This is a genomic window from Pseudomonas sp. PF05 (genome assembly GCF_056521845.1).
The window spans coordinates 55,830-113,500 of record NZ_JBWLPW010000004.1 but is presented as its reverse complement, the minus strand read 5'-3'; the positions used below and the strand labels follow the sequence as shown (position 1 = coordinate 113,500).

The 57,671-nt window shown below is 60.2% G+C and carries 45 protein-coding genes and 1 pseudogene (2 of these 46 cut by a window edge); 29 read left to right on the top strand and 17 right to left on the bottom strand.

Annotation, left to right across the window (positions count from 1 at the left end; genetic code table 11):
• From AC09SL_RS09520 to AC09SL_RS09475, 10 genes and pseudogenes are all read left to right on the top strand, one after another.
• Positions 1–6,954, top strand: the 3' portion of a protein-coding gene (locus AC09SL_RS09520) for a two-partner secretion domain-containing protein (RefSeq protein WP_479571943.1). The gene continues 2,151 nt to the left of window position 1, outside the view; the window shows 6,954 of its 9,105 coding nt (coding positions 2,152–9,105); its start codon lies off the left edge, out of view; its stop codon occupies positions 6,952–6,954.
• An 11-nt stretch (positions 6,955–6,965) separates the two neighbouring features.
• Positions 6,966–7,694 (top strand): hypothetical protein, encoded by a 729-nt coding sequence (locus tag AC09SL_RS09515; RefSeq protein ID WP_058544898.1) that lies wholly within the window; start codon positions 6,966–6,968, stop codon positions 7,692–7,694.
• A 343-nt stretch (positions 7,695–8,037) separates the two neighbouring features.
• A pseudogene (locus AC09SL_RS09510) lies at positions 8,038–10,005 on the top strand (hypothetical protein); the annotation flags it as partial.
• Between the two features lie 2 nt (positions 10,006–10,007).
• On the top strand, positions 10,008–10,628 hold the full coding sequence (locus AC09SL_RS09505) for a hypothetical protein (protein ID WP_058544883.1): 621 nt from the start codon (positions 10,008–10,010) through the stop codon (positions 10,626–10,628).
• 57 nt (positions 10,629–10,685) lie between these two features.
• The gene (locus AC09SL_RS09500; protein WP_217501195.1) at positions 10,686–11,306 is read left to right on the top strand and encodes a GAD-like domain-containing protein; all 621 of its coding nucleotides are present in this window, start codon (positions 10,686–10,688) and stop codon (positions 11,304–11,306) included.
• A gap of 52 nt (positions 11,307–11,358) precedes the next feature.
• The gene (locus AC09SL_RS09495; RefSeq protein ID WP_226920974.1) at positions 11,359–12,123 is read left to right on the top strand and encodes a hypothetical protein; all 765 of its coding nucleotides are present in this window, start codon (positions 11,359–11,361) and stop codon (positions 12,121–12,123) included.
• A 112-nt stretch (positions 12,124–12,235) separates the two neighbouring features.
• Entirely contained in the window at positions 12,236–13,843 is a 1,608-nt protein-coding gene (locus tag AC09SL_RS09490; protein WP_058544884.1) for a tetratricopeptide repeat-containing response regulator, read from the top strand.
• Positions 13,836–14,528, top strand: coding sequence for a sensor histidine kinase (locus tag AC09SL_RS09485; RefSeq protein ID WP_058544885.1), 693 nt, complete (start codon positions 13,836–13,838; stop codon positions 14,526–14,528). The genes AC09SL_RS09490 and AC09SL_RS09485 overlap by 8 nt, the downstream gene beginning before the upstream one ends.
• 331 nt (positions 14,529–14,859) lie before the next feature.
• Complete coding sequence (locus AC09SL_RS09480; RefSeq protein ID WP_175360040.1) at positions 14,860–16,101, top strand: glutamine synthetase family protein; 1,242 nt, start codon at positions 14,860–14,862, stop codon at positions 16,099–16,101.
• Between the two features lie 70 nt (positions 16,102–16,171).
• Positions 16,172–17,545, top strand: coding sequence for an MFS transporter (locus AC09SL_RS09475; RefSeq protein WP_058544887.1), 1,374 nt, complete (start codon positions 16,172–16,174; stop codon positions 17,543–17,545).
• 62 nt (positions 17,546–17,607) lie between these two features.
• On the opposite strand, the gene AC09SL_RS09470 is transcribed toward AC09SL_RS09475, so the two are convergent.
• The 4 genes from AC09SL_RS09470 to flgA all read right to left on the bottom strand — a co-directional run bounded on the left by AC09SL_RS09470 (position 17,608) and on the right by flgA (position 20,217).
• Positions 17,608–18,354, bottom strand: coding sequence for a flagellar brake protein (locus tag AC09SL_RS09470; protein WP_058544888.1), 747 nt, complete (start codon positions 18,352–18,354; stop codon positions 17,608–17,610).
• A 92-nt stretch (positions 18,355–18,446) separates the two neighbouring features.
• On the bottom strand, positions 18,447–18,914 hold the full coding sequence (locus tag AC09SL_RS09465) for a flagella synthesis protein FlgN (RefSeq protein WP_058544889.1): 468 nt from the start codon (positions 18,912–18,914) through the stop codon (positions 18,447–18,449).
• Positions 18,915–18,962: 48 nt separating this feature from the next.
• A complete protein-coding gene (flgM, locus tag AC09SL_RS09460) occupies positions 18,963–19,280 on the bottom strand; it encodes a flagellar biosynthesis anti-sigma factor FlgM (protein WP_053124375.1) in 318 nt (105 codons plus the stop codon).
• A 172-nt stretch (positions 19,281–19,452) separates the two neighbouring features.
• Positions 19,453–20,217: a flagellar basal body P-ring formation chaperone FlgA gene (gene flgA, locus AC09SL_RS09455; protein WP_058544890.1), complete on the bottom strand. Its 765-nt coding sequence runs from the start codon at positions 20,215–20,217 to the stop codon at positions 19,453–19,455.
• Positions 20,218–20,295: 78 nt separating this feature from the next.
• Here flgA and AC09SL_RS09450 point away from each other — a divergent pair, with 78 nt between their 5' ends.
• From AC09SL_RS09450 to AC09SL_RS09410, 9 genes are all read left to right on the top strand, one after another.
• On the top strand, positions 20,296–21,222 hold the full coding sequence (locus AC09SL_RS09450) for a chemotaxis protein CheV (RefSeq protein WP_058544891.1): 927 nt from the start codon (positions 20,296–20,298) through the stop codon (positions 21,220–21,222).
• A 54-nt stretch (positions 21,223–21,276) separates the two neighbouring features.
• Complete coding sequence (gene cheR / locus AC09SL_RS09445) at positions 21,277–22,104, top strand: protein-glutamate O-methyltransferase CheR (RefSeq protein ID WP_003204735.1); 828 nt, start codon at positions 21,277–21,279, stop codon at positions 22,102–22,104.
• Between the two features lie 272 nt (positions 22,105–22,376).
• Positions 22,377–22,784 (top strand): flagellar basal body rod protein FlgB, encoded by a 408-nt coding sequence (gene flgB, locus AC09SL_RS09440; protein ID WP_058544892.1) that lies wholly within the window; start codon positions 22,377–22,379, stop codon positions 22,782–22,784.
• 3 nt (positions 22,785–22,787) lie between these two features.
• Complete coding sequence (gene flgC / locus AC09SL_RS09435; RefSeq protein ID WP_058544893.1) at positions 22,788–23,231, top strand: flagellar basal body rod protein FlgC; 444 nt, start codon at positions 22,788–22,790, stop codon at positions 23,229–23,231.
• 15 nt (positions 23,232–23,246) lie between these two features.
• Positions 23,247–23,969 carry a flagellar hook assembly protein FlgD gene (gene flgD / locus AC09SL_RS09430; RefSeq protein ID WP_058544894.1) on the top strand — a complete coding sequence of 241 codons (723 nt, stop codon included), beginning with the start codon at positions 23,247–23,249 and terminating at the stop codon, positions 23,967–23,969.
• Positions 23,970–23,997: 28 nt separating this feature from the next.
• Positions 23,998–25,329, top strand: a complete 1,332-nt coding sequence (gene flgE, locus AC09SL_RS09425) for a flagellar hook protein FlgE (RefSeq protein WP_058544895.1) — start codon at positions 23,998–24,000, stop codon at positions 25,327–25,329.
• Between the two features lie 253 nt (positions 25,330–25,582).
• Positions 25,583–27,277, top strand: coding sequence for a type I secretion system permease/ATPase (locus AC09SL_RS09420; protein ID WP_231139274.1), 1,695 nt, complete (start codon positions 25,583–25,585; stop codon positions 27,275–27,277).
• Positions 27,277–28,587: an HlyD family type I secretion periplasmic adaptor subunit gene (locus tag AC09SL_RS09415; protein ID WP_058544897.1), complete on the top strand. Its 1,311-nt coding sequence runs from the start codon at positions 27,277–27,279 to the stop codon at positions 28,585–28,587. Before AC09SL_RS09420 ends, AC09SL_RS09415 begins: the two co-directional genes overlap by 1 nt.
• A gap of 63 nt (positions 28,588–28,650) precedes the next feature.
• Positions 28,651–33,144 (top strand): beta strand repeat-containing protein, encoded by a 4,494-nt coding sequence (locus AC09SL_RS09410; protein WP_479571942.1) that lies wholly within the window; start codon positions 28,651–28,653, stop codon positions 33,142–33,144.
• A gap of 191 nt (positions 33,145–33,335) precedes the next feature.
• Here the strand turns inward: AC09SL_RS09410 and AC09SL_RS09405 are convergent, their stop codons facing one another.
• Positions 33,336–36,227 (bottom strand): ribonucleoside-diphosphate reductase subunit alpha, encoded by a 2,892-nt coding sequence (locus tag AC09SL_RS09405; RefSeq protein ID WP_058542322.1) that lies wholly within the window; start codon positions 36,225–36,227, stop codon positions 33,336–33,338.
• An 899-nt stretch (positions 36,228–37,126) separates the two neighbouring features.
• Between AC09SL_RS09405 and AC09SL_RS09400 the strand changes: the two genes are divergently transcribed.
• Both AC09SL_RS09400 and AC09SL_RS09395 read left to right on the top strand, forming a co-directional pair.
• Entirely contained in the window at positions 37,127–37,849 is a 723-nt protein-coding gene (locus AC09SL_RS09400) for a response regulator (RefSeq protein ID WP_058542323.1), read from the top strand.
• Positions 37,846–39,456, top strand: coding sequence for an ATP-binding protein (locus tag AC09SL_RS09395; protein WP_064107104.1), 1,611 nt, complete (start codon positions 37,846–37,848; stop codon positions 39,454–39,456). Before AC09SL_RS09400 ends, AC09SL_RS09395 begins: the two co-directional genes overlap by 4 nt.
• Positions 39,457–39,580: 124 nt before the next feature.
• Here AC09SL_RS09395 and AC09SL_RS09390 read toward each other — a convergent pair whose 3' ends face one another.
• Together AC09SL_RS09390 and AC09SL_RS09385 are read right to left on the bottom strand one after the other, a co-directional pair.
• Positions 39,581–40,306 (bottom strand): 4'-phosphopantetheinyl transferase family protein, encoded by a 726-nt coding sequence (locus AC09SL_RS09390; protein WP_196764493.1) that lies wholly within the window; start codon positions 40,304–40,306, stop codon positions 39,581–39,583.
• Between the two features lie 316 nt (positions 40,307–40,622).
• On the bottom strand, positions 40,623–41,414 hold the full coding sequence (locus AC09SL_RS09385) for a dienelactone hydrolase family protein (protein WP_058542555.1): 792 nt from the start codon (positions 41,412–41,414) through the stop codon (positions 40,623–40,625).
• A gap of 144 nt (positions 41,415–41,558) precedes the next feature.
• Between AC09SL_RS09385 and AC09SL_RS09380 the strand changes: the two genes are divergently transcribed.
• From AC09SL_RS09380 to AC09SL_RS09370, 3 genes are all read left to right on the top strand, one after another.
• On the top strand, positions 41,559–42,158 hold the full coding sequence (locus AC09SL_RS09380) for a hypothetical protein (protein WP_058542556.1): 600 nt from the start codon (positions 41,559–41,561) through the stop codon (positions 42,156–42,158).
• Between the two features lie 105 nt (positions 42,159–42,263).
• Positions 42,264–42,941 (top strand): response regulator, encoded by a 678-nt coding sequence (locus AC09SL_RS09375; protein ID WP_058542557.1) that lies wholly within the window; start codon positions 42,264–42,266, stop codon positions 42,939–42,941.
• Entirely contained in the window at positions 42,938–44,284 is a 1,347-nt protein-coding gene (locus AC09SL_RS09370) for an ATP-binding protein (RefSeq protein ID WP_058542558.1), read from the top strand. Before AC09SL_RS09375 ends, AC09SL_RS09370 begins: the two co-directional genes overlap by 4 nt.
• Positions 44,285–44,561: 277 nt before the next feature.
• Here AC09SL_RS09370 and AC09SL_RS09365 read toward each other — a convergent pair whose 3' ends face one another.
• The gene (locus tag AC09SL_RS09365; protein WP_058542559.1) at positions 44,562–45,560 is read right to left on the bottom strand and encodes an AraC family transcriptional regulator; all 999 of its coding nucleotides are present in this window, start codon (positions 45,558–45,560) and stop codon (positions 44,562–44,564) included.
• Between the two features lie 334 nt (positions 45,561–45,894).
• Here AC09SL_RS09365 and AC09SL_RS09360 point away from each other — a divergent pair, with 334 nt between their 5' ends.
• Both AC09SL_RS09360 and AC09SL_RS09355 read left to right on the top strand, forming a co-directional pair.
• Positions 45,895–47,223, top strand: a complete 1,329-nt coding sequence (locus AC09SL_RS09360; protein ID WP_058542560.1) for a dicarboxylate/amino acid:cation symporter — start codon at positions 45,895–45,897, stop codon at positions 47,221–47,223.
• A gap of 327 nt (positions 47,224–47,550) precedes the next feature.
• On the top strand, positions 47,551–48,732 hold the full coding sequence (locus AC09SL_RS09355) for a CaiB/BaiF CoA transferase family protein (protein WP_058542561.1): 1,182 nt from the start codon (positions 47,551–47,553) through the stop codon (positions 48,730–48,732).
• A gap of 114 nt (positions 48,733–48,846) precedes the next feature.
• On the opposite strand, the gene AC09SL_RS09350 is transcribed toward AC09SL_RS09355, so the two are convergent.
• Together AC09SL_RS09350 and AC09SL_RS09345 are read right to left on the bottom strand one after the other, a co-directional pair.
• A complete protein-coding gene (locus tag AC09SL_RS09350; RefSeq protein WP_003204703.1) occupies positions 48,847–49,341 on the bottom strand; it encodes a SprT family zinc-dependent metalloprotease in 495 nt (164 codons plus the stop codon).
• 174 nt (positions 49,342–49,515) lie between these two features.
• Complete coding sequence (locus AC09SL_RS09345; protein WP_058542562.1) at positions 49,516–50,118, bottom strand: Yip1 family protein; 603 nt, start codon at positions 50,116–50,118, stop codon at positions 49,516–49,518.
• Positions 50,119–50,520: 402 nt separating this feature from the next.
• Between AC09SL_RS09345 and ttcA the strand changes: the two genes are divergently transcribed.
• Both ttcA and AC09SL_RS09335 read left to right on the top strand, forming a co-directional pair.
• On the top strand, positions 50,521–51,345 hold the full coding sequence (gene ttcA, locus AC09SL_RS09340) for a tRNA 2-thiocytidine(32) synthetase TtcA (protein ID WP_058542563.1): 825 nt from the start codon (positions 50,521–50,523) through the stop codon (positions 51,343–51,345).
• 84 nt (positions 51,346–51,429) lie between these two features.
• Positions 51,430–52,104 carry a DNA-3-methyladenine glycosylase I gene (locus AC09SL_RS09335; protein ID WP_058542564.1) on the top strand — a complete coding sequence of 225 codons (675 nt, stop codon included), beginning with the start codon at positions 51,430–51,432 and terminating at the stop codon, positions 52,102–52,104.
• A 95-nt stretch (positions 52,105–52,199) separates the two neighbouring features.
• Here AC09SL_RS09335 and AC09SL_RS09330 read toward each other — a convergent pair whose 3' ends face one another.
• Genes AC09SL_RS09330 through arsC form a run of 3 tightly spaced genes read right to left on the bottom strand, consistent with a single transcriptional unit; the run spans position 52,200 to position 53,573 of the window.
• The gene (locus AC09SL_RS09330; protein WP_058542565.1) at positions 52,200–52,625 is read right to left on the bottom strand and encodes a DUF2069 domain-containing protein; all 426 of its coding nucleotides are present in this window, start codon (positions 52,623–52,625) and stop codon (positions 52,200–52,202) included.
• Positions 52,618–53,223, bottom strand: a complete 606-nt coding sequence (gene wrbA / locus AC09SL_RS09325) for an NAD(P)H:quinone oxidoreductase (RefSeq protein ID WP_058542566.1) — start codon at positions 53,221–53,223, stop codon at positions 52,618–52,620. The genes AC09SL_RS09330 and wrbA overlap by 8 nt, the downstream gene beginning before the upstream one ends.
• Positions 53,220–53,573 (bottom strand): arsenate reductase (glutaredoxin), encoded by a 354-nt coding sequence (arsC, locus tag AC09SL_RS09320; RefSeq protein ID WP_058542567.1) that lies wholly within the window; start codon positions 53,571–53,573, stop codon positions 53,220–53,222. The genes wrbA and arsC overlap by 4 nt, the downstream gene beginning before the upstream one ends.
• A 114-nt stretch (positions 53,574–53,687) precedes the next feature.
• Here arsC and AC09SL_RS09315 point away from each other — a divergent pair, with 114 nt between their 5' ends.
• Complete coding sequence (locus AC09SL_RS09315) at positions 53,688–54,152, top strand: TlpA family protein disulfide reductase (RefSeq protein ID WP_058542568.1); 465 nt, start codon at positions 53,688–53,690, stop codon at positions 54,150–54,152.
• Between the two features lie 148 nt (positions 54,153–54,300).
• On the opposite strand, the gene AC09SL_RS09310 is transcribed toward AC09SL_RS09315, so the two are convergent.
• The 4 genes from AC09SL_RS09310 to AC09SL_RS09295 form a co-directional block, all read right to left on the bottom strand.
• A complete protein-coding gene (locus AC09SL_RS09310; RefSeq protein ID WP_058542569.1) occupies positions 54,301–54,705 on the bottom strand; it encodes an META domain-containing protein in 405 nt (134 codons plus the stop codon).
• Positions 54,705–55,139, bottom strand: coding sequence for a hypothetical protein (locus tag AC09SL_RS09305; RefSeq protein WP_058542570.1), 435 nt, complete (start codon positions 55,137–55,139; stop codon positions 54,705–54,707). The genes AC09SL_RS09310 and AC09SL_RS09305 overlap by 1 nt, the downstream gene beginning before the upstream one ends.
• A gap of 106 nt (positions 55,140–55,245) precedes the next feature.
• Complete coding sequence (locus AC09SL_RS09300; RefSeq protein ID WP_058542571.1) at positions 55,246–56,235, bottom strand: 2-hydroxyacid dehydrogenase; 990 nt, start codon at positions 56,233–56,235, stop codon at positions 55,246–55,248.
• A 191-nt stretch (positions 56,236–56,426) separates the two neighbouring features.
• A protein-coding gene (locus tag AC09SL_RS09295; protein WP_058542572.1) for a response regulator crosses the window boundary here: on the bottom strand, positions 56,427–57,671 show its 3' end. Its footprint extends 1,506 nt past the window's final position; the window shows 1,245 of its 2,751 coding nt (coding positions 1,507–2,751); the start codon falls outside the window, past its right edge — the gene reads right to left on this strand; it ends in the stop codon at positions 56,427–56,429.

The following is a 57,671-nucleotide window of genomic DNA, read 5'->3' as shown; positions in this document are numbered from 1 at the left end:
GGCACGCTCGCCGCCACCCAGCGCATGGAGATCATCGCCGGGCAGTTGAACAACACCGATGGCGTGCTGGGTTCGGTGAAGTCCGGCTTGCTGGTCAGTGTCTCGGCCGATGCATTGAACAACAGCGGCGGGCGCCTTGAAGCGCTGGGCGATATCGATCTGTCGGCCCAGGGCTTGAATAACCAGGGCGGGGTGATCAGTGGCCAGGCCCTGGACCTGAACAGCCACGGCCTGCTGATGGACAACAGCCAAGGCACGTTGAATGCCGGTGCGACCCTCGACCTGCGCAGCGGTGAACTGCGCAATGCGGCAGGCCTGATCCAGGCCAAGGGCAAGCTGTTCATCGACACCGGCAGCCAGGCGCTGAACAACCTTCAGTCTGGCACCACCCAAGGCATCAGCGGCCAGGGTGCGGTGGAAATCCACAGCGCCCATTTCAACAACAATGCCGGCTTCCTCGGCGCCAAAGGCGCGCTGGTGCTCAAGGCCACCGACCTTACCAACGGCAGCGGCGGCCAGATCATTGGCGAGAAAACCGTACAGGTCGAAGGCGCCCGGGTGGATAACCGCGGTGGTCAGTTGCAGGGCCTCGGCGATGTTCAGTTGGTGCTGGGTGAGACGCTCAACAACCAGGGCGGACTGGTGCGCAGCGCGGGAACGCTGGGCGTGATTGCCGGCGTGCTCGACAACAGCGCCACCCAAGGTGCCAACCAAGGCCTTGAAGGCCGTGCCATGAGCCTGGCGCTCGACACCTTCGGCAACCAGGCCGGTGCCGTGCGCGCCGACGAAGGGTTGTCCATCGGTGTCAGCCAGTTGCTGGATAACCAGGGCGGCCTGATTTCCGCGGGGACCGGTCTGACCATCACTGATCGCGATCCGGCGCAGCGTCGCCAGGCAGTGCACAACCTCGACGGGACCTTGCTCGCTGGCAGCCTGTTGTCCCTCAATGCAGCCTATTACGCGGGCACCGGTCGAGCCCTGAGCCTGGGCGACCTGACGTTCAGCCTGCAAAGTGGCTTGGACTTGAGTGGACAGATTCAGGCCAATAACAAAGTTGACCTGAGCACCGACGGCGCTTTCAACAACAGCGGAAAACTGTTGGCAGGCAATCTCCTGCTGGTGCGCTCGCAGACGCTGGACAACGCCGCCAGCGGCGAGATCAGCGCCGGTCAGGTTCGCCTGAGCATAAACGACAGCCTGACCAACCGTGGCCTGATCGACGGCCAGCAAGTGCGTGTGCAAGCGCTGTCACTCAACAACCTGGGCACCGGACGTCTGTATGGTGATCGACTGGCGATCGCTACTTCGGCGTTGAGCAACCGTGATGAGAACGGCAGCGCCGCGACCATCGCCGCCCGTGAGTCGCTGGACATTGGTACCGGCACCCTGGACAACCGCGAACAGGCGCTGATCTTCAGTGCCGGGGACCTCGCCATCGGTGGTGCGCTGAGCGCGACTGACAAGGCCCAGGACCGGGCCCAAGTGCTGACCAACGCCAGTGCGACCATCGAAGCCCTCGGCAACCTGTCGCTCGATGTGCAAAGCGTGCGTAACACCAACGAACATTTCAGTACCCAGCAAGTGGAAGTCAGCCGCACCGCCTTGCAGGAATTCCAGCTCAGCGGTTCGCCGAACCGCTACCAGGGCGACCAGATTTCCTTGCGTAACGATGAAGTTCTGTACCTCTACACGCCGGAGGGTCGCAAAGACAACTGGAACCGCTACGACTACACCCGCGTGGTCCAGGAAACCCAGATCGCCACTTCGGCACCGGCGCAGATCCTGTCTGGCGGGACGATGCAGATCAATGCAGGGGATGTGCTCAACGACAAGAGCCGCATCATTGCCGGTGGGTTGTTGCAGGCCAACATTACCAGCCTGACCAACACCGAACTGACCGGCCAGCGCACCACTACCGACAGCGGCACCGTCAGCAATTTCTATCGCATCCAGCGCAAGGGCCGGGACCATCAGGGAACGGCCGTCACGGCCTACACGCCAGCCCCCTTGATCCAGGACATCACCCTGCAGCCGACCGTGTTCGCCCAGAACGCCGCCGGCAACGGTACCGGCACCCAGATCAGCGCCCGCGCCACACAGGGCGTCGGCGAGCAGATAGCCGCCACGGGCACGGTCAGCGCCCCGGTCGGCAGAACCTATCAAGTGGCGCCTATCGTTCAGGTCGCGGCCCAGACCACCCTCAACAACAAGGGCGTGGCCGAGCAGATTCGCAGTGGCGGGCCATCCCTGGCCTTGCCGAACAACAGCCTGTTCACCACCAATCCGCAGAACACCAGCAGCTACCTGATCGAAACCGACCCGCGTTTTGCCAGCTATCGCACCTGGCTGTCGTCGGACTACATGTTGCAGCGCTTGCAAGTCGACCCAGCCCTGACGCAACAACGTCTGGGCGACGGCTTCTACGAACAGAAATTGATTCGTGAACAGATCGCGCAACTCACCGGCCGACGTTTCCTCGACGGCTACGCCAATGACGAAGCGCAATATCGTGCCCTGATCGACAACGCCGTGACCGTCGCCAGCCAATGGCAACTGGTGCCCGGCGTGGCCCTGACCTCCGAGCAGATGGCTCAGTTGACCAGTGACATCGTCTGGCTGGTGCACAAGCAAGTCACCCTCGCCAATGGTGACACCCGCAACGTGCTGGTGCCGCAGGTGTACGTACGGGTCCAGGAAGGCGACCTCAACGGCTCCGGTGCCCTGATTGCCGGGCAGCAGTTGAACCTGAACATCGCCGGCGACCTGGTCAACAGTGGCAGCCTGGCCGGGCGCAGTGTCATGGCGATCACCGCGCAGAACATCGAGAACCTCGGTGGGCGCATCCAGGCCGACAAGGTATCGCTCGCCGCGCGGGAAAACCTCAACAACCTCGGTGGCCTGATCGGTGCCGTGGACAGCCTGTCGGTCAAGGCCGGGCAGGACATCAACGTCATCTCCAGCAGCCGGGACAGCAGCAGCGCCCAAGGCACCCGCACCAACCTGTCGCGGGTGGCCGGGCTGTTCGTCAGCGGTGCCCAGGGCACGATGGGGGTGAGCGCCGGCAACGACCTCAACCTCACCGGGGCCCAGGTGGTCAATGCCGGCAAAGACGGCAGTACGTTGCTGGAGGCGGGCAAGAACATCAACCTGGCCACGGTCGGCGAAGCGCACGAACAAGCGCTGACCTGGAACAGCAGCAACTGGCGCAAGGACGCCAGCCAGACCGAAGTCGGCTCACAGGTCCAAGGGCAGGGCGACGTGCGCTTGAGCGCCGGCCAAGACCTCAACGCCCGCGCCGCCCATGTCACCAGCGAGCAAGGCGCGGTATTTGCCGAGGCCAAGCGCGACGTCAACCTGACCGCCGGCCAGAACTACCAGTTCGCCGATGAAGCCCACAAGGTCAAGGGCAGCAACGGGATGTTCTCCAGCAAGACCACCACCACCCGCGACACCATCAGCCAGACCTCGGTCGAGGGCTCCACCCTGAGCGGCGAGCAGACCTATGTGCAGGCCGGTCGCGACATCAACCTCAAGGGCAGCAACGTGGTGTCCACGACCCAGACGGTGCTGGTGGCGGACAACAACGTCAACATCGAAGCCGACACCGCCAGCAGCAGCGAACGCCATGACAAGTCCGTGAAGAAAAGCGGCCTGTTCAGCGGCGGTGGCATCGCCGTCACCCTGGGCAGCCAGCAACAAAGCGTCAAGGACCTCACCACCGAGCACACGGCCGTGGCCAGCACCGTCGGCTCGACCGCTGGCGATGTGTTGATCGAAGCGGGCAAGGGCTACCGTCAGGTGGGCAGCCAGGTGTCGGCGCCACAAGGCAACATCGACGTCACGGCGCAGACCATCGACGTCGTCGAGGCGCGCAACACCCGCGAGCGCGAGCGTGAAACCCTGTTCAAGCAGACCGGGTTCACCCTCACCGTGACCAACCCGGTAATCAGTGCGATCCAGACGTCCCAGCAAATGAAACGGGCGTCGGAGAAAACCGACGACGGGCGCATGAAGGCCCTGGCCGCCGCCACCGCCGTCATGGCCGCCAACAATGCCGCCACTGCCGTGGCGATGGACCCGGGCGCGGCGGGCGGGATCAACATCAGCCTGTCGCTGGGCACCAAGAAGAACGAAAGCACCACCACCTACACCAGCGACAGCGCGGCCGGCTCGACCATGACCGCCGGCAACGACATTCGCCTGCGTGCCACGGGGGCGGGTGCCGCCAGCAACATCACCGTGCAAGGCAGTGATATCAAGGCTGGCCGCAACGCCAGCCTGCTGGCGGACGGTGACATCAACCTGCTCGCCGCCCGCAATATCGACAAGCAGAACACCGACAGCAAAGGCAGCAGCGCGAGCATCGGCATCGGCTTCTCCCTCGGTGCTCGCAACGGCTTCACCCTGGATCTGGGTGCATCCGGCAGCCGCGGCCAGGCGGATGGCGATGGGCTCACCCACACCAATACCCATGTCCAGGCGGGCAATCAATTGCTGCTGTCCTCCGGCGGTGACACCAACATCAAGGGCGCGGTGGCCAGCGGCAAGCAGGTATTGGCCGATATCGGCGGCGACCTGAACATCGAAAGCCTGCAAGATACCAACACCTATGTGGTTGATGAGAAGAGCCTGGGCGTTGGCATCAGTCTGTGCATTCCGCCGTTCTGCTACGGCATGAGTTCGGTCAACGGCGTCAGCGGCAGCTTCGGCGCCACGGATATCGACTCCAATTACGCCAGCGTGACCGAGCAATCGGGCATCAAGGCTGGGGATGATGGGTTCGACATTCGCGTGGGTGGCAATACCGACCTGGTCGGCGCCGTCATCGCCAGCAGCGACAAGGCCGTGCAGGACGGCAAGAATCGCCTGGTCACCGCCAGCCTCACCAGCCGCGACATCAAGAACAAGGCCGAGTACGACGCCAGCACCGTCAGCGTCGGTGGCGGCTATCGCGAAGTCGGCAAGGACCAGCAGGGCAACGCCACCAGCGGCGGCACGCAAACCCCTGGCACCGACCTGCCGAAGAACGACAACGACCTCAGCGCCACGATGCCGATCGCCATCAGTGCCAGCGACGACGCCAGCAGCGTCACCCGCAGCGGCATCAGTGGCGGCACCATCGTCATCAGCAACGACGCCGAGCAACAGAAGCGCACCGGCAAGAACGGCGAGCAAACTATCGCCAGCCTCAACCGCGATGTCTCCAGCGACCGCGACACCACCAACACGCTCAAGCCGATCTTCGACGAAGACGAAATCCGTGCCGGTTTCGAGATCGTCGGGGCGTTCGCCAACGAAGCCAGCACCTTGCTCGCCAACAAGGCCAAGGAAGTCGACCTCAAGCGCAAACAGGCCGAGGCGGCTCAGACAGCGGCCCTGGACCCCAACGCCCAACTCACCGACACCGAACGCCTGGCGCTGCTCGGCAACGCTCAGCGCCTGAACGCCGAAGCCAGCGGCATCGCCGACAAGTGGGGCGCGGGCGGTACCTACCGGCAGATCACCACCGCCCTGGTGGGCGCGGCCAGCGGCAACATCAGTGGCGGCAACAGTGCCTTCGTTCAAGGGTTGGTGGTCAATTACGTGCAGCAGCAGGGCGCCGGCTACATCGGCGACCTGGTGGCGGACGGCAAACTCACCGAAGGCTCGCCGCTGCACGCCGCCCTGCACGGCATCGTCGCCTGCGCTGGCGCCGCCGCCAGCAGCCAGAGCTGTGGCAGCGGTGCCGCAGGCGCGGCGGCGTCGAGCCTGCTCACCGGCCTGTTCTCCGAAGCCAGCCCCGATGAAAGCGAAGCCCAGCGTGAGGCCAAGCGCAACCTGATCGTCAGCCTCGTCACCGGGCTGGCCGCCACCAGCTCCTCGCTCGACCCGGCCACCGCCACCAGCGCGGCCGGGGCAGCGGTGGACAACAACTGGCTGGCGACTCAGCAGCTGGTTCAGGCGGAGAAGGAATACAGCGCGGCTGACCTGACGGGCAAAGCTCAGGTTGTAGCCAAGTGGGCGTTCATTTACCAAAAACAAGAAGTACTGACCCGATTCGGCATTGGCAAAGGCTTGGCGCAGGCGGGTTGGAGCGATGTCGAAGGCTTGACGCAGTTTCTCCTTAATCCGGTTGAAGGGATCAAAGGTATCAAAGCCTTGATCGACGATCCCGAGGCCCGCCAGAGATTAGGCGATGAAATGGTCGGTGACGCCAAAGCCAAAATCGCACGTATCGAAGACGCCCTGGAACACGGCGGCGACGAACGTGCCGTGCAACTGGGCGAGGATATTGGCGAACTGGTCTGGCAAGTCGGCACCATCGCCACGGGCGTGGGCACGGCGGCCAAGGGCGGCGTGGCGCTGGCGAAAGCCGGGATCAAGGTGGGTGCCAAAGAGCTTGAAAAAATGGCCGATATGGCCAACATTGCCAAAGCTGAAGCCGCTGCTGGTAAGCCGATGCAGTGGAGCAGCGTGGAGGGGGCGTATAGCAAGAAACTTGAGGGGGGGTATGGCCCTGGCACGACGACGGTTAATGGGAAGGTTGTCGAGAATGCGGGGGAGTACAGTGTTGGGGCAAAAGAACTCACAACAAGTCCTTCAAAGGTTTGGACTCTTAAACCGACTCAACGAGGGGTAGAGATTGAGTCATACCTTGCTAAAACTGAGTATTCACCGCAGAGCGGCTGGTATAACGTAGGGGCCGAAAAAAATGGATATTTCCCGCTTGTTGATTTTCAGAATGGTAATACGCTCGTTAGTCTGAAGTCAGTAGATACGGCAGGAAGTACGTGGTTAGGCCGGATGCAAGATCATATTATCGATTTAGGGACAAATGGCGCGAAAGTCAATGGTGTACCAGCAAATATGGTGCTTGATCTGCGAGTTCAGCCCGGTGGTTCGGCTGCTGCTAAGTCGCTTATCGAATTCGGCCGTGAATATAATGTCAAAGTGGTTGTTAAAGAATTTAAGTGAGATCTGAAAAGATGAAGCGATTCAAGTTTGTTTTTGATGTTGATTCGATCAGTGGTTTGCAGATGCTGGCCCTGGTTGAAGAGGTTTTGAATAAGTTTTCTTCCCCTTTGGTGTTTTTTCTACATGGGGACAAGGTTGATATCAAAACGCTTGAAAAGAAAATATTGAAAAAAAAATCATGGCCTAGTGGATTGATGTCTGGTGGGTATGAGCTCCGATTCGGGTTGCTTCCAGCACTGGGTTATAGCTTTTTAGTGCTAGAAGAATCAGAGAACTATAATAATACTGAGTTGGAAGAGGAAATAGGGCCTATTCTCGGTGCGGAAGGTTTTATTCAAGCGTGGGTTTCTGATGTCGAATATGATTTTTGGCAGAACGCTACAGACCCTCTAGAGTATGAATGCGCGGGTCGCTCTCTTTCAGGTCTTCCAATGAAGTCTAATGGCTTGCCTCCTCCCTTGGATCAGATGGAAATTGATACATCAGGGAATCCTGGGCGTAACGTGCTCAGACAAGGATATATTGAGGCGATTGGAAGCACTATGTGGCTGGGTAATCTTTTCTGGGAGAGAGTTAGTATGGATAGATTTTCCAGTATTTCGTTGTTGGAAAGCCAAGGATTCAAAGTTTATGATTGTGGTGGTTTTTTTAAAGTTGTAGCGTCTGATAAGGTTTTTTTTGATGGTTCAACCCTAGAAAAACAATGTGCTCTCAGGCAGATTTTATTTGGGTTAAATTGACGGTTTAGATGGTGCAAAAGGACCTGCGACTGGACAACTGTCTGGTGAAATCAAAGTGACGGGGAACGGTGCACCAACAGCAAATGATGCGACTTTTACAGCAACATTCACATCAGGATGGACAAGCATCTCGAATGATGCTCGCGCGGTGGTCCGGGACGTCGAGTACCATTCAGGTGTGCCAATGCTCTCTATCAGCGCACACAACTTGCCGATGAGTTGCGTCAGGTGGATCACACTTACGACTGAGAAAGGGGATTTATTTATTGGAAAGGGCGGATGATTTAATTTCTTAGATTTCCAAATAAATCCCCTTTTTTGAGTCGGCAAGGACCAGCAAGGCAACGCCAGCAGCGTCACCCGCAGCGGCATCAGTGGCGGCACCATCGTCATCAGCAACGACGCCGAGCAACAGAAGCGCACCGGCAAGAACGGCGAGCAAACTATCGCCAGCCTCAACCGCGATGTCTCCAGCGACCGCGACACCACCAACACGCTCAAGCCGATCTTCGACGAAGACGAAATCCGTGCCGGTTTCGAGATCGTCGGGGCGTTCGCCAACGAAGCCAGCACCTTGCTCGCCAACAAGGCCAAGGAAGTCGACCTCAAGCGCAAACAGGCCGAGGCGGCTCAGACAGCGGCCCTGGACCCCAACGCCCAACTCACCGACACCGAACGCCTGGCGCTGCTCGGCAACGCTCAGCGCCTGAACGCCGAAGCCAGCGGCATCGCCGACAAGTGGGGCGCGGGCGGTACCTACCGGCAGATCACCACCGCCCTGGTGGGCGCGGCCAGCGGCAACATCAGTGGCGGCAACAGTGCCTTCGTTCAAGGGTTGGTGGTCAATTACGTGCAGCAGCAGGGCGCCGGCTACATCGGCGACCTGGTGGCGGACGGCAAACTCACCGAAGGCTCGCCGCTGCACGCCGCCCTGCACGGCATCGTCGCCTGCGCTGGCGCCGCCGCCAGCAGCCAGAGCTGTGGCAGCGGTGCCGCAGGCGCGGCGGCGTCGAGCCTGCTCACCGGCCTGTTCTCCGAAGCCAGCCCCGATGAAAGCGAATCCCAGCGCGAAGCCAAGCGCAACCTGATCGTCAGCATTGTCACCGGATTGGCCGCCACCAGTTCCTCGCTCGACCCGGCTACCGCCAACAGCGCGGCCGGCGCAGCGGTGGACAACAACTGGCTGGCGACCCAGCAACTGGTTCAGGCGGAGAAGGAATACGACGCAGCTGACGGCTTAGGGGCCAAGGCGCAAGTGATCGCCAAGTGGGCGTACATCAATCAGAAACAAGACGTCCTGACCCGCTTCGGCGTGGGCAAAGGCTTGGTGCAGGCGGGTTGGAGCGACGTCGAAGGCTTGGCGCAGTTCCTCCTCCATCCGGTTGATGGAATCAACGGCCTCAAGGCCCTGATCAACGACCCCGAGGCCCGCAAGCAGTTCGGCGATGGCGTGGTCAACGAACTCAACGCCAAACTTGACCGTGTCAAAGACGCTTTGGAGAACGGGGGTGATGATCGCGCCGTGCAACTGGGGCAGGACATTGGCGAACTCGTCTGGCAGGTCGGCAGCATCGCGACGGGCGTCGGCACGGCGGCCAAGGGCGGCGTGGCGTTGGCGAAGACCGGGATCAAGGTGGGGGCGGAAGGGCTTGAAAAGATGGCCGATATGGCCAAAATTGCGAAAGCTGAAGTGTCGGCTGGTAAGCCGCTGCAGTGGAGCAGCGTGGAGGGGGCGTATAGCAAGAAACTTGAGGGGGGGTATGGCCCTGGCACGACGACGGTTAATGGGAAGGTTGTCGAGAACCCTGGGGAGTACAGTGTTGGAGCAAAAGCAACAGTAGATAAGCCCGTTCGTTCCTTGGAGCAGTTATTGCCTGATGGCAAGGTTCCGAGCGTCCGGGGAGGGGAGTTCAATCGTTGGTTCGATGGATTATCTTCGGCAGAATTGGACGTTTTGTGGCAAAACAAGGCAGCTCGTGACGCGATAGAAGCAAGGATAAGACAACCAGGTGGATTGCATGAGTGGTGTATGGTGTGTCGGGCTCCTGACTTCAAAAAATGGGGAGTGCCGATGGACGAGATCCAGAGGTTCAGAACCAAGACGACTGAATTGAAATGGATCAGTCCTATCGACGGTAAGCCTGGCGGTCATGGCGGTTACGCTTCTGGTACTTTTCATAATGAATTAAAAGCCGTTATCGATAACAGTAAATCTCTTGATGAGTTTAATTTGGGAATTCTTTCCCTTCAAAGTAGGTGGAAAATAGATCCTAATTTATTACCACCTCTACCAAAGGCTGGAGGGAAATAGGTATGAAGTCTTTATTGTCCGACTGGTGCGCCTTCTGTGAAGGCAGGGCAGTCTTCGATAAATCTCACTTCTTGGGATTGTTGAAAGCGCACAGTGGTTCCGAGGAGCTTCGACGTATATTCAGCTATTTTCCGTTTTCGGAAGAGCTGGTTGATAGAGCCGAGCGCGTTCTAGCCTCTGGAGATATGGAGAAGTCTCTGTATCTCTTGCCAAAACTTAAAGTTGGAGAGGGCGAATTAATTCAGCTAGGCCGGGAGTGGCTCAAGGAGCAAGAAAGAGTATGCGGGGTGCTCGGTGACTCTGAAGTTCTAAAGATTTGTGAGAATGCCCAGGTGCTTTTTGTTGATGGTCACGATATGGATCACTGGCTTCAGCAAGATATTCCTCATTACTGGTTGTTTGATGAGATTGGGGATGCAATCAGGGGGAGCAGAGTTTCTGATACTGAGCAGACTTATGCGCTGTTTGAGGCGTTCTATGGGTTGGCTGCGGATTATTATCTTGCTTGGTACGTTGGGCAGCCATTGTTTGAATTTGATATTGATTTGGAGTCTTACTTTAGATTCTGGCGAGCCGGAGGACGGTGTGCTCTCACCGGGAGTGGGTTCTTAGTGGCTCGGTAAAGCAAAGTGGATAAGTCATAAATAATATTTACCATTGAGCTACCGACGGGAGATCACATGGAGGTGAGAGACGAGGATTTTGAGTGTTTCATTCGTGTAATGGGTGAAGCAACATCACATCGGCAGGTGCCTGGCTCCCATATTGCGAAATATCGGGGGATACTACCGGACGCGTTGCTCACCTATTGGCAGAAAGAAGGTTGGTGTGGGTATGCCAATGGTCTTTTCTGGACGGTGGACCCAGACGATTACAAGTACCTGCTCGATATATGGTTATCCGGTACTGAATTTTTGCAGATAGATAATTACCACGTTATTGCTCGGAGTGCTTTTGGAACGCTGTATGCTTGGGGCGAGAAATACAATCAGAAAATTGTTGTTTCATGTCCGACGGGATCTATCGTCGCGTTGATGAATAAGCTGAAAGTTCTTAATAAAGATCCGGATCTAGCCATCCAGACATTTTTCGCTATGTCTGATAAGGAGCGTTATGATCTGGAGGATGGTCGAGGTGATTTTTTATTTGATCGAGCGCTAGAGAAGTTGGGGGCACTTGACGAGAGTGAGGTCTACGGCTTTGAGCCGGCATTGTTTGTTGGAGGGACGGCTTCGCTGGATCAGTTGGTTAAGTGCAATTTGGAGGTTCACTTAACGAACCTTCGACAGATTCGTTCCTGAGTGAGCACGGTAAGCGGAACGACGTTGTACTGGCGTAAAGGAGTATATCGAAATGGATGAAATCAACGTCCGGCTTCATCAGCACCGGCGCTGGCTGTTGCAGTCGGAAGGCCTGACGGCTCAAGAGCTCGACTATATCGATGAGGACCTTGCCAGCGACTCATTAAACGGATTGGACAATGTGGCTGATTCGCTGGGGATGCTGGCGACTTATCACGGCATTCGGGGCGAAGTCGCGATCAGTGACGGAGAGGCTTCTGGCTGGGAGCAGGTCTCGCGCTCGATGATGTACCGTTATTGGGCGCTGATGCTCAAGGCCAAGGCTTTCTCCAAAACGAGTTTTCTTCAAGGCATCCAAACCGTCCCCAACCTGACTAACCAGTTGAGCCTTGCTGGGTGCTTGCTGGCCGGGTTGATAACGGTTGATCGTCGTGATCTGGCTGCATCCGTGGCCGATGTGCTTGCCGGAATGTTGACCGTCAAAGGCGCCGTCGATTCGAGCTATCTTGAGCAGCGTCGATTCGAACCTTTCATGCTCTGGCTTTATTCAGTCTATTCGCAAGGTGCTGCGCTTCCGGAGATCAAGTCGCTCTCGCTCGGTTGCGCAGCAGCCGCCAAACAAACAGGTCCGCTGCGCGGCCCAGCGGGAGCAAGCTCCCTCGCCACGGGTGTTCAACCAATCCGCTGCACTCGGGTTATCCAACACCTTCCCCTTAACGGAACGCCATCCCCTGCCGATAACCCGATGAGCCCGGTTGTCTCCAGCGTTTCGGCTCGCAATGTGCGTCACGACTCAGCCAGGCCAAGCGGTTGCTGAAAACCCTTGAACGTTGCTGGCTGGTGGCTATCATCTGCGCGCCTCGGGGCTGTGACACGGCGTTTCGTTGTTATGCCATTGGGTTATTTTCTTACTTGCCTGGACATCCTCGATGCTGGCGTACCACCAAAAAAGTTTTCTGATCGTCGATGATTTCTCGGATTTCCGCAGTTCGATCCGCTCCATGCTGCGTGAGCTGGGCGTCAAGGACGTGGACACCGCCGACACCGGTGAAGTGGCGCTGCGCATGTGTTCGCAGAAACGCTATGACTTCATCTTGCAGGACTATCACCTGGGCGACGGGCGCAAGAATGGCCAGCAGGTGCTGGAAGACCTGATGGTCGAAAAGCTGATCAGCCATGAAAGTGTTTTCCTCATGGTGACCGCCGAGACCAGCCAGGCGATGGTGCTCAGTGCCCTGGAGCATGAGCCGGATGCGTACCTGACCAAACCGTTCAACCGCTCTGGCCTGGCCCAGCGGTTGGAGCGGCTCGAGCAGCGCAAGACCCTGCTCAAGCCGATCCTGCAAGCCCTCGATCGTGGCAAGCCGATGGAAGTGCTCAATGCCTGCATCGCCCTGTGCAAGCAGGACCCGCGCTACGGGCCGTTGTGCCTGCGTTATCGGGCCGATGCGTTGCGCGACCTGAATCAGAACGAGGCTCTTGAACGACTGTACAACTCCATCATCGCGGATCGCCCGTTGCCGTGGGCTTATGCGGGGCTGGGCAAGTTGATGTTCAAGCGCGGCCAGGTGGGGCAGGCCAAGGCTGTCTATGAAAAGGCCCTGAAAGTCTTTCCGATGATGCCGGCCTTGTACGACGGCATGGCCGACGTGCTGGTGGCCGAAGGTGACACCAAACAGGCGCAGCACGTGCTGGAAGAGGCGGTGCGCCTGTCGCCGCTGGCGGTGCGCCGCCAATCGTTGTTGGGCAAGCTGGCGATGACCAACGAAGACTACGACACGGCTTCCCGGGCCTATCGCCAGGCGGTCGGGCAGGGCGCGCAGTCGCGCTTCAAGGACCCGGAAAGCAATCTCGGCCTGGCCCATGCGCTGATCAGCAAGGGCAGCGAAAAAGGCCTCGACACCCGCACCCGGCTGGAGATCAACACGACGCTCAGCGCCGTGGCGAAGGAGAACCTCAACGACCCGGGGCTGCAGGTCCGGGCGCGGCTGATGAAGGCCACCAGCCTGTTGCTCAACGATGCCGAAACCGCCGAAAAGCTCACCGAACAGGCCTTGCAGCGCCTCGATGGCATGGAGCAATTCATGAGCGCCGAGGCCGCGTTGCTGGTGGCCAAGCAGTTGCAAATGCTTGGCCAGACCAGCGCCGGCGAGTCGATGCTCAAGAACTGCGCGGAAATCTACGGTGATGACCCGACGGTGATGCAAGGCATCGCCAAGCTGACCGACGACCCGAACATTCTCAACCAGGGCAATGCCGCCGCCGAGTTGAACCGCGAAGGCGTGCGGGTCTACAAGACTGGCGCGTTGCCGCAGGCGCGGGAGCTGTTCCGCCGCGCCCTGAAGATGCAACCGAAGAACATCAGTATTGCCCTGAACATGGCGCAATCGCTGCTGCATGGCACCGACACCAGCGTGGAGTCGCAACTGCTGCAGGAATGCCGCGCCTGCCTGAAACTGGTGGGCATGATGCCCGACACCGATGCGCGTTTTGCGCGTTATCAAAAACTGCGAAGCAAGGCATTTGGCGATGAATGACAGCGAACAGGCCCTCGATTTTTCCACGGTGATCGCGTCTACCGTGCACGACATGAAGAACTCCCTGACCTTGCTCATGCAGGCGCATACGCAATGGCTCGAGCGCTTGCCCGACGCCGAGCGCCAGACCTCGGAACAAGGCGTCATCGAGTTCGAGTTCGCCCATCTCAATGGCCTTATGGTGCAGTTGCTGGGGCTGTACAAACTCGGCGTCAACCAGTTGCCGCTGCACCCGGCCTATCATGAGTTGGATGACTTCATCGAGGCGCAACTGGCCGGCCATCAGGACGTGTTCCGCAGCCGCGGGATCATGGTCACCTACGACGTCGATCCGCTCAGCCCCCTGGGCTTTTTCGACCGCGAATTGGTCGCTTCGGTGCTCGATAACTGCATCAACAACGCCATTCGCCATGCGCGCCAGGCGCTGCTGATCAGTGTGAGCGATGAGGCCGGGCAACTGGTGCTGACGATCAATGACGACGGCGAAGGTTACCCGCCAGAGATGATCGAGCGTCAGGCCGAGTATGTGCAGGGCATCAACCACAGCAGCGGCAGCACCGGGCTGGGCCTGTACTTCGCCGCGCGGATCGCCGGGCTGCACCAGCGCGGTGGCGTGAGCGGGCGTACCGAGATTGCCAATGGCGGTGTGTTGGGTGGTGGGGTGTTCCGGCTTTACCTGCCCTGAGCGTGCGCTTTATAAAAAACAGCACAGATCCCCTGTGGGAGCGAGCTTGCTCGCGATAGCGGTGCATCAGTCAGCTCAATATTGACTGAGCCGACGCCATCGCGAGCAAGCTCGCTCCCACTCGTATTGCACAGGATTTAATTGTCTGTGGGTGCTTGATATTCCGAACAGCCGAAGCCTATTTTGTACGGGTTGCCGTTCGCGGCTCGCACATAACAAGGATTGCGTCATGACGACCGATGGCCAGCGTTCACTCGCGCAGCGACTGACGGGCATTGATGAGATTGAATGTGTCACGCCGGATTTGAATGGCGTGCCGCGGGGCAAGGTGATGACCGCCGAGGGGTTCCTCGAAGGCCGGCGGTTGCAGTTGGCGCGGGGCGTGCTGCTGCAATGCATCATGGGCGGTTATCCGCCATCGCGTTTTTACGGCAGTGACGACGGCGACCTGGCGCTGGTGGCCGATCCGAAACAGATTCATCGCCTGCCCTGGAGCCTACAGCCCCGGGCCCTGGCGATCTGCGACGCCGACGAGTTGACCGGTGAAAGCTCCCGGCTTTCGACACGCGGCCAGCTCAAGGCCGTTGTCGCACGTTATGCAGCCCTGGGCCTGGCGCCGGTGGTGGCGACCGAGCTGGAATTTTTCGTGTTCGCCCCCAACCCGGACCCGACCCAGCCGTTCCAGCCGCCGATGGGCCTGGATGGACGTCGCGAAGACGGCCATTCGGCGTTCAGCGTCAGCTCCAACAATGGCCTGCGTCCGTTCTTCAGTGAAGTCTATGAATGCATGGCGGCGCTGGGCCTGCCTCGCGACACCTTCATGCATGAAATGGGCGTGAGCCAGTTCGAGATCAATCTGCTGCACGGCGACCCTTTGTTGTTGGCCGACCAGACCTTCCTGTTCAAGCACCTGCTCAAGGAAGTGGCCCTCAAGCACGGGCTCACCGTGGTCTGCATGGCCAAGCCCCTGGCTCACACGCCGGGCAGTTCGATGCATATCCACCAGAGCGTTGTCGAGGCGCACAGCGGTCGCAATGTTTTCAGCGACGAAGCGGGCGAACCGACCGCGACTTTCCGACACTTCATCGGTGGGCAACAGGCGTGCCTGGCGGACTTCACTGCGTTGTTCGCACCGAACGTGAATTCCTACCAGCGCCTATGCCACCCGTTCGCCTCACCGAACAATGCCTGTTGGTCCCATGACAACCGCTCGGCCGGGTTGCGGATTCCCGCCAGTTCGCCGGTGGCCCGGCGGGTCGAGAACCGCTTGCCGGGAGCCGATGCCAACCCCTACCTGGCGATTGCCGCCAGCCTGGCCGCCGGGCTGTATGGGATTGAACATCGGCTGGAGCCGAGCGCGGCGATCCAGGGCGAATTCGAGGTGCCGGATAATCTCTCGTTGCCATGTACCTTGCATGCCGCCTTGGAGCGTCTGAAGCGTAGTCATCTGGCGAAGGAACTGTTCGGTACGGAGTTCATCGAAGGCTACATCGCCTCCAAGACCCTGGAACTGACCAGCTTCTTCGATGAAATCACGCCCTGGGAGCGGCGTGTCCTCGCGGCCCAGGCATAACGAACCGTCGCATTCGGGCTATCTTCAACAGGTAGCCCTTACTCACCTCAAGGAGCCGCTCGGAACGCCGATGCGCCAAATCTGGAAACCTTTTCGAGCGCTTTATTTCGCCTCGCTGATGATGTTGATCGGCTCGGGCCTCTTGAGTACTTACCTGGCGTTACGCCTGGCCGCCGACGATGTGGACAGCCTCTGGGTCGGTGCGCTTATGGCCGCCAACTATTTCGGCCTGGTGCTGGGTGGCAAGATCGGCCACCGGCTGATCGCCCGCGTCGGCCACATCCGCGCCTATTCGGCTTGCGCCGGGATCGTCGGGGCTGCGGTGCTGGGCCATGGCCTGGTGGATTGGCTGCCGGCCTGGATCGTGCTGCGGATGATTGTCGGCCTGGGGATGATGTGCCAGTACATGGTCATCGAGAGCTGGCTCAACGAGCAAGCCGATGCCAAGCAGCGTGGGGTGGTATTCAGCGGCTATATGATCGCCTCATACCTTGGGCTGGTGCTGGGTCAGTTGATTCTGGTCATGCACCCGGCCCTGGGCCCTGAGCTGTTGATGCTGGTAGCGCTGTGCTTCGCCTTGTGCCTGGTGCCCGTGACGCTGACCCGGCGAATTCACCCGGCGGCGCTGCATCCGGCGCCCATGGAGCCGCGCTTCTTCATCAAGCGTGTGCCGCAGTCCTTGAGTACGGTGCTGGGCTCGGGGTTGATCGTCGGTTCGTTCTATGGCCTGGCGCCCCTGTACGCCTCTCAGCAGGGCCTGTCGACCGAGCAGGTGGGTTTGTTCATGGGTAGCTGCATCTTCGCCGGGCTGCTGGTGCAGTGGCCCTTGGGCTGGCTGTCCGATCGATATGACCGGGCACTGCTGATCCGCTGCTTTGCGCTGGTCCTGACGATCTGTGCGCTGCCGTTGGCGATTCTTCCTGCGGTGCCGTTGGAGGTGCTGTTCGTCGCGGGGTTCTTCTGTTCGCTGGTGCAGTTCTGCCTGTATCCGTTGGCAGTGGCGTTTTCCAACGACCACGTCGAAGCTGATCGAAGGGTATCCCTGACCGCGATGCTGCTGGTGACCTATGGGGTTGGCGCCAGTATCGGACCGCTGGTAGCAGGGGTGCTGATGAAGATGTTCGGCAGCCAGATGCTCTATGCCTTTTTTGCCTTCTTCGCCCTGGTGCTGGTGTGGCGAATCCGGCCGAAGGCGGTGACCAACCTGCATCAGGTCGACGACGCACCGCTGCATCACGTGGCGATGCCGGACAGCATGTCCAGTTCGCCGCTGGTGGCGTGCCTCGATCCCCGGGTGGACGAACAAGTGGTGCAGGAGCAGATGCACGTCGATCCTGTGCCGATGGAAGAACCGGTCGAAGAAGAACCCGTCATGGAGGAAACGGCCGCCGAGGAGGCGAGCGACGAGCCGCCGACTCCCGATTTCACTCAGGCCAGGCCTTGAGCCAGTCATAAAAAAACGGGCAGTCACCGCAAGGGACTGCCCGTTTTTCTACGCATCGAAAATCAGAGGTCGTCTTTATCGAAGCGCCGGGCTTCTCGCTGGAGCTGGTAGACGAACCGCTCGACCTGCCGTTGCACCAGGCCACTGATGTTGTGGAAGCGTACGCCGGCGAACGTGGTGTTGATCCTTTCTTCGAAATGCAGGTAACGCAGCTCGACGGGCGCGGTCATGTTGCCAAAAGGCAGGGCTGCGATGAAGCGCTCGTACACCTGGCCCAATTGCAGTCGCTGCGTGATGTCGCCCTCGAAGCGCAACTTGCAACCGGTGGCGGAGATGTCCAGCAGCTTGCCATCCACCGGGGACTTGAGCTTGTCGCCGCCCAGTTCAACGTTCACCAGTTGTGCCAGTTTCAGGGCGGCGCGGAAGGCGTTGCGACGTTGGTGGTAGACCACTTCGTCGGGCAGGGCGCCGCGATAGCAGCGACCGTCGCTGGATTCATCGATAGTCAGTGGGCCCTTGCCATCCCATGCGATACGCACGCCGTCATGGAAACCCTCGACACGAAAAGGCTCACCGGCCAGCAGGAAACGCTCGCCGTCCCGGGGAATCATTTCATCCAGGGCAATGGAGTTGGTCTCGCGATCGACATTGACCAGATAGCTCTGGAAGCGCTGGCTACGTTCGTGGAAGGTAATGATCAGTGGGTCATGGCTCTCTTGCAGCATCCGCAGGTTGCCGGAGATTTCCAGCGGCGTGGTGAGGACCTTGGGTGGCTGCGGAGCATCATCCGCGTTTGAGGCATTGAACACGGTGAGTCAATCTCCAGGCAAAATACGACTACGAATGGCCGGCATTTTGCCAGCATGTATCGCGCGTTGATAGAGCGAAGGCATTGTTCGTTTCATGCCTGGCTGAGCGGGCGGTGCTTGACCATTTTGGCGGTCGAGCCGCGAGCGTCATACAGCGTCGGGATCTCGCCACCGTTGAGGATGCGCAACTGGTTGGCGGTGGCGGCCTGCTGCATCAGGATCGACTGGCCGTTGCGAGCGTTGGTTGCCTGGCATTGGGCGAGCAGGTCGTTAAGCGCTTTGCTCTGGGACAGCAACTGATCGCCGATCGTCGACTGACCAGCCAGTTGCTCGAGGCCGTCATGGCTGGCGGGCAGGTTGAGGCTGGCGAGGATCTCGCTGCGTTTGCGGCCATGCTGGTCAAGCAGGATGATCAATGCCTGTTTCTGCGCCAGGATATTCTCCAGCAGAGGCATGTCGCGACCGTGCAAGGCCACGGATTCGGCCTGCAGCAATTCCAGCAATTGTTGCGCTGGAACAAAGTCGTCGATGATCAATTGCAACAAATGAGTGTCGTGCATGGCGGGCCTTGGGTCTTAAGCGTCCAAAAGCCTGGCGCAGGCGGCGGCCTAGCGCTGGGCTTCGAAGTTGAGCAGTTTGCTGGCTACGCGGTTGCTGTCGACCTTGTAGCTGCCATCGGCGATGGCTGCTTTCAACTCGGCCACACGGGCGTTGTCGACGACAGGTTGATCGCGCAGCTTGTCAGTGACCTTCTGCAACTGCTGAGCCTCATTGCTGAGGTGTACCGACTCCCCGTTGCTGACCTGTTCGGCGGGTGTAGACAGCGGCGCGGATTTGTCGGTTTCGACGGTTTCCTTGGTGGCGCTGGTACGCGTAGTGCCTGTCAGCGGTGAAGAGCTGTTTAAACGATTGAAATCGATGACCATGGTAAAAAACCTCTGGGTATTTGGACGCTTGCCATGTTTTCGGCCATCCCCAAAAAAACTTTAGGCTCATTTATACAATGAACGTGCGCACGTCTGCGCTTGCCTTTGCATAAGGCACAGTCTAGGGAACACCGGGATCAAGCGCCAGCTTTCTACCTCCTCTACCCGATCACTACATCGCCACTTCCACTTGGCCCGGGGCCATCACCTGCGCCTTGATAACGCGCTGGGAGTTGAGGTTTTTTACCCGTATCTGTTCACGCATGCCACCGTTGGACAAGGCCTCGCCGGGCATCCGCACGGACAGGGAGCCGCTGCGGGCGGTGATGACCACCTGGTCGCCCTTGCGGACCACCTCGGCCTGCTCCAGGTGGACCAGTGTCACGATCTGATCGGCGACCATTGGTCGGACAAGTTTCTGTCCGATGGCCTGGTCGACGGAGGTCAGGAAGCCCTGGTTGATCTGGCTGACGTCCCGTTCGCGCAACGTCACGTCCTGGGGCTCGACGATCCCGGCCCGCCTCAGCGGACGCGTGGTGGTGACGATTTCCCGAAACAGGCGCACTTGAGCGGGCACGAACACCGTCCAGGGCGTGGTGCTGTCGCAACGAACCTTCACCGTGACGCGGCCCAGGGGGCGTGACGGGCTCTCCAGCGAAGCAGTCAATTCCTTGTCGCACATTGGCATGCGCAGGCGCGGATCGATCTGGTTGACTTCGATCTCGTAGCGACCTTCCGTTTGACTGGTAGCCAGATAGTCTTCTACGGTGAATTCAAGAAAGCCCTGAGTGACGCCGATAAGGAGATCAGGCAAGGTAACCGGAACAGCAGCAAGGGCAGGACCGCCCGAAGTGAGCAGGCAGACAGCCAGCAGTGCACCGAGCCAGTGGCGGCAGTGAGTGGTCAGGCGTCGAGAAAATGTCGTTTGTGCGTTCATGCCGGTTCAATAGCAAGCCCCGTGCCGTTTAGTGATGAATGCGCGTCGGACACATTAGCGTTAGGTAGGAGTCAGGGCATGGCGGGAGTAATGGATTCGGTAAACCAGCGCACTCAGCTGGTTGGTCAGAATCGCCTGGAGCTGTTGTTGTTCCGTCTCGACGGCCAACAAATGTATGGGATCAACGTATTCAAGGTTCGCGAGGTGCTGCAATGCCCCAAGCTGACCTTGATGCCCAAGTCCAGCCCCGTCGTGTGCGGTGTGGCCAATATTCGGGGAGCGACCATCCCGATTCTCGACCTGGCGATGGCGACCGGTTCCGGTCGTCTGCTGGACCAGAGCAATCCGTTTGTGATCATCACTGAGTACAACACCAAGACCCAGGGTTTCCTGGTGCGCTCGGTGGAGCGCATCGTCAACATGAACTGGGAAGAGATCCATCCACCGCCCAAGGGCACCGGCCGCGATCACTACCTCACGGCGGTGACCCGGGTCGATAACCAATTGGTGGAAATCATCGACGTGGAGAAGATCCTCGCCGAAGTTGCGCCCACGCCGGAAGCGATCTCCGTGGGTGTGGTGGATGCCGAAACCCAACACAAGGCGATTTCGTTGCGGGTGTTGACCGTCGATGACTCGTCGGTGGCCCGCAAGCAGGTGACCCGTTGCCTGCAAACGGTCGGCGTCGAGGTAGTGGCGTTGAATGACGGGCGACAGGCGCTGGATTACCTGCGCAAGCTGGTCGACGAGGGCAAGAAGCCCGAGGAAGAGTTCCTGATGATGATCTCCGACATTGAGATGCCGGAGATGGACGGGTACACCCTGACGTCGGAAATCCGCAGTGACCCGCGCATGCAGAAACTGCACATCATCTTGCATACTTCATTGTCCGGGGTTTTCAACCAGGCGATGGTCAAGAAGGTCGGCGCAGACGATTTCCTGGCGAAATTCCGTCCCGATGACCTGGCTTCACGGGTCGTCGATCGGATCAAGGCGGCAGAATAAAAGGTCGGGCGCGTTGTGCGTCCGGCAAGTCAACACGATGAAAGAGGCGGTATCTTGTCTACGGGTAATTTGGATTTCGAACAGTTCCGGGTCTTCCTGGAAAAAGCCTGTGGCATCTTGCTTGGTGAAAACAAGCAATACCTGGTGTCGAGCCGTCTCAATAAATTGATGGAACAACAGGGCCTCAAGTCATTGGGCGAACTGGTGCAGCGTATCCAGACCCAGCCGCGCAGTGGCTTGCGCGAGATGGTGGTGGACGCGATGACCACCAACGAAACCCTGTGGTTTCGTGACACCTATCCGTTCGAGGTATTGAAGAACAAAGTGCTGCCGGCGGCCATCAAGGCCAGCCCGGGCCAGCGTCTGCGGATCTGGTCGGCGGCCTGTTCGTCGGGGCAGGAACCCTATTCGCTGTCGATGTCCATCGATGAGTTCGAACGGTCCAATCTCGGCCAGCTGAAAGGCGGCGTGCAGATCGTCGCCACCGACCTGTCCGGGACCATGCTCAATAACTGCAAGACCGGTGAGTACGACAGCCTGGCCATCGGCCGGGGCCTGTCGCCGGATCGCCTGCAACGTTACTTCGACCCGAAAGGGCCGGGCAAATGGGTGGTCAAGGCACCGATCAAGAGTCGGGTGGAGTTCCGCTCGTTCAACCTGCTGGACAGCTATGCCAGCCTGGGCAAGTTCGACATCGTGTTTTGCCGCAACGTGCTGATCTACTTCTCCGCCGAAGTGAAGAAAGACATCCTGCTGCGCATCCACAGCACGCTCAAGCCGGGCGGCTACCTGTTCCTCGGCGCCTCCGAGGCGTTGAACGGTTTGCCGGATCATTACCAGATGGTCCAGTGCAGCCCGGGGATCATCTACCAGGCGAAGTGATTGGCTTGGGTTGTCAAAAAAACGGGAGTCCCACGGGGCTCCCGTTTTTTTTGCCTGCCGATTTCCATTCGCCACTGTGGGAGCGGGCTTGTTCCTCGTCGACAGGATGAAAGCGGCAGAAAAGCGGCAGCCTGCGGAAGCCAGTTGCCGCTTTTCTGGCATTGCCGCTTTGCCGCTGCCCGCAAAGCCCCCGGTTTATGGGCTTTTCGAAAATGGCACGACGCTTGCTTTAGCCGTCGTACGTACATTCTGGTCACCCAAAGGTTTCCGACATGAGCATCAGCTTCGATAAAGCGCTCGGTATCCACGAACAGGCCCTGAGCTTCCGCGCCCAGCGTGCCGAAGTCCTGGCCAACAACATCGCCAACGCCGACACCCCGAACTACAAGGCTCGGGACCTGGACTTCTCCAAAGTGCTCGCCGAGCAGAACGAGAAGACCAAGAACGGCCACTTCGCCCTGAACACGACCAACAGCCGTCATATCGAAGCTGAAGGCTTGGGCAATGGCGATGAATCGCTGATGTATCGCACCCCGATGCAACCTTCGATCGACCAGAACACCGTGGACGCTCAACTGGAACAGTCCAACTACGCGGAAAACTCCGTGAACTTCCAGGCCAGCTTCACCCTGCTCAACAGCAAGTTCAAAGGGCTGGTATCGGCCCTGCGCGGAGAGTAAGCCATGTCGATCGCTAGCGTATTCAACATTGCCGGCAGTGCCATGAGTGCCCAGACCACTCGCCTGAACACTGTGGCCAGTAACATCGCCAACGCCGAGACCGTTTCGTCGAGCATCGACCAGACCTACCGCGCCCGTCACCCGGTATTCGCCACCATGTTCCAGGGCGGCCAGTCCGGCGGCAGCGGCTCGCTGTTCCAGGAGCAGGACGCGGCCGGGCAGGGCGTACAGGTGCTTGGCGTGGTCGAAGACCAGAGCAACCTCGACGCACGTTATGAACCAAACCATCCGGCCGCAGACGCCAAGGGTTATGTCTATTACCCGAACGTCAACGTCGTCGAAGAAATGGCCGACATGATTTCCGCCAGTCGTTCGTTCCAGACCAACGTCGAAATGATGAACACTGCCAAAACCATGATGCAGAAGGTCCTGACCCTCGGTCAGTGATAAGGGGCGATTCACATGAGCGTCACCAACACTACCAGCGGTTTGAGTCTCAACGAGATTCTGGCCAACTCCTCGGTCAAGACCAACACCACGACCGATGGCCTGGGCGCGGCAACCAGTGCGGCGACCGGCAAGAAGGAGTTGGGCAAGGATGCGTTCCTGCAGTTGCTGGTCACTCAGCTGAAAAACCAGAACCCGCTGGAGCCACAGGATAACGGCGAGTTCGTTGCCCAACTGGCGCAGTTCAGCAGCCTGGAAGGCATCACCACGCTCAACGAGACCGTGAGCGGCATCGCCGGCAACTACAACTCGTCCCAGGCCTTGCAGGCCTCGTCGCTGGTCGGTCGCTCGGTCATCGCTCCGGGCGACAAGGCCGTGGTCGATACCTCCAAGAGCCTCAACGGCACGGTGGTGGTACCGACATCGGTGTCTTCCGTCGCGGTCAAGATCGTGGACAAGGACGGCAAGACCGTTCGCACCATCGACCTGGGCAGCCAGAACGCCGGCAATTCGGCGTTCATCTGGGACGGCAAGAACGACGCGGGCACGACGGTCGAGTCGGGCACCTATACCTTCACCGCTTCGACCACTATCGACAGCAAGGCCGTGTCGCTGATCACTAACCTGCCGGCCACGGTCAGCAGCGTGACGATCAGCCAGACGGGCGGTGAGCTGATGCTCAACCTGGCCGGGCTGGGCAGCATCGCCCTGTCCAAAGTACAAACTATTGGTATGTAGAGCCGACTAACCGGCAAAAGGAGTCAACATGTCTTTCAACATCGGCCTTAGCGGTCTCTATGCAGCCAACAAACAGCTGGACGTGACCGGCAACAACATCGCCAACGTGGCGACCACCGGTTTCAAATCGTCCCGCGCGGAATTCGAAGACGTCTACTCGGCCACCAAGTTGGGCTCGGGCAGCAAGACCGTCGGCAACGGCGTACGCCTGGCCAACGTTTCCCAGCAGTTCGGCCAGGGTGATGTGAACAACACCGGCAACGTGCTGGACATGGGTATCCAGGGTCAGGGCTTCTTTGTCCTGAGCAACGACGGTTCGCTGAGCTACACCCGTGCCGGTACCTTCAAGACCGACAAGGAAGGCTTCATCACCAACAGCGATGGCACTTCACGCCTGCAGGGTTATGGCGTGGATGCCAATGGCAACATCCTCAACGGCATCCTGACCGACCTGCGCATCGACACCTCGAACCTGCCGCCGCAAGCCACCAGCCTGGTTTCGTCGACGATCAACCTGAACTCGACGGCGACGGCTATCAGCCAAGTGGCCCCTTACCAGTTCAATCCGGCCGATACAGCCACTTTCACCAAGCAATTCACCACGCCGGTCTACGATACCCAGGGTAACCAGCATTCCATGGACCAATACATGGTCAAGACCGGCTCCAATACATGGGATGTTTATACGCTGATCGATGGTCGAAACCTGGATGGCAGCTCGCCGACCGCCGCCACCTCCCTGGCGGTCCCCTCGACCATGACCTTTGATTCGAGCGGCAAGTTGGTTCAGGTCAGTACCCCGGGACCGGTCACTGTTCCGCCGACCCCGCCGACCATCAGCAACGATTTGGAGCTGGACAATTGGGTGCCAGGTACCGTGACGGATGGCGTATGGACCGCCAACGGCGCTGATGGTGCGGATACCATTACGATCTCCATGTCTAATACCACCCAGTTCAACGCCGACACCGCCCGCTCGATCCCTGCCCAGAACGGTTACGCCACCGGCCAGATCACCAACCTGACCATCGACGGCAGCGGTGTATTGCTGGCCAACTTCAGCAACAACCAGACCAAGCCGATCGGCCAGCTCGCCCTCGCCAGTTTCACCAACGAGCAAGGTTTGCAGCCGGTAGGCGGCACCAGCTGGAAAGAAACCTTCGCCTCGGGCATCCCGGGCTACGACGCCCCGGAAACCGGGACCCTGGGTTCGATCGTCTCCAACTCCCTGGAAGAATCCAACGTCAACCTGACCAACGAACTGGTCGAGCTGATCAAGGCCCAGAGCAACTACCAGGCGAACGCCAAGACCATCTCCACCCAGAGCACCATCATGCAGACCATCATTCAGATGGCTTGATAGCGGGCTGCTTAAAAAAACCGACGTCCTGAGACGTCGGTTTTTTTTTCATGAGATTTTGGTGATTACTACCGTTTGTCGGATGACTGGTGCGGAACTTGCACTTCAGTCCTAATCGCTCAACGAGCGTCAAGTTTCCATACGACTGTCATCGAGTCGGTATTGACTGACGACAGGGATGTCACGAAAACCAAGGGACGGATACCAGTTGAAACCCCATAACGCTGTCAGTGCGCCTATTGTCGCGCCTTCATTGAAATCGTTACTGCGTCGGGGGCTGCTGGGTGCTGCGCTGTTCTCCGGTGTGATCAATATTCTGGCGCTGATCGGCCCGGTGTTCATGCTGGAAGTCTACGACCGAGTCATTCCCAGCCAGAGCATCCCGACCCTGGTCGCCCTGGGGCTGCTGGCGCTGGGGGTTTATGCGCTTTCAGGCCTGCTGGACATCATTCGCTCCCGAGTCATGGTGCGAATTGCTTCCTCGCTGGATCTGGCGTTGTCCGCCAAGGTCTTCAATGTCATTGCCGGTGCGTCGCTTAAGACACCCATTACCGGCGATGCCCTGAAACCAGCCCAGGAATTGGACCAGATTCGCGGTTTTATTGGCGGACCGGGCCTGGTGGCTTTTTTCGATTTGCCCTGGATGCCTGTTTACCTCGCGGTCTGCTTTTATATTCATCCGTTGTTCGGCCTTTTGGCCGCCGGCCTGATGATTATCCTCATCGGTCTGACCCTGATCACTGACCGGCAAACCCGCAAATTGATGCAAGCTTCGGCCGAGGCGTTGAACAAGCGCAATCATCTGGGCCAGCAAGCTCACCAGAACGCCGAAGCACTGATGGCCATGGGCATGTTGGCCAATACGTCGACTATCTGGCAGAAGAATCACAGCACCTTCATCACCCTGCAACGACGCTCGATCGACATCGGCGGCTTTTACGGTGGCATTTCTAAAACCCTGCGCCAGGTCGTTCAGTCGGCCGCCCTGGCCCTGGGGGCGTGGCTGGTGATCCAAGGCGACTTGAGCGGCGGCACAATGATCGCGGCCTCGATCATCGTGGCGCGGACCCTGGCGCCGGCGGAGCAGGTCATTGCCACGTGGCGCAGCCTGTTGGGTGCCCAGATCGCCTGGAAGAAACTGCTGGAAGTGTTCTCTCTGTTCCCGGATGCACAGAGCAAGACCGAATTGCCCGCTGCCCATCGCAGTTTGCAGGTCGAAAGTATTTTTGCCGCGCCGCCCGGCGCGCAAAGCCTGACCTTGCAAAATATCAACTTCATGGTCGCGGCGGGCACTGCCGTTGGTGTGGTAGGGCCGAGCGCATCGGGCAAGTCGTCATTGGCGCGGGTGCTGGTCAACGCCTGGGCGCCGGCTCGCGGGCATGTCCGGCTCGACGGCGCGCCGCTGGAGCTGCTGACCGAACAGGCGCGAGGCAAGTTGATCGGTTATTTACCGCAAAGCGTTGGTTTGTTTACTGGAACCGTTGCCCAGAACATCGCCCGGCTGGACTCTTCGGCACAGGACAGTGCGATTGTCAGCGCTGCGCAGTTAGCCGGGGTCCATGAGCTGATTCTGCAACTGCCCCAAGGTTATGAGACTCAAGTGGGCGAGGGAGGCATCAACCTCTCGGCCGGCCAACGACAACGGGTGGCCCTGGCCAGGGCACTGTTCGGTGACCCGTTCTTGGTGGTGCTGGATGAGCCGAATTCAAACCTCGATGCCGAAGGCGAACAGGCGTTGGCCAAGGCCATCCTGGCGCTCAAGGCCCGTGGCGCAATCGTGGTGGTGATTGCCCATCGCACCAATATCTTGTCGGTGATTGACCATATGCTGATTCTCGAAAACGGCGTGCAAGTGGCTTTCGGCCCCAAGGATGCCGTCCTTAAAAGGCCGCCTGCGCCAGCTCCCCGGCCCGCCAACAATGTCGTGGAACTGGGAGTATCCAACTGATGCAGACCGATCAAGAAGCCAATCTGACCGATTCTTTATCCCGTCATCTGCGCTGGGGGGCGATCTCATTGGTGGTGCTGCTCGGTGGAGGGTTGACCTGGGCGGTGTGCACCAACCTGTCCGGCGCCGTCATCGCCACGGGCGTGGTTGCCGTGGAGGGCAGCGTCAAGACTGTCCAGCATCCTACCGGCGGCGTTGTCGCCGAACTGTTGGTCAAGGAAGGGCAGGCAGTCGCGGCAGGGGACGTGTTGTTGCGCCTCGACGCTACATTGCCCGCCGCCAGCCAAGCCATCGTCAGTAAATCCTTGAATCAGGCTTGGGCGCGTCTGGCTCGCCTGGAGGCCGAGCGGGACAATGCCAGCGAAGTAGCGGTCCCCAAAGAGTTGCTGACCCGCATGAGCCTGGATGAGGCCAAGTTGGTCATGGCCAGCGAGCAGCAGTTGTTCCTTGACCGTCGCGCTTCCCGCGAAGGCCAGAAGAAGCAACTGCGCGAGCGCGTCCGGCAACTCAACGAAACCATTGCCGGCCATGACATCCAGCAGAAAACCAAGCTTGAGGAAATAGAACTGATCGATAGCGAATACCAGGCCGTCAAGAAACTGTTCGACAAAGGCATGATGACCCTCGACCGGGTCAATGCCCTGGCTCGGGGTATCGCCCGGCTGCGTGGGGAGCGTGGACAACTGATGGCCTCCATTGCCGAGGCCCGGGGCAAGATCGCCGAAACCGAGTTGCAACGACTCCAGGTTGACCAGACTTTCCGCAGTGAAGTGTCCCTGGAATTGCGCGACCTGCTGGCCCGCCAGGGCGAACTGATCGAGCGGGAAATCACGGCCAGCGATCAGCTCAAACGTATCGACATCACCTCGCCGATTGCCGGGCGCGTGCAGCAATTGGCGGTGCATACCATTGGTGGCGTCATCTCACCGGCCGAGGGGCTCATGCAGATCGTACCCGCCGACGATGAACTGCTGGTGGAGGCGAAGATCAGTGCACAGGACATCGATCAGGTTTCCCTAGGCCAGAAAGCCACGTTGCGTTTGAGCGCCTTCAACCGCAGCACGACCCCGGAGCTCCAAGGCTCGGTGGTGCGTTTGTCTGGCGACCTCATTCAGGATGAACGGACCGGTGCTGGTTTCTATCGGGCTGGTATTCGCATTTCCAAAGGAGAGCTGGTGCGCCTGTCCGGCCTGACGCTTGTTCCGGGCATGCCGGTGGAGTCTCTTATAAAAACCGGAGACAGAACAGTCCTGTCTTACCTGCTTAAACCCATCAGTGATCACGCCCAGCGTGCGTTCAGAGAGGGGTAAGCCCCGACGTATCTGGCGTTCTTTAGCGTAGTTTCCAACACACACACACACAAGGAAGATGTTATGGCAGCAATCTACGGGACCAACGGTGCTGACACGCTGGTAGGTACTGCAAGCGATGATCAAATACGCGGTTTGGCTGGTGACGACATTTTGAGCGGTGGGGATGGCAACGATCTTCTTATTGGCGGAGCGGGGGCCGACCAACTGATTGGCGGCGCGGGCATCGATATCGCCAGTTATGAGGATATCGTTTCGGGAGTAGGTGTCACCGTCAACCTGAAGACAGGCATTCATACAGGTATTGCCGCGGGAGATACCTTCAATGGCATCGAAGTGATCCGCGGCTCGGCCTACAGCGACAACTTTATCGGCGGCATCTCCGCCGATACCTTTGATGGTGCCAATGGCTACGACACCCTGAGCTACGCCAGTTCTGCCCAGGCGGTCAACCTGACCGTGACGGGTGCCGCAGGCACCGGTGCGGGCGGCGATGCCCAGGGCGATGCATTCAGTAACATCGAGGTGATCACCGGCTCGGCCTACGATGATGTCTTTACCGTTAACTCCGGTAGCGTGACCTTTAACGGTGGTGCCGGCAATGATGTCTACATCATCAACGGCGGTTCGATGGGGGCTGGTGAACTGGCGGGTGGAGGTGATGACGAGATCCGCACCAGCCTGGCCAACATGGGGATGAGTGCCGAAGTCGAGCGCCTGACCTACACCGGTACCGCTAACTTCACGGGTCGCGGCAACGCCGGTGACAACATCATCACCGGCGGTGCAGGTAATGATCTATTGATCGGCGGTGCAGGAGCCGACCAACTGATTGGCGGCGCGGGCATCGATATCGCCAGTTATGAGGATATCGTTTCGGGAGTAGGTGTCACCGTCAACCTGAAGACAGGCATTCATACAGGTATTGCCGCGGGAGATACCTTCAATGGCATCGAAGTGATCCGCGGCTCGGCCTACAGCGACAACTTTATCGGCGGCATCTCCGCCGATACCTTTGATGGTGCCAATGGCTACGACACCCTGAGCTACGCCAGTTCTGCCCAGGCGGTCAACCTGACCGTGACGGGTGCCGCAGGCACCGGTGCGGGCGGCGATGCCCAGGGCGATGCATTCAGTAACATCGAGGTGATCACCGGCTCGGCCTACGATGATGTCTTTACCGTTAACTCCGGTAGCGTGACCTTTAACGGTGGTGCCGGCAATGATGTCTACATCATCAACGGCGGTTCGATGGGGGCTGGTGAACTGGCGGGTGGAGGTGATGACGAGATCCGCACCAGCCTGGCCAACATGGGGATGAGTGCCGAAGTCGAGCGCCTGACCTACACCGGTACCGCTAACTTCACGGGTCGCGGCAACGCCGGTGACAACATCATCACCGGCGGTGCAGGTAATGATCTATTGATCGGCGGTGCAGGAGCCGACCAACTGATTGGCGGTGCGGGCATCGATATCGCCAGTTATGAGGATATCGTTTCGGGAGTAGGTGTCACCGTCAACCTGAAAACCGGCATTCACACAGGTGTTGCAGCAGGCGATACGTTCTCCAGCATTGAAGTGATTCGGGGCAGCAACAGCGGTGACACTTTCTTCAGTGGTGCCGAAGCCAACAACTTCGATGGCGGGACTATCGGTGGCGGCACCGATGCGGTGGATTACTCGCTATCGGCACAGGCCGTCAACATCACCCTTACCACCAAGGGTGTGGGCAGTGGCCAAGGTGGTGATGCGCAGGGCGATACCTACATCAATATCGAGAAAGTCGTCGGCTCGGGCCAGGACGATATCTTCACTACGGGTGCCGCTACGTTCACGCTGCAGGGTGGGACGGGCAATGACCTCTATGTCATCAATGGCCCGGCCTATCAGACGGTGATCGAGACCGCCGGTGGCGGGGATGACGAGATCCGCACCAGCCTTGCCAGCATGTCGATGAGTGCCGAAGTCGAGCGATTGACCTACACCGGCACCGGCAATTTTATCGGTACCGGTAACGCCAGCAACAACATCATCTCGGCCGGCGTTGGCAACGATCTGCTCTCAGGGGGGGCGGGTGCCGACCTCTTCGTCGGTGGTGTAGGGACTGACACCGTCAGTTATGACGACGCTCTAACTGGGGTCACTGTTAACCTCAAAACCGGTGTCCACACGGGTATTGCCGCTGGCGATACTTTTGATGGCATCGAAGTCATTCGTGGTTCCAAGTACAGCGATACTTTTGTTGCCGGTGCAAATGTCGACAAGTTCGAGGGCGGCACCGTCACTGCCGATAATATAGACGTCGTCGACTACTCGCTTTCTTCTGGGGCTATCAACCTGACCCTGGCCTCCGGGGCTGGCACCGGGACTGGTGGTGATGCCGAGGGCGACAGTTTCTCGGGCATTGAGAAGGTTATCGGTTCGGCCTACGACGATGTGTTCAACTCCACCACTGTCGGCAGTTTCAACCTGCAGGGTGGAGCTGGCAACGATCTCTACATCGTCAACGGCAATGCTACGGCAGTGATTACCGAGACCGCCGGTGGCGGCGACGATGAAGTGCGTACCAATATCGCCAGTATGAGCTTGTACAATAACGTCGAGCGCCTGACCTATACCGGTACCGGTAACTTCACCGGTCGCGGCAACGCCACTGACAATGTCATCACCGGCGGGACAGGCAACGATACCCTGCTTGGCGGTGGAGGCGCTGACAGCTTCATTGGCGGCAGCGGTACGGACACCGTCAGTTACGATGACAGCACTGTTGGTGTGACGCTTAACTTTAAAACCGGTGTGCACAGTGGCATTGCAGCGGGCGATACCTATACGGATATCGAAGTTATCCGAGGCTCACAGTACGCCGATACGTTCATGGGCGGTGCGACCGCAGATAAATTCGACGGTGGCGCGGGCAGTAGCGTCGACGTGGCGGATTACTCTCAATCCGCTCAGGGCGTGACGCTGACTCTGGGGGTATCTGGTGTCGGTTCGGGCGTCGGGGTGGGGGGCGATGCCGAAGGCGATAGCTTCTCGGGCATCGAGAAAATTATCGGTTCGGCATACAACGACGTCTTCATCGCCAACACCAACTCGACCGGATTCACAGTGCAAGGTGGTGCGGGCGATGATGTTTATGTCCTCAATAACGCCACCTATGGGGCGATTGTTGAGTTGGCGGGTGGCGGCATCGATGAGGTGCGCACTAATCAGGGGTACTACCAGCTCAATGCTGAAGTCGAGAATTTGACCTATACCGGCACTGTCGGCTTCCAAGCGAGGGGTAACGCACTGGATAACATCATCACTGGAGGTGTTGGCAACGATATCTTGATGGGTGGAGATGGCGGTGACACCTTCATCGGTGGAGATGGCATCGATACGGTCAGCTACAGCGACATCGGACCGGTCGGCGTGACGCTCAACTTCAAGACTGGTGAGCATACGGCTATCGCCAAGGGCGATACGTTCGACAGCATCGAGAAGTTCGTCGGGTCGGGTAGGGACGATACCTTTATGGGTAACGAACAGGCCAATAATTTCGATGGTGCTTTCGGCAGAGACACGGTCAGTTTTGCCTTTGAAACCTCGGCCATCACGCTGGACCTCACCCAGCCTTTGACTGGCGCTGCGGCAGGAGACACTTACACCAACATCGAGAACTGGGAAGGGACGGCGTTCAACGATACGTTGATTGGCGGAACTGGCGTCGAAACGTTCATTGGTGGGCAGGGCGCTGACTTTATCGATGGCGGGGCAGGTGCTTCCGACGCCGCCTGGTACACCGGCAGTTCAGCGGCGGTGCAAATCAATATGCTGGCAGGCACGGTCACCGGAGGCGATGCAACCGGTGATGTACTGGTCAACATTGAAGGCCTGCATGGTACGGCGTTCGACGATACGTTGACCGGTAACGCTGTCCAAAACGAGATCTATGGCGGTGAGGGCAATGACGTGGTCTATGGCGGCGACGGCAATGACTACATTTATGGTGGCAAGTATGAGCCCTATGCCTTTAATGGCCCAGATCGCACTGGCCCCGCCGAAGCGGATGAACTGCACGGCGGTAATGGCAATGACGGTATGTTCGGTGCCAACAACGATGCTGGCAGTATCCTGCACGGAGATGCCGGCAATGACAACATCACGGTTTATGCCGGCATCGCCTACGGTGACGACGGCAGTGACTCACTGGTGGGCACTGGGCCTGAATACCAACTACATGGCGGTGCCGGTTCCGACACCCTGAACATGGTAGGTGGTGGTTACGCCTTTGGCGGTGATGGCAGCGACACTTACAAAGTGCAATCCTCCACCAGCGTGATGATCAAGGATGAAGGCACTTCCAGTGGTGATTTGGTCCAGCTCCTGAACATCCAATCCTATGCAGATGTGATGATCAAGACGGATGGCACCAATGCGTTCATTTTCAATGCCGTGGAGTGGAATTCGGGTCATCAGAACAATGCAGTCATTCTTGCTGACTGGTACGCGGGCTCCAATACCATTGAGTCCTTTCAGACCGCTAATGGGGACGTATTCACTATCCCTGCCTAAGCCTGGAAACAACCGCTGCTATCACTGACACCTGGCAGCTGCGGTTGTAAAAACAAACGGCAAAGCCCACAACCAAGGCTTTGCCGTTTTGTTATCTGGATTTTTTCCCAACACAAAAGAAAACCCCCGATAAACCAGCGGTCTATCGGGGGCTTCTTCAGCAGGCGCCTTTACGCGCCCACCCACTCAGCTTATTGGCAAGCTTCGCAATCCGGTTCGTCGATCGCGCAGGCCTTTGGCACTGGCGCCGGACCTGCTGGAGCAGCCAGGACCGAATCATCACCATGGTTGCCGCCGCTGGAAACAGCGTTCAGCTTGCCGGTGTTGATGGTCGACTTCTCGGTGCTGGTGGCGGCCAGGGCACGGAGGTAGTAAGTGGTTTTCAGGCCACGGTACCAAGCCATGCGGTAGGTCACGTCGAGCTTCTTGCCTGAGGCGCCAGCGATGTACAGGTTCAGCGACTGAGCCTGGTCGATCCACTTCTGGCGACGGCTGGCGGCGTCGACGATCCACTTGGTGTCCACTTCGAACGCGGTGGCGTAGAGCGCTTTGAGCTCTTGCGGGATGCGTTCGATCTGCTGTACCGAGCCATCGTAGTACTTCAGGTCGTTGATCATGACCGAGTCCCACAGGCCGCGGGCCTTGAGGTCGCGAACCAGGTACGGGTTGATCACGGTGAATTCGCCCGACAGGTTCGATTTCACATACAGGTTCTGGTAGGTCGGTTCGATCGACTGCGACACGCCGGTGATGTTGGCGATGGTGGCGGTCGGTGCGATGGCCATGATGTTGGAGTTACGGATGCCTTTCTGCACACGGGCGCGAACCGGTGCCCAGTCCAGGGATTCGTTCAGGTCAACGTCGATGTACTTCTGGCCGCGCTGGGCGATCAGGATCTGTTGCGAGTCCAGCGGCAGGATGCCCTGGGACCACAGCGAGCCCTGGAACGTCTCGTAGGCGCCACGCTCGTCGGCCAGGTCGCAGGAAGCCTGGATCGCGTAGTAGCTGACCGCTTCCATGGACTTGTCGGCGAACTCGACGGCAGCGTCCGAACCGTACGGGATGTGCTGCAGGTACAAGGCGTCCTGGAAGCCCATGATGCCCAGGCCGACCGGACGGTGCTTGAAGTTGGAGTTCTTCGCCTGTGGCACCGAGTAGTAGTTGATGTCGATCACGTTGTCGAGCATGCGCACGGCGGTGTTCACGGTACGTTGCAGCTTGGCGGTGTCCAGCTTGCCGTCTTTGATGTGGTTCGGCAGGTTGATCGAGCCCAGGTTGCAGACCGCGATCTCATCCTTGTTGGTGTTCAGGGTGATTTCGGTGCACAGGTTCGAGCTGTGGACCACGCCCACGTGCTGCTGCGGGCTGCGCAGGTTGCACGGGTCCTTGAAGGTCAGCCATGGGTGGCCGGTTTCGAACAACATCGACAGCATCTTGCGCCACAGGTCTTTGGCCTGGACGACTTTGAACAGCTTGATCTTGTTGTACTCGGTCAGGGCTTCGTAGTACTCGTAGCGCTCTTCGAAAGCCTTGCCGGTCAGGTCGTGCAGGTCCGGCACTTCGGACGGCGAGAACAGGGTCCACTTGCCGTCGTCGAAGACGCGCTTCATGAACAGGTCAGGGATCCAGTTGGCGGTGTTCATGTCGTGGGTACGACGACGGTCATCACCAGTGTTCTTGCGCAGCTCGATGAACTCTTCGATGTCCATGTGCCAGGTTTCCAGGTAGGCGCAGACTGCGCCCTTGCGCTTGCCGCCCTGGTTGACCGCGACCGCGGTGTCGTTGACCACTTTGAGGAATGGCACGACGCCTTGGGATTTGCCGTTGGTGCCCTTGATGTACGAGCCCAACGCGCGAACCGGGGTCCAGTCGTTGCCCAGGCCGCCCGCGAATTTCGACAGCATGGCGTTGTCGTGGATGGCGCCGTAGATGCCCGACAGGTCATCCGGAACGGTGGTCAGGTAGCAGCTCGACAGTTGTGGACGCAGGGTGCCGGCGTTGAACAGGGTCGGGGTCGAGGCCATGTAGTCGAAGGACGACAACAGGTTGTAGAACTCGATCGCACGGTCTTCGCGCTGCTTCTCTTCGATTGCCAGGCCCATGGCCACGCGCATGAAGAAGATCTGCGGCAGTTCGAAACGCACGCCATCCTTGTGGATGAAGTAGCGGTCGTACAGGGTTTGCAGGCCCAGGTAGGTGAACTGCTGGTCGCGCTCGTGGTTGATCGCCTTGCCGAGTTTCTCCAGGTCGAATTCGGCCAGGACCGGGTTCAGTAATTCGAACTCGATACCCTTGGCAACATAAGCTGGCAACGCCTTGGCGTACAGGTCGACCATTTCGTGGTGGGTCGCGCTCTCGGCGACTTCCAGGAAGCTCAGGCCTTCGGCACGCAGGGTGTCCATCAGCAGGCGGGCGGTCACGAAGGAGTAGTTCGGCTCGCGTTCCACCAGGGTCCGCGCGGTCATCACCAACGCGGTGTTGACGTCCTTGAGCGCGACACCGTCATAGAGGTTCTTCAGGGTTTCTCGCTGGATCAGGTCGCCATCGACTTCTTCCAGGCCTTCGCAGGCCTCGGTGACGATGGTGTTCAGGCGGCCCATGTCCAGCGGCGCCAGGCTGCCGTCGGCGCGGGCGATGCGGATCGAAGGGTGGGCCTGGACCGGTGCGTCGGCCGGGGAGCGGGTAGCACGTTCCTTGGCGCGGGAGTCACGGTAGATCACGTAGTCGCGGGCCACTTTCTGCTCGCCGGCACGCATGAGGGCCAGTTCGACCTGGTCCTGGATTTCTTCGATGTGAATGGTGCCGCCCGAAGGCATGCGACGCTTGAAGGTCGCGGTGACCTGTTCGGTCAGGCGGGCCACGGTGTCGTGGATTCGCGACGAAGCGGCAGCGGTGCCACCTTCAACTGCGAGGAACGCTTTGGTGATGGCGACGGTGATCTTGTCATCGGTGTAAGGAACGACAGTGCCGTTACGCTTGATCACACGCAGTTGGCCCGGCGCGGTGGCGGACAGATCCGGGCTCGAATCGGCGGCCAGCGGCGCGGTGCCCTGCGGGTTCTCGCGAGTTGTGTCGGTGTGCATGGGTGTCTCCACGTTCTCTATGTTTGTTTGGGCACCATCACGGTGCCCACCGTTCCGTCCTGAAGCACTACAACCGACTGGCGCCGGGCATAACAACTTCGGGACAGTAGGAAGCGGGCGTTTAATGCCGCTTCCATCCGAAGTTCTCAGGTTACGAGCGAGGCTCGAGACCAGGTTGCCGGGGTGGCAGCAATTGACTGCAACACCCGTACCGTTTCGGTCGTTTTCGACCTTGAAACAGTTGCCATCCGCAGGGGCGGTCTGGGCTTGGGGAAATACGGTGTTTCAGCTGGACAGAAGCAAGAAAAGCGCTTGAATTCTCTGTCCGACTTGTGTTTGGTTTTTGGCCTGAAACCCTACATGTAGGGTTTTTTACGCGGCGGGCTACAAGATAATGCGTTTTCGGGGGGTATGCAACGTACTACCTGTGGATAAGCCTGTGCGTAATTTGTGTGCGAAACGTGGAACGGCTCTGTAGGCCGCGACCTAGCTGGAGTGGACCTTTTTTCGCCGGTTTCGACGATCCGAAAACCGCCCGGTGATTTTTGCGGGCGCGGACATTACCACAGAAAACCCAGCCGATCGAAACGCATTTGTTCGCTTGTTTTCTGCGCAGGCGACGTTTATACAATCGGCCCATGCGTGGGTGTGTTTATCCTCCTTTAACATGACAAAAAGATGGGGGAGGGTCTGTATTCGAAGCGAACACTTGTGGCGAGGGGATTTATCCCCGCTGGGCTGCGCAGCAGCCCCACATTGGCGACCGTGCGTGTCAGACAGAACGCAAGGGGCCGCTTCGCGACCCAGCGGGGATAAATCCCCTCGCCACAGGGTTTTGTGTTCGCCACAGGATTTTGTGTTGATCCTTCCTTTTATATTCACAGCAAGACGAGGCCCCAGTGGAACAAGAAGCCTGGCAGGTATTGATCGTCGAGGATGACCAGCGTCTGGCCGAGCTGACCCGGGAATATCTCGAAAGCAACGGGCTGCGTGTCGCCATCGAAGGCGACGGCGCGGTGGCGGCGGCGCGGATCATTGCCGAACAGCCGGACCTGGTCGTTCTCGACCTGATGCTGCCCGGCGAAGACGGCCTGAGCATCTGCCGCAAGGTGCGCGAACATTATGACGGGCCGATCCTGATGCTCACCGCCCGCACCGACGACACCGATCAGATCCAGGGCCTGGACCTGGGCGCCGATGATTACGTCTGCAAGCCGGTTCGTCCGCGTTTGCTGTTGGCGCGCATCCAGGCCCTGCTGCGGCGCAGCGAACCGGAACCGAGCGTGGCGCAGAAGCAGCGACGCCTGCAATTCGGCCCGTTGGTAGTCGACGACGCCCTGCGCGAAGCCTGGTTGCAGGGCAACGGTATCGAGCTGACCAGCGCCGAATTCGACCTGCTGTGGCTGCTGGTGTCCAATGCCGGACGCATCCTGTCCCGGGAAGAAATCTTCACCGCCCTGCGCGGCATTGGTTATGACGGCCAGGACCGTTCCATCGATGTGCGCATTTCACGCATCCGCCCCAAGATCGGCGATGACCCGGACCATCCACGGCTGATCAAGACCATTCGCAGCAAGGGCTACCTGTTCGTTCCTGAAGCCTGCGTAGACCTGGCACCGTGAATTCGATCTTCCTGCGTATTTATGGCGGCATGTGCGCCGCACTGGTGCTGGTGGCGGTCCTCGGCGTACTGGCCCTGCACCTGCTCAACCAGACCCGCAGCGAGCAATACCGCGAGCGCCTGGCCCACGGCACGTTTTCATTGATGGCCGATAACCTGCGGCCGATGAACGGTACCGAGCGTCGCCGGGCGTTGGCGGTGTGGGAGCGCCTGCTGGGTATTCCCCTGGCCTTGCAGACGTTTCCCCAGACCGACCTGGACCTCGGCCAGCGCACCCGCGTACTGCGCGGCCAGGCATTGGTGGAGCAGACCGGGCCGCACGCGGCAAAAGTCTATCGGCTGGTCAATGATGCCGAGCAATTGATGTTGGTCGGGGAGGTTCAGCAGATCAGCGAGCAACTGGCCCGCGCAACCATTTACCTGTTGGCCGATGAACTGGTGCGTTACCCCGTGGCCGAACAACCTAAACGGCTGGCGCAACTGGCGCAGGAAAAAGGCTTTGGTTTCGACCTGCGACTCATGACCGTCGAGCAGGCGGACATGGACGAAGACCAGCGCCGTCGTGTGTCCGAGGGCGATACGGTAATGGCGCTGGGCAAGGGCGGCGACTCCATCCGGGTCTTCGCCGGCATGGTCGGCACGCCGTGGGTGTTGGAGATCGGTCCGCTGTACCAGATGAATCCTTATCCGCCGCAATGGCTGGTGCTGATCGCGGCGCTGGGCTTGAGCCTGATCGGGTTGATCGTCTACCTGTTGGTGCGCCAATTGGAGCGGCGCCTGCGTGGCCTGGAGTCGGCCGCCACACAGATCGCCCAAGGCAGCCTGGAAACCCGGGTGCCGGCCCGAGGTGTCGACTCGGTCGGGCGACTGGCCGCGGCGTTCAACGGCATGGCCGAACATCTGCAACAACTGTTGGCGATTCAGCGTGAGCTGGTGCGGGCGGTGTCCCACGAATTGCGTACCCCGGTGGCGCGCCTGCGCTTCGGCCTGGAAATGCTCGGCAGCGCCAGCACGCCCCAGGCCCGGGACAAATACCTGGCGGGCATGGACCACGACATTGAAGACCTGGATCGGTTGGTGGACGAAATGCTCACCTACGCGCGGCTGGAGCAGGGTTCACCGGCCTTGAACTTTCAGCGGGTGGACCTGGATGCGCTGGTCAATCAAGTGATCGATGAACTGGGCCCTTTGCGGGCCGGGGTCACGGTCGAGCGCGGTCTTTGCCTGTCGGCCGCCGATTGTGATGGCGCCTGGGTCGAGGCCGAGCCTCGTTTTCTGCATCGTGCCCTGCAGAACCTGGTGAGCAATGCCATGCGTCACGCCAGTTCCCGGGTCACCGTCAGCTATCAGGTGGGCCAGTTGCGATGCCGGGTGGATGTGGAAGACGATGGGCCCGGCGTGCCGGAAGCGGCGTGGGAGCGGATCTTCAAGCCCTTCCTGCGCCTGGACGACAGCCGCGCCCGGGCGTCGGGCGGCCATGGGCTGGGGTTGTCGATCGTGCGACGGATCATCCACTGGCACGACGGCCGGGCGCTGATCGGCAAGAGCAAGAGCCTGGGCGGGGCGTGCTTCAGTTTGAGTTGGCCGAGGCATCAGGACAGGTCTTGATAGGTGGGGTGCCTGATCGATCGCCATCGCGGGCAAGCCTTGCTCCCACAGCAAACAAGGAGGGAACACTGACCTGTGGGAGCAAGGCTTGCCCGCGATGAGGCCCTGAAAAGCAGCACAGTTCTCAGGCCCTGATCCCCACCAGGCTCAATAGCTGCCCATCCTTCACCCCAAACTGCCCCTGCAGCTCACTGCCATGGCTCCACTCGTTCGACAGGTCTGTCAGCAAGCGCAGGCGCACCAGTCCATCGTGTGTCCATTCCAGCACCTCGGCATGCTCGAAATAAAAGCGTTGCCTGACGATGGGGTACAGCGCTTTGAACAGGCTTTCTTTCACTGAAAAGGTCAGGGTCACCAGCAAGGCCCGATCATCGTGCGCGAGCCCGGTCATGCGCTGCAACTCTGGCGAGGTGAGGATTTCACCGGCCAGGCGTTCGGCGCGCTCGGGGTCGAGCAGGTTTTCCACGTCCATGCCCAGCCCTTGCCAGTGATTTTTTTTCGCGACGATAGCCGCCGCCCGACCCGTGCTGTGGGTGATCGAGCCGCTGACATGGGTCGGCCACACCGGGGCACGGTCTTCGCCGATGGCCGGCACGCAGGCTTGGCCGTCGAGCCGTTGCAATGCCGCCCGGGCGCAGATCCGCCCGGCCAGGAATTCTGCCTGGCGCTTGGCGACCGAGCGCTGGATGCTCGCCGGGGGCTCGATGGCACTGTTGGGGAAGTCGGCGCCCACCAGCAACAATGGGTCAAAGCGCGTGCTCAGCAGCACCGTGTCGGGCAGGGCGTCGGACAATAGCCAGTGTTCATCCAGGGACGAGCAACAAGCGGGCAGGGTGGGGAGTGTATTCATGCCGGGCATTTTGCCGGGTTGGCGGGAGGCTGGGTAGTGGGGCAGAAGAGGGATAGGCTCTGTGGCAAGGGAGCTTGCACCCACTGGGCTCTGTAGGAGCTGTGTAGGAGCTGTGTAGGAGCTGTCGAGTGCAACGAGGCTGCGATCTTTCTCCAGCCACTTGAATCTCAAGCGAAAGATCAAAAGATCAAAAGATCAAAAGATCAAAAGATCAAAAGATCAAAAGATCAAAAGATCAAAAGATCGCAGGCTTCGCCAGCTCCTACAAAGCGTTGCGTAGTCGAGCGGGAACAAGCTCCCCTGCCATAGGGGGATTTCAGCCAAAGATTTTCTTGAAGAACTTCTGCATGTCCGCCCACGACTGCTCATCGGCTTCCTTGTTGTAGCCAATGTCCGGTCCACCATGTTCGCCGTGGCTCAAGCGGTCGGCGTCGGGGTTGCTGAAGCCGTGCTTGGCGCCTTCGAGGCTGACGAATTCATAGTCGGCGCCGGCCTTGTCCATCTCGCTCTTGAACGCGGTGACGTTGTCCTGGGTGACCATGCTGTCCTGGGCGCCATGCTCGACCAGCACCTTGGCCTTGACGCTGCCAGGCGTTGCCGGAGTATTGGTCACCAGCGCACCGTGGAAGCTCACCACGCCGGCCAGCGGCACACCCTGGCGCGCCGCGTCGAGCACCACCTTGCCGCCGAAGCAGTAGCCGATGGCGGCGAGTTTGTGCGGATCGGTCTGGGGCTGTTTCTTCAGCAGGTCGAGACCGGCCTGGAAGCGGGCACTGGCCGCCGCGCCGTCCTTGAGCGCCGCCTGCATGAAAGCCATGGCGTCCTTGGGGTGCTCGGTGTTCTTGCCGTCGCCGTACATGTCGATAGCCAGGGCGCTGTAGCCCAGGCCTGCGAGATCACGGGCACGGCGCTTGGCATAGTCGTTCAGCCCCCACCATTCATGCACCACCACCACACCCGGCCGCGGGCCTTTGACGGCGTCGTCATACGCGTAATAGCCGATCAGTTGGGTGCCGTCGGCACTGGTGTAGGGGATCTCCTGGGTCTGGATGGCGGCGTGGCTCACACCGCTCATGGCCAGAAGTACAACAGCAAGCAGCCTGCGCATGACGGATCTCCTTATAAAAGTGGTCCGCACAGATTAGCCGATTCATTCAGCGCAGGTTCAGAGAACGTTCAAGGGGTGTTCAGGGATCGCTGGTTAAGGTGGCGGCGACTTCACAAAATACCCACGCTGCAAAGGAACTTGATCATGACTGCTATGAAAAAACTGCTGTTGGCTTTCACCGTGCTGGGCGCCACCGCCCTGGCCCACGCCGATGACAACTTCGCCAGCCTGACCCTCGGCCAGACCAGCGACAAGGTGAAGAAATCCAACGCCCTGGACAGCGCCCTGAACAACCCGAACGCCGATGGCGTCATCGGCAAGGACACCACGTATGGCCTGCGACTGGGCAAGCAAAACGATCAGGGCCGCTACTACGCCACCTACGACAACGTCTCGGGCACCCACAACGGCATCAAGCTGCGCCAGGAAAACCTGCTGGGCAGCTACGATGTGTTCTATCCGGTCACCAGCAGCACCAAACTGTTCGGTGGTGGCACGGTGGGCCTGACCAAACTGACCCAGGATTCTCCCGGCTTCAGCCGCGACAGCGACATCGGTTACGCAGTGGGCTTGCAAGGGGGCGTGCTGCAACAAATTTCGCAAAACACCTCGGTTGAACTGGGTTACCGTTACCTGCGCAGCAATGCCAGCACCGAGATGAGCCCGCACGGTGGCGACAAGGTTGGCTCGCTGGACCTGACCAGCAGCGCCCAGACGTACCTGTCCGCCAACTACACGTTCTAAACGGTTGATGGTGAGCGTATCCCGCCGGATCGGTCGAAGACGATCCGGCGCCTTTCGTTGAGGTGCGTGGCACTGGATTGTTTGATTTGCCTGGGGAGAGGCTCCATGAAATTACTGGTCGTCGAAGACGAAGCGCTGTTGCGCCACCACCTGCAAACTCGTCTCACCGACAGCGGCCATGTGGTGCAGGCCGTGGCCAATGCCGAAGAGGCCTTGTACCAGGTTCGGGAATTCAACCATGACCTGGCGGTGATCGACCTGGGCCTGCCGGGCATCAGCGGGCTGGAACTGATCCGCCGGCTGCGCTCGCAGGACAAGACGTTTCCCATCCTGATCCTGACCGCCCGCGGCAATTGGCAGGACAAGGTCGAAGGCCTGGCCGCCGGTGCCGACGACTACGTGGTCAAGCCGTTTCAGTTCGAAGAGCTGGAGGCCCGCTTGAACGCCCTGTTGCGCCGCTCCAGTGGTTTTACCCAATCGACCATCGTAGCCGGTCCGTTGCTGCTGGACCTCAATCGCAAGCAGGCGTCCCTCGATGAGCAACCGCTGGCGTTGACCGCCTACGAGTACCGCATCCTCGAATACCTCATGCGCCATCACCAGCAAGTGGTGGCCAAGGACCGCTTGATGGAGCAGCTTTACCCCGATGACGACGAGCGCGATCCCAATGTCATCGAAGTGCTGGTCGGGCGCCTGCGTCGTAAGCTGGAAGCCCCGGCCGGCTTCAAGCCGATCGACACCGTGCGTGGCCTGGGTTACCTGTTCAACGAGCGCTGCCAGTGATTCGTTCGCTTCGCCTGCGCTTGATGCTGGCTGCCATGACCCTGGCGGTGCTGTTCATGCTGGCCTTGTTGCCGGCCATGCAAGGCGCGTTCAGCCTGGCGCTACAGGAATCCATCGAGCAACGCCTGGCCTCGGACGTGACCACGCTGATTTCCGCCGCCCGGGTGGAAAACAATCGCTTGAAGATGCCGGCGCAGTTGCCCGATGAGCGTTTCAACCTCGCCGATGCCCGCCTGCTGGGCTACATCTATGATCGCGAGGGGCGCCTGGTCTGGCGATCCAAGGCCACCCGGGAAGAAAACATCAACTACACGCCACGCTATGACGGCTTGGGCAACCAGTTCGCGCGCATTCGCGAGAACGACGGCCAGGAGTTTTTTGTCTATGACGTCGAGATCAAGCTGCTCGGCGGCCAGAGCGCGGCGTTCAGCATCGTCACCCTGCAGCCGGTGCGCGACTATGAAGTGACGCTGCAAGGGTTGCGGGACAATCTCTATCTGGGCTTTGGTGCGGCCCTGGCGGTGTTGCTGGCCTTGTTGTGGATCGGCCTGACCTGGGGCCTTCGGGCCTTGCGGCGCTTGAGCCAGGAGCTGGACGAAATCGAAAGCGGGACTCGCGAAAGCCTCAGTACCGAGCATCCCCGGGAACTGTTGCGCCTGACCGGCTCCCTCAACCGCCTGCTGCACGGCGAGCGGGAGCAACGCAGCCGTTATCGCGATTCCCTCGATGATCTGGCCCACAGCTTGAAGACCCCGTTGGCGGTGTTGCAGGGCGTCAGCGAAGACATGGCCCGGCGCCCCGAGGACCGTGGACAGGCTTGGGTGCTGCAATCCCAGATCGAGCGCATGAGCCAGCAGATCGGCTACCAACTGCAACGCGCCAGCTTGCGCAAGAGCGGGCTGGTGCGCCATCAGGTGCGCTTGCGCCCGGTGCTGCAAAGCCTGTGCGACACCCTGGACAAGGTCTATCGAGACAAACGGGTCAATGTCAGTTTCGATCTGCCGGAGCACTGCCAGGTGCCGATCGAACAGGGCGCCTTGCTGGAGATGCTCGGCAACCTGCTGGAAAACGCCTATCGGCTGTGCCTGGGCGAGGTGCGCGTCAGCGTGCATCAGACCCTCGGCGGCACGGAGTTGAGTGTCGAGGACGATGGACCGGGCGTGCCACCGGATCAACGTGCACGGATTCTCCAACGGGGCGAGCGACTGGATCGCCAGCATCCGGGGCAGGGGATCGGGCTGGCCGTGGTGAAGGACATCATCGAGAGCTACGGCGCCAAGTTGACCCTGGGGGATTCAGAGCTGGGCGGGGCGGCGTTCAGGATTCATTTTCCGGTGGTTTGACTGGGATATTTTCGCTGTGTGCGAGCCCCTGTGGCCCGAGATGCTCCGCTGGGCCTGTAGGAGCTGTGGAGCTGTGGAGCTGTGTGTGAGCTGTGTAGGAGCTGTGTAGGAGCTGTCGAGTGCAACGAGGCTGCGATCTTTCCCCAACCACTTGAATCCAAAGCGAAAGATCAAAATCAAAAGATCGCAGGCTTCGCCAGCTCCTACAACGCAGCCCAACGGGGATAAACCCCCTCGCCACAGGGGGTTTATCCCCGCAGAAACTGGATGTCATCACTCAATTCTCCAACTCCCGATAAGCCCCCGGCGTCAGCCCCGTCCACTTCTTGAACGCCCGGTGAAACGCCGACGGTTCGGAGAACCCCAGCTGCTCGGCGATCTGCTGCAACGACAAATCCGCACGCCCCAGATGATAGATGGCGATATCCCGCCGCAGCTGATCCTTGAGTTCCTGGAAGCTGGTGCCTTCCTCACGCAAATGCCGGCGCAAGGTTTGCGGGCTGATGTGCAAATGGCCGGCGACGGTGTCCAGGTCGGGCCAGCGCGCGGTGTCGCGGCTGAGCAAGCGGCGCAGCTGGCTGCTCAGGCTGTGGCCATCGTCCGGGCGCGACAGCAGGTCGGCGGGGGAGCGTTCGAGGAAATGCTTGAGGGTGCGTTCGTCCTGCAGCAGCGGCATGTCCAGGTAGCGGCTGTGGAACAACAGGCTGCTGTTGTGTGCGTCGAACACCAGCGGACAGGGAAACAGTAGGTCGTATTCGGCACCGTGGGCGGGCTTGGTGTAGCCGAAGGTCGCCTGTTCCAGGCCGATCCGCTGGCCGATCAGCCAACTGGCAAGGCGATGCCAGACGACCAGCAAGCTTTCAGTCAGGAAATGATCCGGGTCCCACAGCGTCGAATCGTCCAGCACCAACCGCACTCGCTCGCCTTCGGCTTCCAGCGTCAGGCTCGGCGCGTCGGGGAACAGGCTATAGAACAGCAAGCCGCGCTGCAGGGCCTTGCCCAAGGTCCGACAGTGGATCAACGCGTGACACATCATGGCAAACGTCCCGGGTTTACTCGCAGCCCTGCCGAATCCCAGGTATTCGTCCCCCAATGCCAGCCACAGCGCCTGCAACAGGCGCGCGAACTGCTCGGGCGCAATCCGCGCGCGCGGCTCATCCAACAGCTCTGGGCTGATGCCCAGCTGTTGCAACACAGGAAAATAGTCGAAGCCTTGCCGACGCGCGCCGCCCAGGGCTGCGCGGGCGAAGTGGCTGGCGATCGTGCGTTGGCGCATGGCTGAAGTCCGTCCGTTGAGCGGGCGATGGTAGCAGGGCACTGCGGCTCGACAAGGCGGATATCCGCCAAATCCCGGAGTGAGAAACGCCCTGTGGGCGGAAATCCGCCACATTCCACGCCCGTGTTTAACCCGCGAATAATTCCAGGGCCCTTCTGCAATAACGCTTGTAGGGAGTTTCTGAAAAATGGCACGGGCCTTGCGATAGAGCACCCAGGTCTGCCGCGTGCAGCCGACAAAAAACAAATCCCTCCAGTGCAGGAGGGTTCGCAATTGAGGTGCCGTGGACGACAGGTGGAAGTCGTCATGCGGGACTCTTGAGGAAGGTTTGCCCATGACGACTCGTCAGCCACTGTACAAATCCCTGTATTTCCAGGTGATCGTAGCCATTGCCATCGGTATTTTGCTCGGCCACTTCTACCCGCAGACCGGTGTTGCCCTCAAGCCATTCGGCGACGGGTTCATCAAACTGATCAAAATGGTCATCGCCCCCATCATTTTCTGTACTGTCGTGAGCGGCATCGCCGGCATGCAGAACATGAAGTCGGTGGGCAAGACCGGTGGCTACGCGCTGCTGTACTTCGAAATCGTTTCCACCATCGCCCTGCTGATTGGCCTGGTCGTGGTCAACGTCGTGCAACCGGGCGCCGGCATGCACATCGATGTGTCGAGCCTGGACACCAGCAAGATCGCCGGTTTCATCAATGCCGGTAAAGACCAGAGCATCATCGCCTTCATCCTCAACGTGATCCCCAACACTATCGTGGGTGCGTTCGCCAACGGCGACATCCTGCAGGTGCTGATGTTCTCGGTGATCTTCGGTTTTGCCCTGCATCGCCTGGGTGCCTACGGCAAGCCGGTGCTGGACTTCATCGATCGCTTCGCCCATGTGATGTTCATCATCATCAACATGATCATGAAGCTGGCCCCCCTCGGTGCCTTCGGTGCCATGGCCTTCACCATCGGCGCCTACGGTGTCGGTTCGCTGGTACAACTGGGCCAGCTGATGATCTGCTTCTACATCACCTGCGTGGTGTTCGTGCTGGTAGTGCTGGGCGCCATCTGCCGCGCCCACGGCTTCAGCGTCGTCAAGCTGATCCGCTACATCCGTGAAGAGCTGCTGATCGTGCTGGGCACTTCCTCATCGGAATCGGCCCTGCCACGCATGTTGATCAAGATGGAGCGCCTGGGTGCCAAGAAGTCGGTCGTAGGCCTGGTCATCCCGACTGGCTACTCGTTCAACCTCGACGGTACTTCGATCTACCTGACCATGGCCGCGGTGTTCATCGCCCAGGCCACCGACACCCCGATGGACCTCACTCACCAGATCACCCTGCTGCTGGTGCTGCTGCTGTCGTCCAAAGGTGCTGCTGGCGTGACCGGTAGCGGCTTCATCGTACTGGCCGCCACCCTGTCGGCTGTGGGTACCTTGCCGGTGGCCGGCCTGGCATTGATCCTGGGCATCGACCGCTTCATGTCCGAAGCCCGCGCCCTGACCAACCTGGTGGGCAACGCCGTCGCCACGATCGTGGTTGCCAAGTGGGTCAAGGAGCTGGACGAAGACCAGTTGCACACCGAGCTGGCTTCCGGTGGTCGTGGTATCTCCGACGTCCGTGAAGAAGATGATCTGGTTGCAACGGCTGAAGCCGCGCCAGCGAAGTAATCTTCAGGCTGCAATGAAAAACCCGCTTCGGCGGGTTTTTTTGCGCCGTGTTTTCCGGGGGAGGTACTTCTGTGGCGAGGAGATTGCTCCCGCTGGGCTGGAGCTGTCGAGTGCAACGAGGCTGCGATCTTTCCACAGACATTTGAGACTCAAGCGAAAGATCAAAAGATCGTCCGAACGCGGCCCGAGCCTTCGCCAGCGCCTACAGAGCCCAGCGGGAGCAAGCTCCCTCGCTGAGCGGATTTGTCAGCCCGAACGACACCTGCGGTGATTGCCCCACCACCAGCCTCTGCCTAGTCTCTAGCCATCACCCCTCGGAGATCGCCCATGCAAGGCCCACTGGCATCGCTCAAGGTTCTGGACTTTTCGACCCTGCTGCCCGGCCCGTTCGCCTCACTGTTGCTGGCGGACATGGGGGCCGAGGTGTTACGCATCGAGTCGCCGACCCGCCAGGACCTGTTGCGGATACTGCCGCCCCATGACCAAGGGGTATCGGCCAGCCACGCCTACCTCAACCGCAACAAGCGCAGCCTGGCCCTGGACCTCAAACAGCCGGAGGCGTTGGCGGTGGTGACGCAATTGCTGGGGGACTACGACATCCTGCTGGAACAGTTCCGCCCCGGCGTGATGGAGCGACTGGGCCTGGGGTACGAGGCCTTGAAGGCGATCAATCCGCGGCTGATCTACGTGTCGATCACCGGCTACGGCCAGACCGGGCCCTACAAGGACCGCGCTGGTCACGACATCAATTACCTGGCCCTGGCGGGTCTGGCCAGCCACACCGGCCGTGCCGACAGCGGTCCGTTGCCGTTGGGCATCCAGGCGGCGGACATTGCCGGTGGTTCGTTGCACGGGGTGATCGGGCTGCTGGCGGCGGTCATCGCCCGTCAGCAGACCGGGCAGGGCCAGCACCTGGACGTGAGCATGACGGACTGTGTGTTCAGCCTCAACGCCATGGCCGGTGCCGGTTACCTGGCCTGCGGTGTCGAGCCGGGTTGGGAGGACCAACTGCTCAACGGCGGCAGCTTTTATGACTATTACCGCACCCGCGATGGCCGCTGGATGTCGGTGGGCAGCCTGGAACCGGCGTTCATGCAGGTACTGTGCGAGGCCTTGGGGCGACCGGAACTGGCGGCCCAGGGGTTGTCGCCCAAGCCTGAACACCAACACGCCCTTAAGCAGGCGTTGCAAGCCGAGTTTGAAAAACATGATTTTGCCGAGCTGTGCAGCTTGTTTGCAGGGATCGATGCCTGCGTCGAGCCGGTGCTGAGCCTGGAGGAGGCGGTGCGGCATCCGCAGTTACAGGCTCGGGGGCTGGTGACACAGGTGCCCCGGGGTGATGGTTCGAGCCAGGCGCAGATGGCCTGTCCGTTGAAGTTTTGCGAAGGGTTGCCCAAGCCTCGGCATATTGGCGCAGGGCTGGGGGCGCATACGGACCAGGTGTTGGGGGAGTTGGGGTTCAGTGCGCAGCGGATCGCTCAATTGCGCAGTGCCAAGGTGATTATGTAGTGCCCTTTAGGGCCTCATCGCGAGCAAGCTCCCCACATTGGATCTTCGCCGCTCACACCCCCCCTGTGGGCGAGCTTGCTCGCGATGAGGACCGCCAGACACCACAAAGCCTGACTACTCGACCCGGGTCTCCCCACTGAACACCAAGGTATTGCGGCAGCTACGGCACAAATACCGCCGCCCCTGGCGCACCAGGCTGTGGCGCTGGGCCGAGAACGGGAAGTCGCTGCCGTCGCAGGGGCATTTATAGATGTAGCGGGTCACGCTACGGCGTTTGATTTCGTAGGTGTGGCAGCGGTTGGGCGGCAGTTCGTACACCCCGCGCATGATCAACTGCCACTCTTCGCCATGGGGCTGGATGCGTTCGCCAAACAGTTGATGGGCAATCAGGTGCGCGACTTCATGGGCGACGGTTTGCTTGAGGAAGTCTTCGGCGTTTTCCCGGTACAACTGCGGATTGAAGCGCAGCAGATTTTCATGCAGGTGCGCAACGCCGGCCTTCTGGCCACGCAATTTGAAGCTGACCACTGGGCGTTTGAAAGGACGTTTGAAAAAGGATTCGGCTTGTTGGTAACACTCTTCGACGCGGGTATTGAGTTGCTCGAGCATGCTTTATGGGTCTCCAGAAGCCCGAGTATGCCGCAAGCGTCGGCCGTTGCGAATCGTCCAGGCGCCCAGTGGTCGTTTCGAGCGGCTCAAACACAGGAAGGCCGCCTTGCGGCGGCCTGTGTCGGCAGATCCTGCTTTTTTATTGGAGGGTGCTATCGGGACCGTTTCAATCCTTCAATTGGTATAGACCGGGCCGACGCCCAGCCCCCAGACGATGACCGTGAACGCCATGATGGCCACCAGCACCACCAGGCCGACGGCGAGCACCGAACTGGAAAACAGAAAACCTTCGTCCTGGGGTATGTTCATGAACGTCGGCAAGCCCACATACAGCAGGTAGACCGTGTAGCAGATTGCCGCCGTGCCGACGATCATCCCCAGCCACATGTGCGGGTAGAGCGCGGCCAGGCCGCCGATGAACAAAGGTGTGGCGGTGTAGGTGGCGAACGCGACGCAACGGGCCAGGCTCGGATTGGCGTCATAGGTGCGGGCCATCCAGTGGATGAAGGCGCCCATCACTGCCACACCGCCCAACATGGCCAGGTACGACATGACAGTCATCCATAGCGCACTTTCCTGGGTAAGCATGACCGGTGCACGATTGCCGATGACCCATCCCACCTGCGTGGTGCCGATGAACGCCGATACCGCGGGAATGGCCGCCAGGATCAGCGTGTGGGTGAGGTACATGTGGCTGATGCTTTCCTCCTGATCGCCACGGATTTCTTTCCATTCTTGATCAGGGTGGGTAAAGAGCCCCACGACATGATGGATCATAGTCAGTCACTCCTTTGTTATTGCCATCGCCCCCCAACGGAGCGCCTACGGGCCAAATGGCCGGGTAAGTAAAGGTCTGTAAGTGTGTGCGACCTTATGTCGCAGTATAGAAAGGAGTCACCGCAAGGGGGATGGGGGGCTTAGAGCAAATCGCGCTGTAGGTCGTGGTGCTAATCGCCGATGGGTCTGTACACAGCCCTGGCATGGAAATTCACCTTGTGGGAGCAGGGCTTGCCCGCGATGCGCGCGATGCGGTCTTTCAGAAACCCAGCTGTCTGTTTTCGCGAGCAAGCTTTGCTCCCACAATGGTCTCGCCACAAAAGTGTCGGTCATCAGCCTTCGCCGGCGGCGGATTTTTGCGTAAAATGCCGGCCTTTCGTCACACCTCACGGATCTCGCGTCATGGGCACTCTTACGGTCAACCAGAACAAACTGCAGAAGCGCCTGCGCCGCCAGGCCGGTGAGGCGGTCGCCGATTTCAACATGATCGAGGACGGCGACAAGGTCATGGTCTGCCTGTCCGGCGGCAAGGACAGCTACACCTTGCTCGATGTGCTGATGCATCTGCAGAAGGTTGCGCCGATCAAGTTCGACATCGTCGCGGTGAACATGGACCAGAAGCAGCCCGGGTTCCCCGAGCATGTGCTGCCGGCCTACCTTGAGTCGCTGGGCGTGGAATATCACATCGTCGAGAAAGACACCTATTCGGTGGTCAAGGAACTGATTCCCGAAGGCAAGACCACCTGTTCGCTGTGCTCACGCCTGCGGCGCGGAACGCTCTACACCTTCGCCGACGAGATCGGCGCAACCAAGATGGCCCTGGGGCACCACCGCGACGACATCGTCGAGACCTTCTTCCTGAACATGTTCTACAACGGCTCGCTCAAGGCCATGCCGCCCAAGCTGCGCGCCGATGACGGGCGCAACGTGGTGATCCGCCCGCTGGCCTATTGCAGCGAGAAAGACATCCAGGCCTATTCGGATTTCAAGCAATTCCCGATCATTCCCTGCAACCTGTGCGGCTCCCAGGAAAACCTGCAACGCCAGGTGGTCAAGGAGATGCTCCAGGAATGGGAGCGCAAGACGCCGGGCCGTACCGAGAGCATTTTCCGCGGTTTGCAGAATGTCGTTCCGTCGCAGTTGGCGGACCGCAACCTGTTCGACTTCACCAGCCTGCGCATCGATGAAAACGCCACGCCGCGGTTCGTCAATGTGGTGAACCTCTGACGAGGGCAGGGCTTCTATTCACGGCGCCAGTGGCCATGCAGGCCACTTAGGGCGCCGTTTTCATTTCCGACCCCAGGAGAGGGCATGCGCGATTACAAGTGGCTGCACGAGTACTGTCTGAACCGCTTCGGTTCGGCGGCTGAACTGGAAGCCCACCTGCCGGTGCCCAAGACCCCGGCGCAACTGCGCAAGATCAGCGACGACCGCTACCTCTCGACCATGGCGCTGCGGGTGTTCCGCGCCGGGCTCAAGCACAGTCTGGTGGACGCCAAATGGCCGGCCTTCGAAGAGGTGTTCTTCAAGTTCGATCCGGAGAAAGTCGTGCTGATGAGCGCCGAGCATCTGGAGCGGCTGATGCAGGACGCGCGGATCATCCGCCACCTGGGCAAGCTCAAGAGCGTGCCGCGCAACGCGCAGTTGATACTGGATGTGGCCCATGAAAAGGGCAGCTTCGGCGCGCTGGTCGCCGATTGGCCGGTGACTGACATCGTCGGCCTGTGGATCTACCTGAAAAAGCACGGCCATCAACTGGGCGGCCTGTCGGCGCCGCGCTTCTTGCGGATGATGGGCAAGGACACCTTCGTGCCCAGTTATGACGTAGTGGCGGCGCTCAATGCCCAGGACATCATCGACAAAGTCCCCACCAGCCTGCGAGACCTGGCGACCGTGCAGAATGCCTTCAACCAGTGGCATGAAGAGAGTGGTGGGCGGCCGATGTCGCAGATTTCGATGATGCTGGCGTATACCGTCAATCATTGAGACCGCGTCGCGCCTATCGCGAGCAAGCTCGCCCCACAGGGTTTTGTGAACGCCAAAGACCCAGTGTGTGCGAGCTTGCGCGCGATGGCGGCCTATCAGGCGACGGAGACCTCGCCTTCCCCCGCCAACCGCCGGTTCAACTGAAACCGCCAACGTACATACAGCAACGCCGAGCAAAACACCGCCACGCTCGCCGCCATTTCCAGCATGCCGAACAGTTGCCGGTTCGGGTCGTAGGCCGCCAGTGCGCCCTTGATGAAATACAGGTTCACCACGAAGCACATCCACGAGTGTCCGCGGGCGCTGCCGGTGAGCATGCCGGGTGCGAGTATCAGCAGCGGCACCAGTTCGATCAACAGAATGACCCAGGGGCGCGCGCCGTGCAGGTCGGCGATCAGCAGGTAGTACGCGCTGAGCAACCCCATCAGGCCGAAAAAGCACAGCAGGCTGAGGGCGCGGGCGATGCGTACGCGCGGTTCCAGCCATTGGATCGAAGGCAGGATCTTCGGCTTCTTAGCCACGGCCGTTCTCCAGCAACAGGGCAGTTTTTGCCAGGCGCGAACCCAAGGCACGGCACAGGGCGACTTCATGTTCGTTCAAGCCGCTTTTGCCATCGGCCCCAGCGTGATGGCTCGGGCCGTAGGGCGTGCCACCACCCTGGGTATCGATCAGGGCCGATTCGCTGTAGGGCAGGCCAGTGATCAACATGCCGTGGTGCAACAGCGGCAGCATCATCGACAGTAGGGTGCTTTCCTGGCCGCCGTGCAGGCTCGCGGTGGAGGTGAACACCCCGGCCGGTTTGCCCACCAGCGCGCCGGTCAACCACAGGTTGCTGGTGCCATCGAGAAAATACTTGAGCGGCGCGGCCATGTTGCCGAAACGGGTCGGGCTGCCCAGGGCCAGGCCGGCACAGTTCTTCAGGTCATCGAGGCTGGCGTAGAGCGGGCCTTGCTCAGGGATGTCCGGCGAAACCGCTTCGCACTCGGCAGAAATCGCCGGCACCGTACGCAACCTGGCTTCCAGCCCGGCTTGCTCGACACCGCGGGCGATCTGCCGGGCCATTTCGTTGGTGGAGCCGCTACGGCTGTAATACAACACCAGGATGTACGGTGTGGTCACGGCAGGATCTCCAGGATTTTCTCCGGCGGACGGCCGATCACGGCCTTTTCCCCGGCTTCGAGAATCGGCCGTTCCATGAGTTTCGGGTGGGCGGCGATGGCCGCGATCAGTTGGGCCTGGCTCAGGCTTTCGTCGGCCAGGTTCAGCGCTTTGTACTCGTCCTCGCCGGTGCGCAGCAATTGCCGGGCACTGATGCCGAGCTTGCCCAGCAGGCGTTCCAGTTGCGCGGCGTCGAGCGGGGTTTCCAGGTAGCGGACCACGGTGGGCGTCAGGCCACGGGCCTCCAACAGTTCCAGCGCACCGCGGGATTTCGAGCAGCGCGGATTGTGATAAAGCGTCAGATCGGTCATGAGCGGGTCGCATCTTGCGTAAGGTGGCGGCTATTCTACTGTGCCGCGAAGTCCCTAGCACCAGAGAGAGGCGACGGGTCGCAGCAGCGTTCACATTCAGACAAGGATCGGCACATGGCAAGGCGATTGACGGCGGCACTGACATTCATCGGCATTTTGTTGCTCACCGGCTGCGGAAACGACTACGGGGTGGACCAGAACGGCCAGGCCATTGCCTCGCAGCGTCTGGACAAGCAATGGGTGGTGCTCAACTACTGGGCCGAATGGTGCGCACCGTGCCGTACCGAAATCCCCGAATTCAACGCCTTGGCCGAACAGCTCAAGGGCCGCAACATCGGTGTGTTCGGGGTCAACTTCGACCAGGTGCAGGGCGAAGAGCTCAAGAGTGCCAGCGACAAGATGGGGATTGGCTTCACGGTGCTGGCCCGGGATCCGGCCGAGATATTCGACCTTCCTCGCAGCGAAGGGCTGCCAGTGACGTACATCATCGATAACCAGGGCAAGGTGCGTGAGCAACTGCTGGGGGAGCAGACGGCAGCGGGGGTGATGGCCAAGCTCAAGGCGTTGCAGGCGCTGTAGGCGCTGTAGGCGCTGTCGAGTGCAACGAGGCTGCGATCTTGTCCCAGACAATTGAATCTTGAGCGAAAGATCAAGATCAAAAGATCGCAGCCTTCGGCAGATCCTACAGGGCAGTCCAGCGGGAGCTATCTCTGGCCACAGAGGCCTCTCAGCCTTCCTCCAGCCACCAACGCAGCGGCTTGCCCTGGGCTGGCCAGAAGCGTATTTGTTCGACGGGCGAGATGTCCCAGCGTTCGACCTTTTCCAAGGCTTGCAAGAAGCGTCTCTCTTGCTCCATCACCGCCGGGGCACAGAGTTTGCGCGTGCTGCCGATCTTGCCAAAGCTCAAGCGGTGGCCTTCCAGGGTGTAGGGCGCGAACCAGTGGTTGCAGCCGCCATTGCCATAGGCGCGACCGTCATCCCCAAGGGTGATGGTCAGGTGGCTGTAGTCCATCAATGGCCGCTCACCGATCCACTCCAGGATGTAGCTGCGGTCATGTTGCAGCTGCACAGGTTCCGCGGCACACCCCAACAGGCTCATGCCGATCGACGCGCAAAGGGCCAAGCGTTTCATCAGGCGGCTTCCTGGCATTTCGGGCACAGGTGTTTTTCACCCACGGTGGTCCAGCCCAGTTCGGCGATTCGCGCGGTGGCGGCCGGTTTCTCGGCCTTGACGCCAAGCTTGGCATCGACGGCGAATTCGAAGCTCAGTTCCTTGGCGCAAGCGTCACAATTGACCTGCCAGGTATGAATCGCCAGTTCACCGAACACCGGGCCGGTGGTCATGGCCGTCCATTGGCCCATGGGCTTGAGCAGGTGCCGCACGGTGTCCACGGTCAGGCGCATGGACAAGTCCTTGCTGCCCTTGAGCGTGACGAGCAACACATCGTTGGCCTGGATCGAACCGCCATTGCCGGTGACCTGGTAGCGGCCCGGCGCCAGCGCGCGGACTTCGGTCAAGGTGTGCTGCGGGTTCATCAGGGTGTAGCGGAAATCGTGTTCGGCCATGGGTCCTCCAAATAGGCGCGACATGCTAGCACGGGGCATGGCTTGGGATGATCCATAAGGGATCTGACCGACGAAACTCCATCCCTGTGGGAGCGGGCTGGGGGGATCAGCTGTCTACCAGGTTTTGCGGCGTTCCGGCCGCCCAGGCGGCGATGTTGTCCAAGGTGGTCATGGCAATCGCCGCCAAGGCTTCATGGGTCAGGAACGCCTGGTGGGCGGTGACAATCACGTTGGGGAACGTCAACAGCCGGGCCAGCACGTCGTCCTGCAAGGGCAGGTCGGAGCGATCCTTGAAAAACAACTGGGCCTCTTCTTCGTACACATCCAGGCCCAGGTAGCCCAACTGGCCGCTTTTCAACGCCTCTATCAAGGCCGGTGTGTCCACCAGGCCGCCGCGCCCGGTATTGATCAACATGGCACCGCGTTGCATCGAAGCCAGCGATTGGGCGTTGATCAGGTGTCGGCTTTGTTCATTGAGCGGGCAATGCAGGCTGATGATCTGCGCCTGCGCGAGCAGATCGGCCAAGGGCAGGTAGCGGGCGCCCAAGGCTTCGACCTGCGGGTTGGGGTAGGGGTCGTAGGCCAGCAACTGACAGCCGAAGCCGGCCATGATCCGTGCGAACGTCGCGCCGATCTGCCCGGTGCCGATCACCCCGACCGTTTTGCCCACCAGATCGAACCCGGTCAGCCCATGAAGGCTGAAATTGCCGTCCCGGGTGCGGTTGTAGGCGCGGTGCAGGCAGCGATTGAGGGCCATGATCAACGCCACGGCATGTTCGGCCACGGCATGGGGCGAGTAGGCCGGCACCCGGACGATGCTCAAGCCCAGGCGCTTGGCGGCAAGCAGGTCGACATGGTTGTAGCCGGCCGAGCGCAGGGCGATCAGCCGCGTGCCGCCTTGGGCCAGCCGCTCGAGCACCGGGGCGCTGAGGTCATCGTTGATGAAGGCGCACACCACGTCATGGCGTTCGGCCAGGGCCACGGTGTCCAGGTTCAAGCGAGCGGGTTGGAACTGCAGTTGAAGGCCGGCGGGCGCCGGGGCGTTGCTGAAGCTGTCGCGGTCGTAGGTCTGGCTGCTGAAAAAAATCACGCGCATGGCGGCCTCCTGGCACAAAAAACAAGTTCGTAGGAGCTGTCGAGCGAAGCGAGGCTGCGATCTTTTGATCTTTCGCTTGCGACTCAATCGTCAGCGTAAAGATCGCAGCCTCGCTTCGCTCGGCAGCTCCTACGGTCCTGGGTCGGAACGTGGATTTTCAGCGAATCCGGTTCCCAGGATATTGCCCTGGATCAGGCGCTGATACGTGCCTCGCTGGCCAGGCGGTTGATGGCCCGCTCCAATTCTTCCAGGGCGGCGGCGGCCTTGGGATCCTGTTGCTTGAGCAGGGTTTCGCTGCGCTGGCAGGCCGCCCGCAATTGCGGTACGCCGCAGTAGCGGGTGGCGCCGTGCAGGCGGTGGACGCGCTCTATCAGGGCGTTCTGGTCGTTGGCCTCGCAGGCCTGGCGGATCGCTTCACGGTCAGCTTCCAGGGACGCCAGTAGCATCGCCAGCATGTCCGCCGCCAAGTCGGCCTTGCCGGCGGCCAGGCGCAGGCCTTCTTCGTGATCGAGCACCAGCAGTTCGCTGCCGCCCTGGGCGTCGCCACTGCGCTCCGGTGACTGGTTGCGCAGGGCCAGGCCAGTCCATTTAAGCACCACCTGGGCCAGTTGCCGCTCGCTGATGGGTTTGGTCAGGTAGTCGTCCATGCCGCTTTGCAACAGGGCGCGTTTTTCGTTGGCCATGGCGTGGGCAGTGAGGGCGACGATCGGCAGCGGTGTGCAGTGCCGCTCGCTTTCCCACTGGCGGATCGCCTCGGTGCTCTGGCGACCGTCCATGCCGGGCATCTGCACGTCCATCAAGACCAGATCGAAGGTTTCCTTCTGCACGGCCTTGACCGCCGCATAGCCGCTTTCCACGGCCAGCACCTTGGCGCCCATGTCTTCGAGCAGGGTCTGTACCAGCAGCAAGTTGGCCGGGTTGTCGTCTACGCACAGCACTTTCGGGGCACGGCTGGACACCGGCTCATGGGGTTCGCTGCGGGCCGGGCGCGGGTTGGCCAAGTCGGAAAGCGCGCGGCGCAACTTGCGGGTGCAGGCGGGCTTGGCCTGGAGCTGGCTGTGAGGGTTGGGCACCGAGAGGTGGTACAGGGTCTGTTCGGTGGTGGGGCACAGCACGAGCACTTTGCAGCCCAGGTGCTCAAGGTCCCAGATGTGTTGGTTGAGGCGCTCCGGTGGCATGTCGTTGCTGGTGATGCCCAGCACGGCCAGGTCGATCGCATGATCGGTCTGGTGGGCGATGGTGATGCCGTTGGTCAGGCTTTCCAAGGTGTTGAACGGCGTCACTTGCAGGCCGCAGTCTTCGAGCTGGTGCTGCAAGGCCTGGCGGGCCAGTTCGTGATTCTCCAGCACCGCCACGCGGCGGCCCAGCAACGGCGGGCCGGGCAGGTCCTCGGCATCGTCACGGGTCTTGGGCAGGCGCAGGCTGATCCAGAACTC

Bases quoted from the DNA above. Each gene is read 5' to 3' on its own strand.
- AC09SL_RS09515 (WP_058544898.1), top strand. From the start codon at position 6,966: ATGAAGCGATTCAAGTTTGTTTTTGATGTTGATTCGATCAGTGGTTTG.
- AC09SL_RS09505 (WP_058544883.1), top strand. From the start codon at position 10,008: ATGAAGTCTTTATTGTCCGACTGGTGCGCCTTCTGTGAAGGCAGGGCA.
- AC09SL_RS09500 (WP_217501195.1), top strand. From the start codon at position 10,686: ATGGAGGTGAGAGACGAGGATTTTGAGTGTTTCATTCGTGTAATGGGT.
- AC09SL_RS09495 (WP_226920974.1), top strand. From the start codon at position 11,359: ATGGATGAAATCAACGTCCGGCTTCATCAGCACCGGCGCTGGCTGTTG.
- AC09SL_RS09490 (WP_058544884.1), top strand. From the start codon at position 12,236: ATGCTGGCGTACCACCAAAAAAGTTTTCTGATCGTCGATGATTTCTCG.
- AC09SL_RS09485 (WP_058544885.1), top strand. From the start codon at position 13,836: ATGAATGACAGCGAACAGGCCCTCGATTTTTCCACGGTGATCGCGTCT.
- AC09SL_RS09480 (WP_175360040.1), top strand. From the start codon at position 14,860: ATGACCGCCGAGGGGTTCCTCGAAGGCCGGCGGTTGCAGTTGGCGCGG.
- AC09SL_RS09475 (WP_058544887.1), top strand. From the start codon at position 16,172: ATGCGCCAAATCTGGAAACCTTTTCGAGCGCTTTATTTCGCCTCGCTG.
- AC09SL_RS09465 (WP_058544889.1), bottom strand. From the start codon at position 18,914: ATGCACGACACTCATTTGTTGCAATTGATCATCGACGACTTTGTTCCA.
- flgM (WP_053124375.1), bottom strand. From the start codon at position 19,280: ATGGTCATCGATTTCAATCGTTTAAACAGCTCTTCACCGCTGACAGGC.
- flgA (WP_058544890.1), bottom strand. From the start codon at position 20,217: ATGAACGCACAAACGACATTTTCTCGACGCCTGACCACTCACTGCCGC.
- AC09SL_RS09450 (WP_058544891.1), top strand. From the start codon at position 20,296: ATGGCGGGAGTAATGGATTCGGTAAACCAGCGCACTCAGCTGGTTGGT.
- flgB (WP_058544892.1), top strand. From the start codon at position 22,377: ATGAGCATCAGCTTCGATAAAGCGCTCGGTATCCACGAACAGGCCCTG.
- flgC (WP_058544893.1), top strand. From the start codon at position 22,788: ATGTCGATCGCTAGCGTATTCAACATTGCCGGCAGTGCCATGAGTGCC.
- flgD (WP_058544894.1), top strand. From the start codon at position 23,247: ATGAGCGTCACCAACACTACCAGCGGTTTGAGTCTCAACGAGATTCTG.
- flgE (WP_058544895.1), top strand. From the start codon at position 23,998: ATGTCTTTCAACATCGGCCTTAGCGGTCTCTATGCAGCCAACAAACAG.
- AC09SL_RS09415 (WP_058544897.1), top strand. From the start codon at position 27,277: ATGCAGACCGATCAAGAAGCCAATCTGACCGATTCTTTATCCCGTCAT.
- AC09SL_RS09410 (WP_479571942.1), top strand. From the start codon at position 28,651: ATGGCAGCAATCTACGGGACCAACGGTGCTGACACGCTGGTAGGTACT.
- AC09SL_RS09405 (WP_058542322.1), bottom strand. From the start codon at position 36,227: ATGCACACCGACACAACTCGCGAGAACCCGCAGGGCACCGCGCCGCTG.
- AC09SL_RS09390 (WP_196764493.1), bottom strand. From the start codon at position 40,306: ATGAATACACTCCCCACCCTGCCCGCTTGTTGCTCGTCCCTGGATGAA.
- AC09SL_RS09385 (WP_058542555.1), bottom strand. From the start codon at position 41,414: ATGCGCAGGCTGCTTGCTGTTGTACTTCTGGCCATGAGCGGTGTGAGC.
- AC09SL_RS09380 (WP_058542556.1), top strand. From the start codon at position 41,559: ATGACTGCTATGAAAAAACTGCTGTTGGCTTTCACCGTGCTGGGCGCC.
- AC09SL_RS09375 (WP_058542557.1), top strand. From the start codon at position 42,264: ATGAAATTACTGGTCGTCGAAGACGAAGCGCTGTTGCGCCACCACCTG.
- AC09SL_RS09365 (WP_058542559.1), bottom strand. From the start codon at position 45,560: ATGCGCCAACGCACGATCGCCAGCCACTTCGCCCGCGCAGCCCTGGGC.
- AC09SL_RS09360 (WP_058542560.1), top strand. From the start codon at position 45,895: ATGACGACTCGTCAGCCACTGTACAAATCCCTGTATTTCCAGGTGATC.
- AC09SL_RS09355 (WP_058542561.1), top strand. From the start codon at position 47,551: ATGCAAGGCCCACTGGCATCGCTCAAGGTTCTGGACTTTTCGACCCTG.
- AC09SL_RS09350 (WP_003204703.1), bottom strand. From the start codon at position 49,341: ATGCTCGAGCAACTCAATACCCGCGTCGAAGAGTGTTACCAACAAGCC.
- AC09SL_RS09345 (WP_058542562.1), bottom strand. From the start codon at position 50,118: ATGATCCATCATGTCGTGGGGCTCTTTACCCACCCTGATCAAGAATGG.
- ttcA (WP_058542563.1), top strand. From the start codon at position 50,521: ATGGGCACTCTTACGGTCAACCAGAACAAACTGCAGAAGCGCCTGCGC.
- AC09SL_RS09335 (WP_058542564.1), top strand. From the start codon at position 51,430: ATGCGCGATTACAAGTGGCTGCACGAGTACTGTCTGAACCGCTTCGGT.
- arsC (WP_058542567.1), bottom strand. From the start codon at position 53,573: ATGACCGATCTGACGCTTTATCACAATCCGCGCTGCTCGAAATCCCGC.
- AC09SL_RS09315 (WP_058542568.1), top strand. From the start codon at position 53,688: ATGGCAAGGCGATTGACGGCGGCACTGACATTCATCGGCATTTTGTTG.
- AC09SL_RS09310 (WP_058542569.1), bottom strand. From the start codon at position 54,705: ATGAAACGCTTGGCCCTTTGCGCGTCGATCGGCATGAGCCTGTTGGGG.
- AC09SL_RS09305 (WP_058542570.1), bottom strand. From the start codon at position 55,139: ATGGCCGAACACGATTTCCGCTACACCCTGATGAACCCGCAGCACACC.
- AC09SL_RS09300 (WP_058542571.1), bottom strand. From the start codon at position 56,235: ATGCGCGTGATTTTTTTCAGCAGCCAGACCTACGACCGCGACAGCTTC.